Genomic DNA, 57,671 nt, shown 5'->3' on the forward strand with positions numbered 1-57,671 from the left:
ATGGCTACTTCAGACGATGGTCTTTATGACATCTATCGTTTTTTTAATACTCAAACCGGCGCGCACTTCTTTACGTCAAGTGAGTCTGAAAGGGACACCGTCCAGAACACGCTTCCTCAGTTTTCTTATGAGGGCAACGTTTTCGACAGCAATGCGGTCGAGGGCGCTACCGGATCCGTACCCGTGTACCGGTTCTACAACACCAATACCGGCGTGCATTTTTATACCGCCAGTGAAGATGAAAAGACCCAAGTAGAAAGTCTTCCAGGCTTCAACTTTGAGGGCACGTCCTACGTTGCTTATGAGTCGAGCACGAGCGCCACAGAAACCATGCCGCTCTACCGGTTCTACAACACGCAAACCGGCACACATTTCTACACCGTCGACGAGGCAGAAAAAGACAGCATCGTCGCCAACCTCCCGCAATATAATTTTGAAGGTGTTGCCTACTACGTCGGCGGCCCTGTGGAAGTGCAGCTTGACCTAACCACGACAAGTGGCGATGCGCAGACGCTCGTAGCGAATACAGCGACCTCGAGTTCGTTTAAGATCGGCGGCGGAACTGGAACACCAATAACGACTAGTGGCACCGACGCCTCTACCTATTGGACAGTCACAGGCGTTGAAGCTTCCGATAGATTCGAACTCACAACTACAACCGGGCCATCCGGTGGACCTGGGACGAACAATCAAGGCGACGGCGGTAATGGGGGTGTGACGTTTGATTTCGCACCGCTCACTAACTCCTCATCTAACACGCTGTCACTCACCTTGGCTGGTGGTGTAAATGTCAAAGGGGGCGATGGAGGTATCGGGGGTGACAATAGCTTCAGCTCCAGCCGGAGCGGTGATGGTGCAACTGCAATCAACGCTTCAAATTTCGAAACACTGAACATCACGTCCACCGGGAGTTCTGCGAACTCTATTCTCGGTGGTTCGGCTGGTTCGAGCCCTGACAACCAGCCCGGAACTGATGGAAAATCAATTGTTCTTGCTACCGGTGCAACAATATCAGTTTCAGGAACTCAGGCGCTTGACCTTGGGACCTTGGGTGGAAATGGGACAACCATCAATGCAGGCTCATTCGAAGGAAATTTGAGCGTCATCGCCGATAGCGGCAACAACACAATGACCGGTGGGTCGGGCAATGACATGCTCGGCGGCGGAAATGGTCAGGATACGATCACGCTTGGGGGCGGCAGCAATTTTGTTGTGATCTCCGACGGCGTTGATGTTTTGCTGAGTAATCGTGCGACCACAACCGTGACTGATTTTGAAGCAGGCAGCGACAAGATCAAGGCGAATGCAAACAATGATGTTGTCGGCAATCAAAGTGGTGCCGGATCAGCAGTCACAACGACAAACGGCAAGATCACTGACTTCAGTAATGGAAACCAGGCAAACAGCACCTTGGCGGAAAAACTGGCTCTGATCGAAGATGACGAAGGAGCCGGAAAAATCGGCACCAACGAAGTAGCGTTCTTTGAGCATGGCGGAAACACGTATGTGTATTTCGAAAACTCAAGTGAGAATGTGGACAATAACACAAGCTCAGACAGTCATGTCGTTGTCCTTACTGGTGTCACTGGCCTCACCAGCTTGACTGAAACATCTGCAGGTGAGTTTACTTTGGCGTAGCTTTAATCACACGCTATCGCATTTAGAAACAGGCGCTTTTGAAGTGCCTGTTTTTGCATTCAGATTTTGCGCTTTTCATTATTGAATCGGACGTGATCCGAGCGAAATAGATAAATAATAAGGTCATCAGCCATCTGGCCCGTGGGCCAGAATGGCTAAGGAAATGGCCGTCTAATCAATTCTATCAGACGAAGTCGACGTAATAGGCAACGCCTTCATCGTTGAATTGCGGAAGATTGGTGTTGATACTCTCGCGTTCTTCCGGGTTTGCGGTATAGACGTGCCCGCCGGTTTCCGTGTTGAAGAACCGGAACAGCTCGGTGTTGGAGCCATTGTCTTCCGCATAAGCGTAGTAAGCAATGCCTTCATAATTGAGCGACGGGCTGTTTTCGATCAGGTTCAACCGCTCATCCGCACTCGCTGTGTAGAAATGCGTGCCTGAGTCTGTGTTGAAGAACCGGTAAACGGCGATGCCGGTGTCGGCATTTGCATTGGTGCTAAACACAGCGCCTTCAAAGCTCATAATCTCATTGTTGGCGATCACATAGTCCTTTTCCTCCGCACTTGCAGTGAAGAAATGCGTGCCGGTTTCGGTGTTGAAGAAGCGGAAGATTTCCGTGGGACCCGTGTCTGTGACCGGATCGCAGCTGTAGTCCGCAATTGCAAACAAGCCATCTTCGAACTTCACGAACTCAACATCCCGCAGGAGATCCCGGTCTCCGAAGTCGCCGACAGCAATGAGGTCGTTGCAATCATCGACAAAGACATCATTGACCGACCCCTGGGCATAGTAGATATCGTTGCCCGCGCCGCCGGCCACATAGGAGGCAAGGCCCGTATCATAGAGTTTGTCGTGGCCGTCTGTTCCAGCTTGCTGGTTCAAGATCCGCAGGCCGCCTTCATTCGGCAGAACGATTATGGTGCCGCCGGTAACGCCATCAAGACCAAGCTGCGTTTCGAACGTTCCGTCGTTGTCCAGGTCCATCTCAAGGGTCGACCCGGTGCCATTCGCAGTAAGCTTCACCTGGTTCGCGTTCGAGATGCCGCCAATATCGATTTTCTCGCCGTATTCATAGTCGGTGATCTTTTCACCAGCGGCGATATCGCCGTCCAAGAACACAAAAATGTCGTCGCCTTCACCGCCGGTCAGCGTGTCGGCATCGGCACCACCGCGCAGCGTATCGTTACCGGTTCCACCATTCAGCGTGTCGGACCCTTCTTCGCCGGCGAGATAATCATTGTCAGCGCCGCCATTCAGGGTGTCGTTGTCGAGACCGCCTCGAAGCTCGTCATCTCCGGCATCTCCATTGAGCGTGTCGTTGCCGCGGCCACCGCCGATCAGATCCGGCCCGTCGCCGCCATTCAACGTGTCGTCACCATCGCCACCGACGATCGTGTCGGCACCGGCTGCAGCAAATACAACATCATTGCCCGCAAGTGCAAAGATGATGTCAATCCCGTCGGATCCTTCATGAAAGCTGATATCTTCCAGGTCAACCATCGTCGCGCTGGATTGATCCGGGAAGACAGCTGTTGATTCAGATGTCGAACCCTTGAGGATCGATATTTGAGTTTCAGGGTTTTGGCAGCAATTTTTGTCTACCTGCAAACGCCCCAGATGTTTTCCGTCGAGCACGATTTTCCAAACAAAGCTGCCGTCTTTGTCCAGATCGAGTTTCACGTAGGTTTGGTCTTTTTCTTTGTCGTATTCAAGTTTGACGTGCTGGGTATCTAGACCGATGCCGTCAATATTCATTTTCTCGCCGAACTCGTAATCGGTAATACGATCACCATCATTCAGCGTATCGGTTGCTCTATCCCTACTAAATGAGGTTCTGAAAAAGAACTCATCCTTTCCTTTACCTCCCGAAAGAACATCTAACTTACTTGTAGCATCAATATAATCGTCTTTGTCTGTTGCATTTAACTGTATTGTCATTTTCTCCTCCGGTGTCTGGAATACATAAGGAGAATACACGAATACAAGAATTACTCTGTGTTCAGGATCACGCATTTACGTTACGGAATATTCGTGGTTCTCGCAGGAGCCATCGCAGTGAATGGACAGTTCTCGCCCTTTTCGCGCACAAGCCAACCCAGACGCAGCAACGCAGGGGGCCAAGTTCGGGATTTGGTGTGGCTCCGGTTGAGGGAAGGGCAAGCAATCGCCCGCAGATGTTAGTAGCGGTGAGCGTTAACGGCGGGGCGATAGGCTCCGACTGCGATGGCAAACAGATCGGGTCAGCTATTGAGTACGCCCAAACCATGAGATGCTTATGCTTCGGCCTGTTCCGACATGCTCAAAAGACCAAGCGCGGCGATTGTTGGAGCGTCCTTGATCTTGCCAGAGCGGATCATCTCCACAAGCTCTTGCCGGGTGAAAGCCGCCGTTGCCATATCCTGCTCGCTTTGCTCCCGATTGGCCTGTCCCGGCACCAGCCCTCCGGCGAGAAAAACATCAAATCCCTGATTGGAAAAGCCATAGGCTTCGAAGAGATGGCCAAGCTTCGTCAGGGATTTGGCTTTAAAGCCGGTTTCTTCCTCCAGCTCGCCAAGCGCCACCTGTTCAAGATCCGCGCTTTGTACGCTCTCCCAGGATCCTTGCGGAAACTCCCAATACCGGCCGCCAACCGGGTAGCGGTATTGCTCGACAAGCTGAAACCGGCCATCGTCATGCCGAGGGATGATCAGCGCGAAATCCGGCTTGTCGACAACGCCATAGTTGCCCTCCGATCCATCCGGAAACCGCACCGCGTCCTCGTGAACCTGCATCCACCGGTTCTTGTAGACGGTTTTGCGGGAAAGCTTGCGGATATGCTGATGGACCATGGCCATATCTTTCAGGTGGTCGGGTCACAAGGTTGAGCTTCGACAGGAGGTCGGATATTAGGCATTTTTAACTGTGGTTAAAAACCGTAAAGCCATTGAGATAAATCATATTCATTATTTCATGACTGTGAATATTATCCTCCAAAATGATGGAGGAGCCAATGGTTGAGATCTTCAAGAACGATACAGAAGCGACCGCGACAGACTTAGGCACACTGGCGTTTGCTAGCAATCTACCCACGGATGTCATCGCGAAAACCAATATCTGGACATTCGATCATGTTTTCAGCGTCATAGACCCGCCAATCAGCGGCGATATTTACGACTACTATAGTTTCGACCCCTATCAACTGGCTTCAGTCCGGGTCAACTTCACAGCAAACTCCACGGGCGATTATGCGAACCTCGTGACTGTGATACCTGTTCAAGGCGTGTCCAAGATTGAAGGCCGCCTCAGTGGCGTCTGGACCGGTGGTGAGCATGTTAACTCTCCGTACGAGATTGCCGGTGAGGCATTCATTGATAACAATCTCGACGTCTTCAAGGCGGCAAATCCTCAGATTGATACGACAGCGCTTTCCTGGGGCCGTGATGAGTTTCCAGATTCCGAAGCAATTTGGTACCTGACGGGAGAAACAGTCATCCTTGAGGTTACGGGCTTCGAATTCGACGGCACAACAGATCAAATTATTGCCAATGGAAACAATCCTGAGCAGGTAGATTATCGCTTGGCGATAAACCCCCATGTCGGTGACATCCCGGATGTCACACTACCGGTTGATACGCCAGACGCAGACAACAGCCCGTACGAAGTCTACCGCTTCTACAACACGCTAACGGGGTCCCACTTCTTCACGACAAGTCAGACTGAACGCGACTCAATCATCACAAATACACCAACGATGACTTACGAAGGGAATGTGTTCGACTCCAACGCCACTGCGGCAAATGGCGGATCGGCAGTCTATAGATTCTATAACACTGCCACCGGGACGCACTTCTATACCGCCAACGCAGAAGAAGCCGCCAACATTTCCGCGAACCTGCCGCATTTCAATGATGAAGGCATTGTCTACTACGCGCATTCATCAGGCGACAGTGGCGGAACGGCTCTGTACCGGTTTTACAACACGTCGAACGACAGCCACTTTTTCACGACGTCAGTGACTGAACGCGACAACATCATTGGTACCCTCGGTCACTACAACTACGAAGGCGTTGCCTATTACGTAGATTTGGCATGACCATCGCTGCCCTATAAGCGGCAAACTCTTGCAAACCGCTAGGCCAGCAAACTGATGGGCATTTAAACACCCAACAGTTTGCTGGTTGTCTGACGCATGAATCCAAACCTCAGCCTTCAAACGGCCTGATCGAGATGAAAGCTGCCTGCGGCAATTGTCAGCATATAAGTCCGACTAGTCGAACCCGCGTGTCGCCTTATGCCGTCAACAACCGTGCGACAGTGGCATCGAACTGATCCGGCGCGCAGTCTTCGGACAGTTTTTTGAGGCTGCCGGTGCGGATCTTGGTCCAGAGCTCTTCATCCTGATAAAGGCGCGCGATCTGGGCGGCGAATTCCATAGCATCCTTGCCAACGAGAATGGCCTCATCATGAGCCCAGCCCAGTTGGCGGGCAATCAGCTCGGTGGCGACACAAGGCAGGCCGTGTGCAGCGGCTTCATGAACCTTGTGCGGGATACCGGCCGCATAGCGCGTTGGGGCAATGAAGATCCGGCTCTGATCATAGATCTCATCCAGGTTCTCCACCCGTCCGAGCAAATGGATATGCTCGGAGGCGAGCGTCTGGACCGTCCCAGATTCCACCTTGCCGACCACCTGCAAGGTGAGCGGCTGCTCAAGGCTGAGATTGACCTTGGGTAGAACCTCATTGGCAAACCAGACGAGGCTGTCAACGTTCGGCGTGTCATCGGCAACAAGGGCACCGACGAACAAAAGATTGCGGCGTGCTGAGAACGGCACATCGCTCGGTTTTGCTTCCAGCTTGTGCCCGAGGATCTCGACCACAGCCTTACCGCCGCCCCGGAAACTCTTGGCTTCTTCGCCGGAGACCGTTGCGATGATGCTTGCCGGTTGAGCAAGCGAGATTTCTTCGCTGACTAGAGCGTTCGCCCGGTCCATGGACATTGGCTTGCCCAACATCTCGGCTTTGGAAATGTCGCGATTGGCGAAGACGGCCTCCGCGTCATAGACGATGCGGACCCCGTTGAACGCGTCCGGGTGCTTGTAGAAAATCTTCTTGAAAATCGCCATGTTGTGCGGCCGGCTGATGATCAAAGCATCATAACGCGCAGCGTTCTGGACCAGATACTCCTCAAACCCGGTGACGCCAAATCCGCGTGCGATTTCCACGTTGTCTGGAAGCGATGCGTAGATGCTATCCCAGGCATCGTATGGGAATTGGAGCGGGTAGTGGGTCAGATTGTGACCCATTGCAATAATCGCCTCCACTATATCCGCAGCCCGCGGATAACCGCTTCCCATATGCCGGTATGGAACGCGATCATCGACCATTAGGACGGAGAGCGCGTCTTTCCGGCTGCGGCTTCGCGCCTTGGCGATGTTGTCTTCCGACGGCGCATATTGCCCCGTTAGCAAATCTTTGTGCCGCTCTTTGAAGACTGCATGATTTTTTTGCTGCTGCGCGATCGCCCAGTCACTCTTGGCCGCACTGCCGAACTCGAAGTGATCGATGATGGCTTTAGGGTCATAAACAACCCGGTAGCCCTTCTCCCACAAGCGCATGCAATAATCGGTCTCTTCGTAATAGGCCGGCGCATAGATCGTGTCGAACCCGCCGAGCTCGTCCCAGACCTTTTTCGGTGTCAGCAGGAACGCGCCGGAACAGTAGTCGACGTCCCGGACAAACATGACGTGTGGCGCATCTTCTTCATCGCCGCGTGCATAGCCGAGGCAGGTACCGTCGTTCCAGACGATGCTTCCCGCCTCTTGCAGGCGGCCATCCAGCAGCATGATCCGGCCACCGACAGCGCCAATGCCCGGGTCCGAGTCCAGGCGTTTGATCGCCGCCTCAAGAGTTCCGGGCCGCATCGTGGCATCGTTGTTAAAGAGAAGAATGTGCTCACCGCGCGCCAACTCGGCGGCCTGGTTCACTGCAAGAAGGAACCCGACGTTGTCTTCATTCTTGACAATCGTTGCGCCCTTGACCTTGTCAAGCAGCTCCTGCGTGCGGTCCGAGGAGGCGTTGTCGATGATGATCACTTCAAGCGTGACGTCGCGCTCCGATTGGAGAGACTTCAGGCACGGCAGGGTGAGCTCGGCATTGTTGTAAAGGACCAGAATGATCGACACCTTCGGTGAAAAGGCATTCGGCAGTCTGACCAAATCGTCACTTTCAAGGAACTCGTTCAAACGATCTTTTTGGAAGCTTCGGAAAAGATCCTTAGTTCCATGACCGCTAAGAGCAGCGACTTCTGTTATGATTGGCGCAACATTCTGCGTCGTAGCTGGAGCTCCAGACAGTGCGCGTGTGACCAAGGGTGTCACCTCGGCAGGATCAATGTTCGTCAGATCTTGGCCAATGAAGTAACGCGGAATATGCTCGTCCTGGAATTTTTGGCGTTCCAGCTGTTCAAACTTTTCGATCCGCGATGCCGTGATCTTGTCGACCACTTTTTGACCACCAGGCACGAAGGGTAGAACCTTCCTTGCTACGCGCCAACCAAATTTCACGACCGGCTTTAGTCCTGTTTTGAGGACGCCTAGATTTCTGGTTTTTATGTAACGCAAGGGGCGAGTAACCCGCCAACTTGTTGAGTTTCTCAAGGCGACCATATCGGCCTTGGCCTGAGCCAAATCGGCTTCTGTCTGCTTGGCCCGGTCGAGCTCGACATAGATCTCGGCAGCTTTGGCTTCCAGAACCTTGTAATCACCAAACAGGCGGCGGTTTTCCTCCTGCAGGGCTTTGACTTGATCCATCCGGCTTTGAACGAGCGAGTTAAAAAACTCGTTTTCCCAGCGCATTTTAGTCTGCTGGTCGTTGACTGATGTTTCCATCACGGTCAGACGATCGCGGATGCGGCTTTCTTCCGTTTCCCAGATTAGCCGGTTGCCGATATTGGCGAAGAAGTCGTGCACTTCGCCGCGCAAGGGGTCTTTCAGGCCGCAGAGCCAGGCCAGAGCAGGGGGCGGGGTCTCACCCACACACAGAACACCGAGACCGTTGCTGTGGGTGAATTCAAAGTGCGGGTACTTCTTGGTTAGTTCTCCCCACAGTGCCCAGACGCCGAAGTCGCCGTGGCGCACCACCGTGTCGTGAAACAGGATCACGCCCGATTTGCTCATTTTCGGCAAATAGGCTTCAAAATCCGCTTTCACCGCATCGTAGGTGTGCAGGCCATCTATATGCAGAAGATCAATGGAGCCGTCGTCGAAATCCTGGGCAGCATCGGCAAACCACTTCTGCACCAGCGTGGAAAAAGAGCTGTAAAGCGGGTCGTGATAGGCAGACAGTGCCTTTAGAACCTGATCTCCATAAAATCCCGCCTGGTGATCCCCCTCCCAGGCATCAACGCCGTAGCATTTCGTGTTGGTCCCAAAGCGTTCCACGCTTTCGCAGAAGGTGCAGTAAGACGCCCCTTCATGAACACCCAGCTCAACAAGCACCTCCGGCTTGGCCGCGGCAACAATCCAGCGCGCAAACGGGAGGTGACCATGCCACGCCGTTGTTTGCGTCAGATGTTTCGGCTTTACAAAAAGCGGCGCCGTAATCTCAAAAGACAGGAACTGATCAGCGGACATTGGGAACTCGGTCTGGGGAGGGATTAAGAGAGTTGGGACGAGCGGACGGCGGTCTATAGCATGTCCGGAACCCGATCAACATGCCAATACGGGCGGTATCTCAGGTCTTCACGCGCCGTAAAACCAGGGGCGGCCATCGACAAACACGGATGGAACTGCGGGTCGCGGCGCAAGGAGTTGAACCAGCGTGTCTGCATTCTGGCAACTTCCGCCAGCGCCCGTTCCCGGTTTTCCGGGTTCAGGTCATCGGTCCGGGTGGCAGATTCATGGTGAATGAGGGTCGCCTTCGGCTCTATGAGAACCTTGCGGCCAAGCTCCCGCAAGCGCAGACAATAGTCGACGTCGTTGTAGGCAACCTGCAAGGCCGGATCAAACCCCTTCATGGAGAGGAACAGATCGCGCCGGGTGAGCATGCACGCCGCCGTCACGGCAGAGAGTTCCTGGGCTTCGGTGCCCATGCCGGATGCCTGCATCCACGCAGGCCGTTCTTTCAAACCAAGGTGGGTTGCAATCCCAGCTTCGGCGCCGATCACCGCACCGGCATGCTGGATCCGGCCATCCGGATAATAAAGCAGCGCCCCAACGGCCCCGGCATCTGTTGATTGCAACGCCGTTACCATATGCCCGAGCCATTCCGGATCGGTCATCTCAATGTCGTTGTTCAGGAACATCAACAGCTCACCGTTTGCAGCTTCAGCCGCCTGATTGTTCAGGCTTGAGAAGTTGAACGGCGCATCAATGCGCAAGATACGGACATGCGCCTGCTTTGCCTTTTCAGCGAAGAATTCAAGCGTTTCCGGCTTTTCGCTGCCATTGTCGATGACGATGATTTCCAAATTCGGATAGTTCGTTACCTGCTCCAGGCCTTCAAAGACCTTCTGCATAAGCGCCAAACCATCGCGCGTTGGAATGATGACGGAAACCATGGGATGGGCAGAGACAGCTGGCAGTGCTCCGCTCTCCTGGTTTACGGCCTCGCTGCCTTTCACCGCGACCAGCGGATAGGGCAGGTGGGTCACCTGAGGAGCGGGGATGACACGCGACAACTGGACCAGAAGATCGTGATACCAACGATCGCCCTGACGGCCGTCCGGCTGAACGCGTGCCAGAATGTCCCGGTCAACGACAACAATGCCTCCAGTGGCATCGCGCTGCTGCAACAGTGTTTGATCCCAAGGCTTGTTCAGGAGAAGCGCTTCGATGTTCAGCGCGTCGTCCACCTCCACGGCATCACAGTAGTAAAGCATCGATTTCCGGTAGTGCCGGTGCTCCTGAACGATGGCCTGCAGAAATCCCTTGGACGGATACACCGGTTTGCCGATCAAGACGCAGAAGTCAGCGTCACTGCCGTGGAACATTTCGGCCAGCGCGAGCGACCAAATGCCATGGTTTCCGAGATCAAGCGCTGTGATCCGGTCGTCCTGTACCTCATAGAAATCGGCAATTTCGGAGACTTTTTCACCGCATGCGTCTCCACGCAGAAGAACCATATTCCAGTCCTGAAACGGCTGACTGAGAAGGCGGTCAAACACCTCCACCAGCATTTCCGGCGCGCTCTGATACGCCTTCAGATCCAGAAAGATGTCGAAGGAGAGGCCCGCGTCAGCGTCTCTCGACACCAGGTGGTTGAGGGTTTCGCGATCAAGATCGAAATTTCCCTTGCCCCACTTGAGCGCTTCAGCGTCTTGGATTCTAGCCAACCTACACCTCTTAAAAGAACCTCGCAGACCCATCCTGTATTGAGATGGCCGAAGCTGGTCCCGCAGTTTTATGTTTTACCGGCTAGGCCGGTCAACGATTAGTCTCGACCTTGATGTCCAGCATCGGAACGCCCATCAGGCCATGCGAGAAGTGGCTGGTCGGTACGCTCAGGAACATTGCGTCATCAATCCAGTGGTGCTGGATGTGATCGGCTTCCGTGCCTTCCGCAATCGCAACCGTGACCGAGAAGTCACCTGCGTGCAGATATGGCAGCTGGAAGGTAAAATTCGCCACCATGTCCTTGCCCGGTTTGATCGTGGCATCCTGATCCTTCAGGGTCAGGAAGGTGTTATCGCCAAAAAGGTTCTGGCCCAACCGGTCCTTGATGTAGAAGCCGATGATCGGCATGCCGATCTCGTTGATCGCCTTGGCTGTCACGCGCAGCGTTACGACCTCTCCGCCATAGACGACGGTCTTGCGCGTGCCTTCCTGGTCAACGACACAGACATCGACAATTTCAGCGCCCTTGTGCCCGGACCATTCCGCGCCGGGATCAAAATCGAAGACCTTGATCTGGTTGGCATATTCAGAGTTGCGCAAGAGTTCGTCCCGAGGATCCACCACGACCTGCGGCTTGATCTCCTCCGGCTCTTCCTTTTCCGCTTCGCCGGACCGGCTACTGATCTGGAACGTGCCCTGCTCGTCGTTGGCGGAATTGATCCCCGCCATGTAATGGCGGCAGACATCCTTGGCCGGTCCGATCTCCTTGACACGTCCGCCCTCCAGCCACACTGCCCGGTCACAGAGCTTCGTGGCCGCGGCAATATCGTGCGTCACGAACAGGATCGTACCGTGTTCCTTGAAGCGGTTGATGAAGCGCATGCATTTTTGGGTAAAGGCCGCATCGCCGACGGACAGGATCTCGTCGATGATCAGAATGTCGGCATCCACGTGGGCAGCAACCGCGAACGCAAGGCGGGCATACATGCCGGAGGAGTAGAGCTTGACCGGCTGATCGATGAAATCGCCGATACCGGCGAAATTGATGATGTCCTCATACCGGTCTTTGATTTCTTCCTCGGTCAACCCAAGGATCGAGGCGGCAAGGTAGACGTTTTCACTGCCCGTGAACTCCGGATTGAACCCGGCGCCCAGCTCCAGCAGCGCTGCAATGCGGCCGTGGCGTTTCACGGTTCCGGCGCTCGCTTCCAGCGTGCCGGTCACAATTTGCAGAAGCGTGGACTTGCCCGCGCCATTGCGTCCGAGCAAGCCGAGCGTTTCGCCCTTGCTGACCTTGAACGAGACGTCACTCAGGGCCCAGAACTCGCGGAAGTACTTTTTCCGGCCGCGCCACAGCATCTGCTTCAATCGATCTTCCGGCCGTTCATAGATCGTGTAGAACTTGGCCAGGTTGGAGATTTCCAGCATCACCTCATCAGACGACATCTGCAAAGCCCTTCTTCACTTTGTTGAACCACCAGCCGCTGAACAGGAAGAACGCCAACATCAGGCCCGTGATCAGGGCAAGGCCCAGGATATTGGGAACATTTCCGAAGAGCGTGATGGCGCGCAGCTGTTCCATCATGAAGGCGAGGGGGTTGAGGTAGATGAAGATCCGGAAACCTTCCGGGATCGCCTGGATCGGGTAAAAGATCGGGCTCAAAAACATGAGCATCGTCACAACAACACCGACAAGCTGCTTCAGATCCCGGATGTACATTCCAACGGACGACAGCAGCCAGACCGAGCCAACCACAAAGAGCATGAGCGGAAGCAGCACCAGCGGCAGGAAGATCATCGTCCAGTGTAGCGTTCCAATCAGGACAAGCTGACCGATCAGCAGCAATACATAGCTGATCAGAAAGTTGACCAGCGCCCCGCCAACCGACACCCAGGCGAGTGTGTCGAGCGGGAAGACGACCTTCTTGATGTAGGCGACATTCTCCAAAAGCAGGGTTGGCGCGCGGTTCGCACAGTCGGCAAACATCTGATAGATGATCAGCCCGCAAAAGAGGATCAGGGCAAACTGGCCCTTTCCAGTGACTTCCACATTCCAGCGGCTTTGAAAGACCACACTGAAGACGAATGTGAACACGAGCAGCAAAAACAGCGGCGTCAATACGGTCCACGCCATGCCGAGCATGGAGCCCCGGTAGCGGGCCTGCAGATCCCGCTTGACCAGGCGCCATATCAGTTTCCGATTATCGATAAAGCTCGATAGGATGGAGTGCATATTCCATTTGCCTTAAATGTGCCGACGCCCGGCCTCAACTCGTTTGGTCAGCCTTGCACCTGCCGCACACAGTGACGGTGCAGCTGCTTTTGCCGTGAAAGCCGCGTCTTGTCCTTTGTGACGTTCCAAAACACTGTCCAGCCATAGCGTCCGGTGTTCCGGCCCCAGATAGCTAAAACGCCAAGGGTTTGTTTCGACGGCGATATAGCAGGGCTCGGATTGGGACTCAATGTTTGTGATCAGTGTGAGGCAAAAGAGGGCGGGCGCACCGCAATGTGCGCGGGCTTCGCTCAAGTCCAGTAGACGGGCGAGCAAAAATCTGGAAGGGTTGTTGGAACACCATCAAAGCATTTGAAACTTTCGCAAAGTCGCCCGCCGAGATGATTGCACTTTTAGATCATAAGTTCTCTGAGGCCTTCGATCCGCGAAGCAACAATTTTGATCTTATCCGTATTGTCGCTGCCTGCCTGGTGATTTTCAGCCACGCATTTCCATTGCTGGCTCTGACTTACGAGCCAATTGCCGAACTCACAAATCATTACGAGACCGGTGGCGGCTTTGCCGTAAACGCGTTCATTGTCATCAGCGGTTTTCTGATCTGCCGGTCTTTGGAGCGGGCAACCATCATATCTTATGCCTGGTCGCGGTTCTTGAGGATCCTGCCCGCCCTTGCCGCCGTGACCCTGGCTCAGATGTTTGTGCTCGGCCCGATCTTCACGACCGTTTCCCTCTCAGACTACTTTTCGAATGCGTCCACATGGTCACAGCTGAAGAACCTGACGGTCTTCAACATGCAGTTCCGTCTGGAAACGATTTTTATGGATGTGCCGTTTGCGCAGATCGTAAACAATCCGCTTTGGACGCTGCCAATCGAAAGCTTCTTTTATATCTGTTTGCCGATCGCGTTTTTTTTCGGCCTGAAGGGCAGGAAGTATTTCTGGCTTGTCCCAGTCAGCTGTCTCACCGGATTGTACGTCATGGGACTGTCAGGGTGCTCATTCGCCAACCAGTGCGGTGCGAGCCTATGGACCCTGCAACACTACACAACGCTGCGGTTGGCTTGCTTTTTCTCGCTCGGCGCATCCATCTGGATCTACAGGCACTCAATCCCGCACAGTGGCTGGATCGCAGCCGGTCTTGTTGTCGTCCTGGCGCTGCTGCCGACGACTTACCTTTTTGTGCGGGATGTGGTGTTCGCCGTCTTCTACAGCTATCTCGTCATGTATGTCGGCTGCCTGCCGAAACTGCACATCAAGACATATGAGAAGCTGGGAGACCTCTCTTACGGGACGTATATTGTCGGCTGGCCAGTGCAACAGTCGATCCTGACGATCTTCGGGACGGGCTTTAATCCCTATGTCTTCGGATTGTTCGCGATCCCACCCTCGCTGGTGCTGGCTTACTTTATGTGGAACTACGTCGAAAAACCGGCGCTTGCTCTTAAACATCACCCGGTTTTGACACAGAGGATGAAGCGCGAAGCATAGAGCGCCCAAAAGGCGCTCGTACTCCTGCTTACTTCACCAGACCAAGGCGTGTTCCGGAGTACACCTTGTTGCGGAGCGGGCCCCACCACCAGTTGTTTTCCAGATACCACTTGATGGTCTTCTCGATGCCGGTGTCGAAGTTTTCTTCCGCGCGCCAGCCGAGTTCGGTCTCCAGCTTGGTCGCATCGATCGCATAGCGCGCGTCGTGGCCCGGCCGGTCTTCCACATAGGTGATCAGACGGTCGTGCGGCGCGGTCTTCGGGCTGTGCTTGTCGAGGATCGCACAGATCGTCTTGACCACTTCGAGATTGGTGCGCTCGTTGCGCCCGCCGACATTGTATTTCTCGCCAAGACGGCCCTTTGAGACGATCGTGTACAGCGCCTTTGCGTGATCATCGACATAGAGCCAGTCGCGCACATTCATGCCCGTGCCGTAGATCGGCAGCGGCTGGCCGTCGAGCGCGTTCAGGATCATCAGCGGGATGAGCTTTTCCGGGAAGTGATACGGGCCGTAGTTGTTGGAGCAGTTGGACAGCACCACCGGCAGGCCATAGGTCCGGTGCCAGGCGATCGCCAGATGATCACTCGCAGCCTTGGATGCGGAGTAGGGCGAGGATGGATCGTAAGGCGTCGTTTCCTTGAAGAGGCCATCGTCGCCGAGCGATCCGTAGACTTCATCGGTGGAAACATGCAGGAAGCGGAAGGTGTCTTTCTTTTCGCCTTCCAGGCTGTTCCAGTAGGCGCGCGCGGCTTCCAACATCGCCATGGTGCCGACCACGTTGGTTTGAACGAACTCCGCCGCCCCGGTGATCGAGCGATCCACATGGCTTTCGGCCGCCAGATGCATGATGTAGTCCGGCTGGAATTCTGCCACCGCCTGGATCATCTCCGGCCCGGCGCAGATGTCTTCCTTCAGGAACTTGTGGTTCGGCGCATTGTCGACCTCACGCAGGGAATCCAGATTGCCGGCATAGGTCAGCTTGTCGATGGTCAGAACCTCGGCCCCGACATTGCGGACAAGATGGCGGACCACTGCAGATCCGATAAAGCCGGCACCGCCGGTGACAATTACACGCGTCATTGTTTTGAACCCAATACCTTAAACTTACGTCTTGCCCTCAGTGGGCGTGGTGTTCGTCGTCGGCGACCTTCTTCAGATACTTGCCGTAGGCGGTCTTTTTGAACATCTCAGCGAACTTCAGAAGATCATCCTTCGACATCCAGCCGTTGAGATAGGAGATCTCTTCGATACAGGCGACGTTCATGCCCTGACGGTGCTGGATGGTGCGCACGAACTCGCCCGCTTCCAGAAGGCTGTCATGGGTGCCGGTGTCGAGCCAGGCGTAGCCGCGGGACATGCGCTCCACGAAGAGGTTGCCCGCTTCCATGTAAATCCGGTTGAGATCTGTGATCTCATATTCACCGCGTGCCGACGGTTTGAGGTTCTTGGCGTAGTGCACGACCTTGTTGTCGTAGAAATAAAGACCCGTCACCGCGAGGCGCGACTTTGGTTTGGCCGGCTTTTCCTCCAGCGAGATCGCCCGGCCTTCTGAATCAAGTTCCGCCACACCGTAGCGCTCCGGATCGTCGACCTCATAGGCAAAGACTGTGGCACCTTCGGTGCGGCTGGTCGCGCGATCCAGCAAAGTGGTCAGGCCGGCGCCATAATAGATGTTATCGCCGAGGATCAGTGCCACATCATCATCGCCGATGAACTCTTCGCCAAGGGTGAAGGCCTGAGCGAGGCCATCCGGGCTCGGCTGGATCTTGTAAGAGATCTCGAGGCCCAACTGGCTGCCATCGCCGAAGAGCCGCTTGTAGCTGTCGATGAAGTCCGGGGAGGAGATGATCAGGATCTCGCGGATCTTGGCGAGCATCAGAACCGACAGCGGATAATAGATCATCGGCTTGTCGTAAATGGTCATCAGCTGCTTGTTGACGGCGAGCGTTGCCGGATGAAGCCGGGTGCCGGACCCGCCTGCGAGAATAATACCCTTCATCACGATAAACCTTTTTCCTTGTCGCCCATCAGTTCCTCAACGGTGCTGGCCAGGGCGGCGCGCCATTGACAGGGCTCAATACCAAAATCTTGGGTCAGCCTGTACGTATCCAGCGCGGAATTCGCCGGGCGTTTGGCTGGTGTCGGATAGTCCTTGGTCGGAATCGGAGCGACGGCCGGAACAGCCAGGCCACGCGCCTCTAGGAGACGGAAGATTTCCGAGGCAAAGCCGAACCAGGTCACAGCCTCATCGCCGCAGTAATGGTAGACTCCGCTTGGCGTGGTCTTGTCGCCAAGCTGGCGCAGGACAATGGCTTGCGCTGCGCGGGCAATGTCCGGTGCTGCAGTCGGGCAGCCGGTCTGATCGTCCACGACGGTCAGTTGCGGCCGGTCGGCCAGGCGGATCATCGTCTTGACGAAGTTGGCGCCGATTGCGGAAAACACCCAGGCGGTGCGCAGGATCACATGCCGGCAGCCCGAGGACTGGATCGCCAGTTCCCCGGCCGCTTTCGACGCGCCATAGACACCTTGCGGATCAATCGGATCTGTCTCGACGTAGCGGCCGGTCTTGCCACCATCAAAGACATAATCCGTGGAGATATGAACCAGCGGAATGTCGAGCTCTTTTGCAGCCTCTGCAAAGGCAGCCGGGGCCAGACCGTTCACCTTGAATGCTGTCAGGAGATCATCTTCGGCCTTGTCGACCGCGGTATAGGCGCCGGAGCTGATGATGGCATCGAACCCGCCGTCCCGGACGTAAGTGCTAATCTGGTCAGCGTTGCTGAGATCAAGCTCAGAGCGGGAGGGCAGCACAAGTTCCGTGCCTTCCGGCCAGTTGAGATTGCCAAGAGAACCGCCAACCTGGCCCGTTCCGCCCGTGATCAAAATCCTGGTCATGATCTTATGGCTCGATCTCGACAAGTGTCATCGGCGTGCCGTCATAGTCGAACGGGGAGTCGAAGTCGGCGAGCCCTGGGTGCTGCGTGTCCTTGCCGCTGAGGATCGGCTCGGCTCCGTCAGCGAGCGGCCAATCAATTCCAATATCGGCATCATTCCACATCAGCCCGGCATCGTTTTGCGGCGAATAATAGTTGGAGACCTTATAGGTCACCTCGGTGTTGTCTTCCAGCGTCACGAAGCCGTGGGCATATCCAGCCGGAACAAGCAATTGATCGCCGTTTTCCGCAGAAAGTTCCACGCCAACCCATTTTCCATAGGTCGGCGAGCCCTTGCGGATATCGACGGCCACATCAAAGATCTTGCCGCGGATGCAGCGGACCAGCTTGTCTTGCGCAAAGGGCGGTGTCTGGAAATGCAGCCCGCGCAGCGTACCGGTGGGCACGGAAAGCGAGTGATTGTCCTGAACGAAGTCACAGGTAATCCCGAGCGGCTCCAGCTTTTGCTTGTTGTAGCTCTCGGTAAACCAGCCACGGTCGTCGCCAAAACGGCGTGGATGAATGAGTGTGACGTTTCCGCTCATATCTAAAAGTCGCTCACCTGAATTGGGATATTTAAATTGTCTTGGGACAGGGAGGCTCAGGCGCGTCTCCAATGTGCGATATATGCACAAAACGGTTGCCCCAAGCTCCATACCGGCTCTTGGGGCCTTCGCATACGATGAACCTGGGGGGAGGTCAACGGATTTAGCGGGTCTCGTCAGGCAAGGGCAGAGCAAGCCACCTTTGTTTCATTGGCGGGCGATGGCCCAAAAGTGCCCGCTTACGCCAAGTCGACGTAGTAAGCGACACCTTCATAGGTGTAGTGGCCAAGCGTGGAGATGATACTGTCGCGCTCTTCTGCCGAGGTCGTATAGAAATGCGAGCCGCTTTGGGTGTTGAAGAACCTGTACAGAGCCGTCCCACCGGCATCCGCTGTCTCGCTGGCATAATAGGCGATGCCTTCATAACTGAATTGGGGCAAGCTGTTTTGAATGCTCTGCGCTTCTGCGGCGCTGGCGGTATAAAAGTGAAACCCGTTGTCAGAGTTGTAAAACCGGTGAACCGCAACACCTCCGCCCGCTTCTGTGGCGTTTGAGTCGAAGCTGTTGCCCTCATAGGTCATCGTCGGGATATTTGTAATGACCGAATTGCGCTCTTCAATGCTTGTGGTGAAGAAGTGTGAGCCCGTCAGCGTGTTGTAAAACCGGTAAATCTGGAAAGGACTACCGTCCGAATCGGCGGTATCGACAGGCAGCGTGACAAAGGTTTCCGAACCGGAATCTGAGACAGACGTGTCGATCGTCGGTGTTCCGCCCGGATCGGTTTCGTGACCGAACCAGACATGCGCGATGCCTTTGTGCATGCCGATACCGATCGCGAGCCAATCCTGCAGCCAAGGCGATTGATTGGTGATGACATCGTTGTGCCCAGGCGATGACTGCCAATTCGCCAACGCATTTGCCGCCGTCATGATCGTGTTGGTCACAAACGACCCGGAAAAACCGGTGCTGATTTCGTAGCCGTTGCCCGTATAGCTTGTTCCTATGCGGCTGGGTGCATCCCACATATTGGTGTAGGTGCTTGAAGCGGAGCTGCTATAGGGTGCGTCGCTCCACGAATGCCCCTCATAGGCGCCGGTGTTGTAAACGGTTCCAGCACGTGCCGGCCGGCGGTCGCCGTCAGCCCGGCTGAGAGGGGAATGGTGCTCAGCCCGAGCGTCCCCCGGTAGTCCATAATTAAATTGTAGAGCGTCAGCTCATCGCCATCGATGGTGTCTTCTGACGTATTCAAGTAATAATTTGTTGCCATGTTGAGACTCCATCACCCGGAAATTGACAACCCCGGCACAGTCACAGCCCAATAACGCGAGCATTACAAACCCAAGCGCATTCCATGTCAAAAGGACTGTCAGCAAACTGCAAAGAGATTGCAAGCGTGAAACACCTCAAGCTGTAGGGTTTCCGATTGCGCGCATTAACTATTCTGTTAACCCTTTTCACATACTGAGGAGAGGAGCAACATCCCGGTTTTTGGCGCTTTTCAAACAGTGCCAGGCCAGCTGGCGCGTTGATTGACCCGGCGACAGTCACTTTACAGTCACAACCAATACTAATTCTTGAGACCATACGAAACACGCCGGTGCTTTCATTGCATTGCCACATTTAATCTTATAAGAACGTCGGCAAATTGATTTCGGCAATTTGGCGCCGAATATGGTACGTTTCTTCAGCGAAGCAAAATTAGGAACCCAAATGGTATCGAAGACACCGCTCCAGGCCGCTTACGGCAAATTTCGAGCCATTATTTTCACGACTTTTCTGTTCAGCTTTTGCATCAACATGCTGTTGTTCGCTTCGCCGATCTACATGTTGCAAATCTATGACCGGGTCTTGGGGAGCCGCAACGAAACAACGCTTCTGATGATTTCGATCATCATCCTGTTTTTGTTGATCATTTACGGTGTTCTTGAATTACGGTGTTCTTGAATTCATTCGCTCGCGTATGCTGGTACGTGCCGGACAGCAGTTTGACAACGTTCTGTCAGAGTCGCTGTTCAGCCGTGCGGTCAAGCTGCGCCTCTCCAACCCGAAAGCTGGCGCCGAATTCATTCTAGCCGACGGCGACAAGATACGTGAGTTCTTAACCGGCACTGGCATTCTGGCTTTCTTCGATGCGCCGTGGACACCTGTTTTCATTGCAGTGTGTTTCATCTTCCACCCTTGGCTTGGCTTCGTCGCCCTAGGCGGTGCGCTGGTCATTTTTGCGCTTGCAATCATCAACGAGTTTGCAACCAAAAAGCCATTGAAGGAAGCGAACACCGCATCGCAAGGCGCTAACCAATTTGCAGGGGCTGTTCTGCAGAACGCTGAAGTTATCCGCTCCATGGGTATGGAGAAAGCGCTTGGTGACCGTTGGCGTGACCGTCACGGTTCTGTGCTTGGAGCTCAGGCAGATGCCAGCGACAGGGCAGGCGCAATCCTGACCTTCCAGAAATTCTTCCGGATGACAATCCAATCCGCCATCCTGGGCCTTGGCGGTTATCTCGCGATCAAACAAGAAATCTCCCCAGGTATCATGATTGCCGCATCGATCATGATGGGCCGTGCCCTCCAGCCGGTTGAGCAGGGTGTCCAACAATGGAAGACATTTGTTGCCGCCCGGCAGGCCCATGCACGGCTGAAAAACCTTTTTGACACTGTCCCTGGTGATGAGCAGCGCACCGAGTTGCCTGACCCGAAAGGCGTGATCACCGCTGAGAACCTATCCTCTGTTCTCCCGGGCACGCGGACCGCGTTTTTAAAGAATCTAAATTTCGAGATCAACTCTGGAGAAACTGTTGCTATTATTGGACCATCGGGTTCCGGTAAGTCCAGCCTGATCCGCCACCTCGTTGGAGTGTGGCCTGCAGCAGTCGGTACGGTTCGTATTGATGGCGCTGACATTGCCCATTGGAATGCTGACCAACTCGGCCAACATCTTGGCTACCTCCCGCAAGAGGTCCGGTTGTTTGCCGGAACGATAGCTGAAAACATCTCCCGCTTCACCGGTGGTGAATCCGAAGATGTCGTCAAGGCCGCTCAGCTAGCCGGTGTACACGACATGATTCTGCGCCTGCCGGACGGGTATGAAACTCAGGTCGGAGACAATGGTCAGCAGCTCTCCGGCGGTCAGCGCCAGCGCGTCGGTCTGGCCCGGGCGATGTTCGGGATGCCGCGCATCATGATCCTCGATGAGCCGAACTCAAACCTGGATAGCGATGGTGAAAACGCGCTTCTGGAAGCCATCAAGGCGATGAAAGAGCAGAAGATCACCGTTGTGCTCGTCACACATAAGACAAATCTCCTTGCCATATGTGACCGGGTTCTGGTGATGCGCGAAGGTCAGATGCAGGCCTTCACCACACCACAAGAACTGTTCAAACCGGCCACAGCTGCCAACGCACCAGCACCGCAACCAGCAGCGGTGCCGGCAACCGTCCCAGTTGGCCAGGTCAAGGTTCCGGCTCAAAAGCCGGCGTAAAGAGTGATGACTATGAAACAAAAACGGAAAGCCAGTGCCAATCCGCGGCCTTTCATCATTGCCGGCTACGCGACGATTCTTCTGACGTTCGGTGTCGTTGGCGCATGGGCCGCGATTGCCAAACTCGACAAGGCGGTGATCGCATCCGGCGAAGTTGAAGTCGAAGCGAACCGCCGCGAAGTTCAGCACTTGGAAGGCGGCATCGTCAAGAAAAAGGACGTCGCCGAAGGCCAGGTTGTCAAGGCGGGCGATGTCCTCATCGAACTGCGCGACGTCGAGGCACGCGCTGACCTTCAAGTGGTAACGATCCGCCTGCGGATTGGTGAAGCGGTGGAGGCCCGACTGAGGGCAGAGCGCAATTTGGAAGACCACATTGAGTTCAAGGAGTCCCTGCTCGCCGACAAAACACCGGAAGTCGTCGACGCGATCGCGGACCAGCAACGCATTTTTGACGACCGTACCTCCATCCTGAAATCCCAGCAGGATATCCTGACAAACCGCGTCGAACAGCTGAAACGCGAAAAACTTGGACTTGGCGAACAAAAAGAAGCATACGAGTCTCGTGCTAAAGTCCTCCTGGGCCGGCTTGACCGCCTGAGAGAAGGTCTGGAAAGTGGTTCGATCCAAAAGAACCTCTTTGCGACCTATGAGGACGAATACATCGAGGTGAAAGCCTTCGTTGCCAGCATGGACACCGAGATTGCCAAGGTCGAAAAATCGATCGGCGAAACCGAGTTCCAGATGCTGCAAACGCGTCAGGAATTCCGGGAGCGCGCCTCGACCGAATACAAGGAAATCTACGGCCAAATCCAGGAACTGCGTGAACAACGCAAGGTCGCTCAAGACGTTCTCGACCGGACGAAGATCCGCGCGCCGATCGACGGTGTGGCTCAGAACATCAAACTGAACGGGTTTGTTATCCAGCGCGGCCAAACGCTGCTTGAGATCGTTCCGGACACGGATGAGATGATCATCAACGCGCGCGTCCAGCCACTGGACATCGACAGTGTGTCCGAAGGCCTGACTGCTGAAGTAAAGTTTACCTCCTTCCCGTCGCGGCTGATGCCGATCATTGAAGGCGAAGTGCTGACCGTTTCCAGAGGCACCATCACCCCAGAAGACACTCGGCAGACCCCGTATTATCTCGCCCGGGTTCAGGTTAGCAAAGATGCGCTACCCGAGGATGTACGCGGCCGTCTCAGCGCCGGTATGCCCGCCGATGTGCTGATCACCTCCGGTGAGCGTACGGTGGTCGACTACATGATCTCTCCGATCACGGACGCGATTTGGAAGAGCCTGCGCGAAGAATAAACAGCGCGGATGGTTCACGACATTGAGAGCTCAAAACGGCGGCCCTTGGCCGCCGTTTTGATTATGGTCTGAGCCTTACTGCGTCAGGTGTTTCATCAGCGGGCTTGAGGTCACGGGCCAGATACCTCTTTGAGGGGCTTTGCCGCCGCCCAAAACCACATAACTTTGCCGCCCATAGTGCCGGAGAGACCCGCTCGCGGACCGCAAGGCTTCCGCATTGTTCGCTGCAATGAATAGAACCGGTAACTTCGCTGGCGACCGGGCCGCCCAAGCGGTCAATTCGCCTGCTGTTAAGTTGTCTGGAACCGGTGAGATTGCTTTGTCTTCGGCGAATTCCGCCAGCTCTGCAGACTCCCCCACAACGATCAACGGACGTGAACCCACCTGTGTGAGATCAGGTGCCTCCGCGACGATTTTCGCTGTTGATCCGCTGTCCATCAGGCTGTTTGCGAGACCCAACGCCTGATCCGTTAGCCCATCATCATCATACAGGCTGAGCATTGTGACGCTGGGAGCGAGCGTGATGTCACGCATAATCGGCATTGTCTCGCCGGGAAGCAATCGGCGGAACAGGTCAAAGTCCGGATCAACATGAACCCTTTTGACCGGTTCGCCGGTCCGAAATTCAAGAACGGCTTCTTGTCCATCAAGCCGCTTCAGTTCACGTATGGTTTCCGACGGCGTTTCCAGCTCCACCGGCAGTAAGAGCGAATAGGCCGGCGTGCTTTGCCGAATCGTCACCCTTGTCAGGTAGTCGTTGCCGGTTTGCTCCGTTTGAACATCGGCAAGTGTCAGCTCGGGCGCACCAACGCGATTCAGCAACTGATCGAAAAAGGCAGTCAGGTCCTTATCTGCGACCGTTTCAAAAACGCTCTTCATGTCTGACCAGCTGGCCATTTCATACCTGTAATCAGACCAGAACTGCTGCAGCCCTTTTTCAAAGCTCTCTTGGCCGATCTCCATTTCCAGCATGTGAAACAGAAAGGCGGCCTTATTATACCCAATGATTTGCGCGGCCTGATGCTCTTTCCCGATGAAATCCCGGACACGCTCATCCCGGGTTTCCGGCAAGGCCGCATAATCGCGGAGCCATTGCAGCCGCATGGTTTTGGCAGCCTCAGACCCTTGATCCTTTGCCAGCCCATAATCCGCCATGAAGGTGGTGAGGCCTTCCGACCAGTTGCCGCTCGGATAATCGACATAGACCCCGTTGCCCCACCAATTGTGCAGGACTTCGTGAGCCAGCGACCGGCCTTTCATGAAGGGCAGGGGCACGATCATCTCGCCGATATACGTCAGATTGACAAAGGCCAAACCGACGGGCAGTGGCGAGGAAATGATATGAAAGTCTTCATAGGGGTAAGGTCCGATTTCCGCGCTGAAGCGGGTGAGATAGCGCCCGGCAGCATCCAGATAGTCGTTGGAAAACCGGGCTATTTCCACCGGAAAGTAGGTCCGCACCCGAATGCCGCCGACGTCCCGCTCACCTATGTCATAGCGGCCTGCAAACAGAGACGGTGCCTCAAAGGCTTTTTCCGACGCAAAGACCGCTGTGTAGCTGTCCGCCGTTTCCGTTTCTTGCAATATCTTGCCGGGTGAGACGGCCTTGGTCCCCGCCGGTACCGAGACGCTGAGGCGGTAAGAGAACGGCGCAGACCCGTCCCAAGGAAACCAGTCGCTGGAGCCAGACAGGAATGCGCCGTCCGCACCTGAGACCGCCGATCCGGCTCCACTGCGCCGGCCACCGGAGGCCAGCGCCGGGATTGTGCCGCGTGCGCTGATGACCAATTCGTGTGGTCCAACATCGGAGAGCGGAACCATGATACCTCTTTGCTGCGGCGTGAAAGCGTGTGCACTCCCGCCAACGGTAACGTCTTCGATAGTCAGCCAGTCCGCCCTGCGGAGGGCAAGTGGCCCGCCGTCAACTCCGGTGATCGTAACCTCAACGCTCAACGCGCCGCTTTCTGGATCAAGCTTGGCGGTGATGTCGTAATGCGGCAGCTTCGCGCGGTCTTTGGCAACGACTGTGCCGGTCAGACACAAGAAAACAGCGAGCGCGATTTGAAGGGGGCGGATCACTGAACGCTGTCCCGAACAGAGGGAAACTTCGCAATCAGCGTCAGACGTTCTCCGTTCCGCTCCACATCAAGCGGCAACCACGTGCCCGGGGCCTGGCGCTGAATGATCTCCACCAGATCGGACGGGGTGTTCAGCTCTGCTCCGGCGGCGCTCAAGACGATGTCGCCTGCGCTCAATTCCGCGGCCTCCGCGATGCTTCCGGCGACCACTTCGCTCAGCAAAAGCCCGCCATTGGGCCCCTGTTGAATGGCCACGCCCAGGCGTGGGCGGTTTGGAACGGGCACGTTGTCCCCGCGGTCCTCAACAAGGAAAACCGCATCAGCCACGTCCGACTCCAACCCGGCACAGGCCCGGTCACGATCGACCGGCACAAGTGAAGTCACAGCTGAGACGCCCAGATTCGCCAGCTGATGCGGGATACCGAAGCCGCGCTCCACATGCCCGCGCCCGACAATCCCGACCACAACATCCTCTGGGTTCGCCTCGGCAGACTGCGCCAAAGCTTCCGCCATAGCGCGATCCCAGGTCAGTTGTGCATCGACAAAGTTCTGAAAGCCATCCGTTTCAAGGACATCCTCCACAGTCTGCGCGACTTCAGACGCATCCCGGCGATGGGCTGCCGCGGCGAGATAAATAGAGGCAAGGTTCCTGGCATAATCCGGCTGTGCTGCTGCCGGCGTGGTGATCCCGTCGCGCGCGTCTTCCGGCACCGCGTCCCAGCCGTTCCGGCCAACGCGGGAGATCAGGCTGCGGTCAACATTCAGCGCGATCATCGGAATGCGGTTCTGCCGGGCGAACTCAAACAGCGGCATATATAGGTCGGCATCATAGCCCCAGACCTCCGCCCAGTTCGTCTGGCGCAGAAAGTCGCCTTCAGACAGCTTCCCGGCCGACCAGTCATCGAGCACTGGTTGCACGCTGCGTGGAAAAGCTTCGAACCCAATCACCAGCTCCGGCACCAAGGCATAAAGCCCGGCCAGGGTCTGCAGCTGCCAGAGATGATCTTCTTTTGCGGTGTGCGTTTCTCCGAGCAGCACGACCCGCGATCCGGCTGCCTCCACGAGCACGTCCCGGTTCGTCAGTCGAGCATTTGAAGAGGGGGCTAGCCACTGACCCACATCCCGGCAGAGCGCTGGTTCAAGCGCTGTCCCGGTTGTCTGCGGCTCTGTATCAGCGCGCGCGCCCGGATCGGCGGTAAAGATCGTCAGTGCGAGCACCACAAGGGCAAAGGCCCCAATAGCAACCCGGATCGAGAGACTGGATAGTGTAATCAACGTAGTTATCACCTTATCTACGGGCCCCAAGATTGCTGACGAAAGAGATTGGCCTCAAGTGAGCCGTGCTACCGAAAACCACTTGTGCGCCAGTTATCGGGCAATGCCTGCGAGTTTTTGCAACCTTGAAAACCGAAAAATCTACGCGCCGCGGCCATCTTTGGATCTCATACCACCCTGCGCTCAATTGCAGCCTCCCCGCAGAGGGGCACCTCTGTCTCTTGGTAAACAATTGGTTTCTTTATTGTTTAGGGATTAGCAATATTGCCGATCGCGGTGTCCCCAACTTGCGGCGGCAACAGCCGAGCTTGTAGCTTCAAGGCAAACTGCGAGGCGGGCGATGGTTGTTCATTACATTCCAAAACACAACAGACAGAAACTCTGGAGCGTGACCGCCCTTGTGATTTCCGCCGGGTTGGTGCTGGTCATTGTGGCCATGGTGGGTCTTTATCAGGCCGTCACGGCCAACCAAAGGGAAGCCGAGCTTGATCGCAAGGCCTTTGAGGCTGGGGCTTCAACCTCACGTCTCACCGATCTTTACATCGCTGATGGCGACCGTCTTGAAAAATGGGTGCTTGATGCGGACACCGGACGGCGCAAGTTCGCCGGCCACAGGGATTGGAGCGCCTTCGCCGCTGATCAGCGGCGCCAGCCGCCCGGGGAGGAGCAGACTGATGAGTTCGAATGGATCGACAAGCTGACCGATCCCGAGTGAAGCATCGCCGCGTTATTGATAGTCCGCCAGGACCATATCAATTGCTCCGGTCTCGACAAGACTGCGCAAATGCGCGTCCAGACGGTCAAGTTCGTTGGCCAGATCTGATTTTCGGGAAACAGCAAAATAGGATGGTCGGCCGGCGACCCGGTAGGGAGACACGCTCAAGTCCGGATGCGCGCGCATCTTGTAGCGCGCTAGCCGCTCCGGCGCGATGGCGACACAAAACCGGTCGGCGGCGAGCATCTTGAACACCGTATCGTAGTCAGTGGCTGGAACCTTCGTAAGTGCATCATCGGCATCGAACTGGTCGAAATAAACGGAATTGTCGAGGACACCAATGGTCCGGCCTGACAGATCAGCATAGGTGCGCACGGTCTTGGCCGGGTCTGCCACCACGAAGATCTTAGGTTCTTCGTCAATCGGGGTGGGCAGATAGATCATATAGGTCTCCCGCTCCGGTGTTCGGTTGGGCCCCAGCATGATGTCGGCCGATCCGGCTTCCATCATGGCAAGCGCCCGCGAAAACGGCACCTCCACAAACTGCAGCTTCAGGCCGGCCCGCTCCGCCCAGGCGTTGGCAATATCGATGTAGATTCCCGAATAGGCCTGATCGCCATCTTCCGCCCGAATAATCCGGTACGGCGGGGCATGGTTGACCGCAACAACATACGCTTGGCCGCTGTCTTGGGCGTTTGCCACCGGAGCGGCGAGGGCGGCGCACACGCAGATCATCAGTTTGAAAGTCTGCATAAGCCTCATCCGCGTACTGTCCCTTCCGGTTAGACCGTTGGAATGATCCAAAATGTCCGAACCATAAAGAGTAGGCCGTTTGATATGCGGATCCAGTCTAGGGTGGTCCTATATCGCGTTAGATGGCCGTTCCTCGGCGCGGGCAGCGGGACAAGTCAGGGCGGCTTCTGTGCGCTTTCAAGGTGTTAAGGGCTGGCGGCGATTTGGTTGGGAAACCTGCTTTTTTGTGCGCTTGTTGTCCTGAGGCGCCGTATCACGGCTGCGCCTCGAGGATGGCAGCCTGGCGGCCTTCAGCGTCTTTCACGGAAACGCCAGAAACCAGTTTTAGGCCTGCGGCAAGGACAGACCGGGCGTTTGGGGTAAAAAAGAAAACCCCTCGCCGCTGCAAAGCGGGGAGGGGTTTTGTCTGGTAACCGCAGCGCTGTTTAATCGGCGCTTTTAGGTAAATCAGTCTTTCGGCAGGGCCGCGGCGAGGGCCTGGGCGTAGGCGTTGCGCGCGGTCTGGTAAATCGCGATCTGCTGCTGCAGCTCACCGATCTTCCGATCCACGACCGTCATCGACGACAGCTGGTTCAGCGCGTCCTGGGACAGGTCGGACACGGCATATTCCCGGCCGTCAATGGTGACTTTTCCGTTCGGTTGTTCGGTCATCTTGGATCCTTCAAACTGATTCACTTTTGCAATCCGGTCATGCCGGAAAACCCTGTGATTGTTCGCATTGCATATCGGGTTCAATGGGAAAGATCAATTTCAAAGACCTGTGCTCTTAAGAAGCGCGAATTTCGCCGGTGGACGCAGAGACTAAGCTTGCTTTGACCTTCGAAGATGGAACTGGGATTCACAACCCGGTTAACAGTTCCGGGATGACAGCTGTCACAGCATAAAAAAGAGGGGCCCGCATCGCGGGCCCCTCCCAATTTTTTGCGATTGCCCGATGGGCAATATCAAGCTTAGGCGATGATGTCGCCGAATACCGGAGTAGCACCAACCACACCGATGGAGTAGTCAGCAGTTCCATCAAGGTCTGCATCAACGAAGATGAAAGAACCAGCCTGAGCACCGGCAGTCTGGCCATCGACGTCAGCAACACCAGTTGCGATGAAGTACTGGACAGTACCATTGAATGCAGTGTTGGCGTTTGTCAGAGCGTCAACATAACCGGCGGAAGAACCATCGGAAATGGTGTTCGTTGCGGAACCAGCAGATACGTTGAAGTCCAGTGTATCGGTACCAGTGGTGAAGGTGTTGACAACGTCGGCGGTTGCGAAGACCAAGGTCGTGTCGCCTGAATTCCACACAAAGTTGTCAGTACCAGCGCCGCCGGTCATGTTGTCGGCACCTGTACCACCAGTGATCGTGCTGCCACCAGCACCAGCACCCAGAACGTCGTTGCCTGAACCACCGGTGATGGTGGTTGCGCCAGCGGCCGTTGCTGTGAAGGTATCGTTGCCTGTACCACCAGTGAACGTGGTTACAGATGTCGGAACGCCAGCAAAAGTCAGGTTACCGGTAGATGCAGATGCATCCAATGTGGTCATGACCGGACCAACCGCATCAACGAGCGTGATGGTGCCGTTCGTGGAGATGCCGACGTTCAGCGTAGCAAGTGCAGTGGTTGCAGTACCAGTACCAGTTGCTGTGTCGAGGTCGATGGTCAGACCACCAGCGCCTGCAACAGAACCGGCGACGGTTGCAGAAGTCACACCGCCAACTGTGGTTTCCATCAATTCGAGAGTGGAACCGTTTGCAACATTTGTCAGCGCAACGCTGATTGCGGAGTTGCCAGCTGCAGCAATAACACCACCAGCACCAGCTGCAAGTGTTGTTGCGTTGAAGCCAGCTGTTACGCCTGAACCAACAGTCGTATCAACGGCAGCCGCACCACCGATCTGCCACAGCTGGGTTACACCAGCGAAGTTCGCAGAGTTTGCAGTTGCAACGAGGAACCCGTCAGCAGCTGTGTCAGAGGTCAAGTTAACGATTTCGATGTTGGACAGAACGCCTGCAGCAACAGAAGCACCAGCAGAAGTCGCAACAATGTTGGCAGTGTCTGTGCCGCCAGCGCCATCAGCGGTGTCGCCAGTGTTGACGGTTGCCTGCGGTGTCGCACCAAGGCCAGCTGCGTCTGCAGTACCGGAGAAGGTGTCGTCGCCGTCAGTACCGGTCAGAGTTTCACCAACAGTTGTGGTGAAGTTCTGGGTGGTGCCAGTGCTTGAGTTCGGTGTGTTGACAGTCGGAGCGCCCGGGCGGCTTTCAAACTGACCGTAGATTACGAAGTGCTGGTACAGAGCTTCGTTGGACGTGATGCCAGCAGCAGCAAGATCCGGGTTTGCAGCAGCGTAAGTTGCCGGAACGAAGTTGCCGCTTGCGATGGTCGGGAAGTTCACAAACGGTGCACGATCTTCCAGAGAACCGAACTGCAGGAAGTGCGTGAACGGGTTGATGCCAGCAGCTGCAACATCCGGGTAGGTGTTGAGGTAGTAGCTGGTGTCGAAAGAAGCGGACGGATCGGAACCTTCAAAACGACCGAATGTGTCGTAATGCTGCTCAGCGAACTGTGCCCAGGTCAGGCCAGTGGAGCCAGCAGTCGCGATGAACGCGTTATACACGTCAGGGCGCGAATTCTGGTAGAATGTTGCGTCAAATGACAGAGACATAGTGTTCTCTCCTAAGATCTTAATACTTGTGACGTCACGTCTTGGTGCGCCGGGTGATCAACCCCGACCACCGCATCTCACTGCCCAGTCAAATCGGACTGTTCAGCGATTGCTGTACCGGATGTGTGACAAGCACTTTTTTTGGGAAAAGTCAATTTTTTTGGGAGAAATTCGGTAGCAATTCAAAGCACTTACCGATTTCAAAATGCCTGTTGCAGAATTACCGCAAAGGCATATAGGACCGGACCTGAGAGAGGTCCAATTCACACTCAAAGCGTGTTAGAATTTCCAGCCACGCTCAAGAAACCCTGATGTTCGGAAATCGTGAGCGGATTGCTTAAGAAATTAACATTTTTCTTTGTAAGGTGAAAGTTTTTTAATCATTCTGGTTGGCAGAGTGATGTCAGGTCCAAATTCCAGTCCTAGATTCGACGGTCAGCAGAAAAGCACCATCGTTATTTTTGCCATGTGTAGCTGCAGCGTTTTCGATTCGCAACCTGCCAAAGAAGATTTTTGATCCGAATCGCTTGCAGCCCTTAGATGGCAGACTTTTGGTTAAAAATGAGTTGATAGGTTGTCGGCTCGTAGAACTCGAGCATCTTGATCGCAAACTCGCGGCTATTTACACCAAGCGCTTCCGCGTAGACCGCATACCGGTCGGCTGGTAGACGACCCTTGCCACTTTCGATCTGCGATATGAAGGTATAGTAGAGCGCGCCCATCTTCGCAGCCAATTCGCGCTGGGAAAGGCCTGCTTCCTCTCGGGCGGCCTTGAGCCACGTACCGGCCTGCGATCGCAGTTCCTGACGTTTGTCGTCCGTTGTTTTTGCGCTGGATTGAAACTGCATGATTGACGGCCCTGCCCAAGGGGTTAGTACTCACTAGCATCACGTGTACAGGAAAAGGTGTACAAAATCCAGCGCAATTGTGATATTTATGCCGACATTGTTCGGTCACAGTCCCGTGAGACACGTTTTCCTCTGGACGAAAAAGGCCCTGAACCGGTAGGGTGCCGCCGAAATTAGGGATAGAGACAACCATATGGTCGAAATCATTGCCTTTCCGGGCAAAACCCAGTCAACAACCGTCGACACCTCCCGGCTGAATCTTGAAGGCCGCCTGAACCTCGAGGATAACCTCTCTCGTCATGCAGGCCAGGTGATGCCGGTGCCGCAAATCAGCAGCACGCTCGACGGGACGGTTGTGGTCACCCCTCCGGAAACGGCTGACAATTTCCCGCAAGGTGACTGGACGAACCAGGAACTGGCTGATCTTTACCGGGTCGAATCGCTGCTGGTACAGGCGGGCATCAAGATGTCGACCGGCCGGGGCGTGACCGACGAGAACGATCCCTGGTTCGTGTTCTGCCGGGAAGACGGCGATGTCTTTGTTCATCTGGCGCGCGCCGATGGCCGGTATCTTCTCGACAGCCCGGGCTTGTCTGGCCTTTTGGAAGGCCCGGATTTCGCGACTCTGATCGACACATTCGTCAAGCAGCTCGCAGCCTTACGCGCGAACGATGATGAGAGCAATGTAGTCAGCTTCCGGCCCAAAATGCTGCGCGACAAGAGCGTTCATCTGCATCCATCGATCCTGCTCGCAGCGCTGATCTGGACGCTGTACCTTGCCTCCGACGACATTGCCAGCGCGACAGAAGCCGCCAGCGATCTTGCCGAGGACATGATCCTGCCGGTCGACAAGCTTCTGGCAATGGGTGAGGGTGATACAGCTGGGGCAGATATCGAAACCACCGATATCGATGGTACCGCACCGGACCTTGCTCCGGCAAAGACCACGTTTGCCACTCAGACCACACAGTCAGGTGTCAGTTTTGTGGACACAGACCGGTCGGGGTCCGACCGTCTGGTCTCCAGCTTCAGTTCAATGATTGCCTCGGCCTCTCCAGCCGCACAAGCGGTTTCGGCAAGCCTTGCCATTATCGCATTCAGCTTCGGGTTTTACGGTCCTCAGGCCGGTAAGGATACCGATTCGGACACCAGCAATGGTTTCTCGATCGCCGGTTTGAACTCTGCTTTGCGCGAGCTCGCAGACAGTGTCGCAACGTCCGGCCGCGCGCATTTAGATCAGTTCGCCGCAAACATTGAAATAGATGGCGACACCGGTCCGGTGGTCCTTGAGAACCTTGAAGCGCCGGTAACGTCAATAGCCGGCGATGTCGTTGATTTTGAACTGCATCTCAAGGACCTTGCCGCCGAAGCAGCGGTGAACGCCTTACCAGACCTCGACGTTCCAGTTGAAGAGACAGCCGCACAGGCTACTATCTCCGACCACGCGTCGAAATCCGCGAGCTCAACCGCTCAGGATAGTGAGGAACCCGAGGCGGCATCTGGAAAACAGGCATCCACCAAACAAGACACCAAGGACACTCAGTCCAGCCAGGTTCAAACAAAGACGAACAGCGGTACGGATACTGATGGCGGCTCGGGTGATGCCCTTTACCTAGCAGCCGTTCAGCTGAACTCGGGCTCGACCTATTCGGTAGGCTCCACCACTGCTTTGACAACACTTGACGAAGAAGAATTCCAAGAATTCGCCGGGTTCTTGAAAGACTGGGGGTCAAAAGACAGTGGCGATGACATCGTTGCGTCTGTGCACCCTGGGCTAAACGACACTGTGATATCGGTGCCAGATCTAGAAATCTCAGGTTCAGGCATATCAACCGGAGCGAACACATCAGACATGGTCGCGAGGCCGCAAGTCTCTGCTGTTAATGCAGAGATTGGCGAAATGACTATGCTGGCCGACATTTTCGTCAACCACGTCATAAAGAAGATGGCCTCGGTCGAAGTCGTTTTCTTTAATACAGGTTCTTCCACGGAACTTGTGCTGTTCGACAAGACAGCTATTGATGACCATACTTCTGACAACGCGCACGCAAGAAGTTGGGTGAATGACGACGGGATGGTGATTTCGGTTGTCGGCCACTATCAAGACTTCGCAGACTACGGCTTGGCCTGATTTCATGACCGAGACGCCTCCTGTGCCCGGGGCCCTGTCCCGGGTCTGCGGTGTTGTTGTGACATACCAGCCGGATCTTGGCCCCCTCACAGCCATGCTGGAGCGGATTGCGCCACAAGTCGACGATCTGGTGATTGTCGACAACGGCTCGGACACAGACCTCACCGCACTGGCAACCAATTTCAACGCAACCCTCAAACTTCTCGGCGACAATTTCGGCATTGCCCATGCGCAAAATGTCGGGATCGCAATGGCCCGCGAACGCGATGCGGATTCGGTTCTGCTGCTCGATCAGGACAGCCTTCCGGCCCCGGACATGGTCGCCAAACTGATCGCGGCGGAATTGAAGCTGCGCACGGACGGCAAGACCGTTGCCGCGGTCGGAGCAAATTACATCGACCCGCGCAAAGGTGATACCGGCTGCTTTCCCTATCGCAAGGGGTTGCGGCTGAAACACCGCGTCAACACGGGCAAGGAAACGATTGTCGAGACGGACTACCTGATTGCGTCGGGCAGCCTGACGCCGATGACCGTGTTCGACCGAGTCGGCGATATGGTCGACGAGCTTTTCATCGACTATGTCGACATCGAGTGGGGTTTGCGGGCGCGCGAAATGGGCTACATCAGCTACGGCGTGTTCGACGCGCATATGGAACACGCGCTTGGCGACGATCACATCCAGTTCCTTTGGCGGCGTGTCCCGGTGCACAGCGCGGTCCGGCATTATTACCAGCAGCGCAATGCGGTCTGGCTGATCCGCCAATCCTGGCTGCCGCATATCTGGACGCCCATCCTCTTGTTCCGCATGGCCTACCGGCTCGTTTTCTTTACGCTTGCCGCGCCCAAACGCTGGACCCATTCGCGCATGATGCTGTCCGGCATTTGGGACGGTGTCCGCGGCCGGATGGGCCGGGTCTAGATGATAGAAGAGAGCGGAGCGCTGGATCCGGCGAGCGAAGACAACCCGCTGCTGACGGTGTCCCTGGTGATTTACCGGCCCGATCTGAAGGTTCTCGCAGCCACGCTTCAAAGCCTTTCCAAGGCGCTGAACCGATTGGATGCCTCCCGCTGCAAGATCTTCATCATCCAGAACTGTGACACGGACGGGATCGCGCCGTTGCTGGCCGCAAATCTCAACGAAGGACCGTTTGACCTGCGGCAGGGACACGGAAATGTTGGCTTCGGCCGCGCGCACAATCTGGTGCTCGAAGAGACCGGCACGTTTCATCTCGTGCTCAATCCGGACATCGAGATGGCCGAAGAGGCTTTGACGCACGGATTGAAATTCCTGGAGGAGCATACGGACTGCGGCCTGATCACACCACATGCCTGCTGGCCGGACGGCACGCGGCAATTCCTGTGCAAGCGGTACCCGGCGTTGTTCGATCTTCTCTTGCGCGGCTTTGCGCCTGTTTTCCTGAAAAATCTCTTCTCAGGCCGGCTTGCCCGCTATGAAATGAGCGAAGAAACAGGCGAAGACGTTGTCTGGGACCCGCCAATCGTCAGCGGATGTTTTATGCTGTTCCGGGGTGAGATTTACCGGCAGCTTGACGGGTTTGATCCGCGCTTCTTTCTCTATTTTGAAGATTTTGATCTTGCCCTGCGAACCGGAAAAATTACCCGGATCGCTTATGTGCCAGCAGTGCGGATCGTCCACGAAGGCGGCCACGCGGCGCGCAAGGGGCTGACGCACATTAAGCTCTTCGCCAAATCCGCTCTTCTTTTTTACAAGCTGCACGGTTTCAAGGTTTTCTGACGATCAGCGCGCCAACGCGCTTACGTCACAGCCCCTTCCGAGACCACGATCAGCGGTCTTGCGGAAACCGGCAGGGCCATTTGCCGAAGGGCTGCAAATCCCGCCGCGCCGGAGGGCGTAGTTTTCGGGACATCAAGCTTTGCAAGAACATCGGCAGCCGTTTGCGCTTCTTCATCAGAGATCTGGATATAAGTGTCGGCTGTCTCTTGAAGGATCTCAAACGCCAGCATCGACGCGGTCTTGCAGTCAAGACGGCCCATGTTTGACACTGGCCCGATCACGTCAACCACCCGCCCAGCCTTGACGGCTTCATCGAGGCACGGGGCGGCCTCCGGCTCGACGACAATGATCTCCGGCTGCACGGCCCAGTTTTTCCGGATCATCTGGGCAACGGCCGCAGCCATACCGCCAACCCCTGCCTGCAAAAAGACATGCGTCGGCCAGTCACCACTCACTTCAAAGACGGCCCGCATTTCTTCCGCAAGAACCGTATAGCCCTCCATCACCAGCCGCGGTGGTTCGGTGTATCCGGGCCAGGAGCCATCAGCGAGGTGAATAAATCCATGGGAATTCGCGTCTTCGATCGCGGCTTCAATGCTCTCCTCATAGGTCGCACCGGAGCGGATGACCGTCGCGCCTTCCGCTTCCAGCCGGGCCACGAAACTCTCAGGCACCGTGTCCGACAGGTGAATGCGCGCGGCCGCGCCAAATATCTTCGCACCTCTGGCAACAGCCATGCCGTGATTGCCGGCACTTGCACAAACAAACGTTTTTCCTGTTGCCGCGGCGCAGATCGTCTCGAGGGACACATCCCGTGGAGCATCAGTCCCGAGGCACAGGTTGGCAACAGCATAGATCCCGCCAAGCGCCTTGAACGCCCCGAGCCCCATGCGTGCGGTTTCGTCCTTGATAAGGACAGTACACGGGGCATAGGTCCGCTCCAGAAGCGGGGTCGGGGCCGGATCAGCCCAAACGGGCATCAGGCTGGCCGCGCGTTTATAGTCAAGTCGGGTCGATAAAGTCTGCATCCGTTAAAAATACCTGATCCGCTTGATAGAAACGCCTCACAAGATTAGCGTTTCATGAGAAATATTCCCGTATTCAGACCACAAGAGACGCCATGAAGCTCGACCAGGTGGACATTTCGATCCTGAACGCCTTGCAGGACAACGCCCGTACCGGCCTCGAACAGCTGGCGCACGTGAGCGGTGTTTCGATTGCCTCAGTGCAGCGGCGGTTAAAAGCGCTGAGGGAAGGGGGCTTCATCCTGCGCGAGGTGGCGCTTCTGGACGGGGCTAAACTCGGCCAAGCCATGACCTTCATCATCATGGTGGAGTTGGAGCGCGAGCGGCTCGACCAGATCGATGATTTCGTCAAGCGGGCGCGGCAGGAGCCGCAAGTCCAGCAATGTTATTACGTCACCGGCGAAGCCGATTTCTGCCTGATCTGCATTGCCAAGGACATGGCCGAATTCGAAGCGCTGACCCACCGGCTGTTCTTCCAAAATGCCAATGTCCGCCGCTTCCGCACCTCCGTCGTCATGGGCCGCAAAAAAATTGGCCTGAACGTGCCTTTGGATAGGGACCGTTCGGAGTAATTCGATCCAAACACTATCATCGCAAAAAACGCCGCTCGTTGAAGAGCGGCGCTTGTGAGAGACACGAGATCTAGTTCTGCGAGGCGGCACGTTCCATGGCGGTCGCCGTCAGGGCGCGGTCGCCGATTTCCTGGGTCATGTCGAATTCCATGCGGGTGACCAGCCAGCTGCCCTCGATCCGCTCCAGATCCCAGTAATAGTTGCCAACCGGGCGCCACAGCTCACCGTCGATCCAGTGCCGGCCATCGACAAAGGCTGTGGCCGTTGCCATATCGCCACTGACGGTCACGGAGACCGGCCCGAGTTCATGCCAGGTGACATCAAAACCTGGAACAATGCCGCGCCAGGCGTCCATCAGAGCGGACGGGGTCATGGTCGCCGGTTCGCCGCCCCAAAGCGAGGTGTAGTCGATGACGAACTCCGGCGCGAAGGCGGCTTCTGCGAGATCGTAGGCCGCCCGGTCAACCGCAAGCGGGATCGAGGACACAAGTGTGCGGATCGCAGCTTCCTGCGGTTCGCCTGCGGGAGGGAGTTTGTTGTCTGCCATCGCTGAAGTTGCAAGCGCGGAGAGAACGGCAACAGCTGGAAGTGTCGGTTTCATGATCTTTGTCCTTGAAAATGAGAAGTGTTTTTGGGCAGCCGCCCGGCCTCAGCCGCGAAAATGCTCTGCCGTCGCGTCAGCGGCGCGGGTCACAACTTCCGGATTGTCGTAGAAGTCGAACTGGGTGACATCTTCAAGCATCTGCAAGGTTGCCTCGCCTGCAAATCCGTTCAAAAACGCCTTCACGCCCTGAGGAATGGCCGCAGCTTCCGAATGCACAATTGCAAGAGGCTGTGTAAGGCGGTCTGCATGATCGGCAGGGTAGTATGTCAACCAGCCTTCCCAGCCTGCCTGGTTCCACTTGTTGTCATAGGCCGGAATCGCGCCGCGGTCCTGCTCATAATAATAACCGCCGATCGGCATCAGCACGCCTTCAGCGCCTTCCGGGCCTGCCGCCGGGATGATCTCCCCGCCATTGGCTTCTGCATTCCTTGAGACTTCGATCAGCGCGCCAACACCGTCTGCCCCGCCATAGACCGCCTCGACCAGGTCGGCATTTTGCAGCCACGGGGCAACAAGACCGATGGACTTGACTGTGCCGTTCCCCGAGACAGCGTCGACCATGTATCCGGCCGAGGCACAAATGCCGAGCCCGTGGATCTGGGTCGCATCGACCTCGGGCAGCGTGGCCACAACATCAAAGGCTGCACGAATGTCGGAGGTTTTTGCTGCCGGGCTTTCTACAAAGCGGGTGTTCTTCGGCAAATCACCGGATTTGCCCCAGCCGCGGAAGTCAAAGGTGAAGGCCGCGAACCCGCGGGCAACCATCTGATGGGCGTAAACGGATGGCATCTGTTCTTCAACCGATGTCCAGGCGCCGGTCACAACCACGGCCGGCAGGGCCGTGCCGTCATGTTCTTCCGGCAGGTACAAGGTGCCGGAAAGGATTGCACCTTCGTTTTCAAAGGTGATGGTGCGGGTTTCAACCTGCGCGATGGCGGACGTAGAGGCCATCAACAGGGCTGCGGTGGTCACAGAACGGATGCTCATATCGGTCTCTCCAAAATCTATGTTCTGGGCGCCTTCGCCCGATGACATTGGAGATACGCTTTACCCCGCCGGATTACTTGAACAGGCCTGCTTTGTTTTTGAAGGATCCGGCCAAACGCCAGGGCTAAGATTCTAGGCCGCGCGGTACTGGCGCGGTGTTTGACCGGTCACCTGTTTGAACGACCGGGAAAAATGCGCCTGATCGGCAAACCCGCAGGAAATTGCGATTTCACCAAGCGGCCGTTTCCGATCCCGCATCATCCCGATTGCCTGTTCGATCCGGTAGGCGAGGACATATTGCATCGGCGTTTCGCCAACCGTTTCCTTGAAAAGACGGGCAAAATGGGACGCGCTCATGCCGGCTACCTGTGCAAGTTCTTCAACGGAAATCGTTTGGTCCAGCCTGTCGCGGATGAAACTGAGAACCCGCTTGTAATGCTCGGAGGTAAACCGCGCCGACAGCGCCAGATCTTCGGCCTGTTGCTGGCCGTATTTTTGAAGCAGCTTGACCAGAAACACCCGGCTCATTGCTTCAAACATGACGCCCGACGAAAGATCATCGGTTTCCAGCGCATCCCGCAGCATGACACCTGCCGCGCACAGATCCGCATCCTGGAACTGCGGCAGATCGGCGAGCTGCTGATGGGTGAGGACGAGGCCCAGCTCATGCAGCGCGAACCGCTCGACCTTCTTCGGATCCAGGGTCACGACGATGACGTCCGAGGTGCCGAACCAGCGCCACCCGGACCGCAGACCTGCGGGCGTGACGACAATTTCGTCCTTTTCAAACGTGAAATCGCGTAATTCGCCGGCGCGCCAGTTCTGCACCCGGTGCGGTGTTTCGCAAAGGTTCAGGAGCACATGATGCTCTTCAAAGACTTCTTCCGGCATCGTATCCGGTTCGGCCCGGAAATAGCGCACCGACATCAGCGCGGCCGCCGAGACATGCGCCATGTCATCGCTGCTCAAAAGCGGCAAAGACGGATAGATTTCGGCATAACGTCGTGGCACCAGCACACCTCCTTCGGCAGGCAGTTTACGCTGTTCTGAAAAGGATGCCACGCGTCAGGAAGCGGAGAAAATATGTCCCAGCTCACCAGCAGTGCCGAATTTTCTCCCGGCTCATGAAAATGAACCAAGTTCCCCTATTTGCTACGAAAGTGCCTGAAACCGGTTTACGGCCAGGACCGGGCGCTCTGACTAGACAAGCGAGAAGTCTCCGAGCGAGCCGCTCTCGGTGAGTGTCGACAGCCCGGTTACACCGGTGAGCTTTATCAACTGCTCGTCGCCAGAACCGAAGGTGTTTTCGTAGAAAATGTAGGTGTCGGCACCATGTTCGAAAAACACCACTTCCTGGATACTGACATTGGTGTCGTCAGTGTCCAGCACCGCCAGTTTTTCAACGAGTGTATCGTCGGCTGCCGCGAAAGTTGCCTTGCCACCGCTGCTCACAGCCACAATAAGTCCAGCAAGTCCGGTTGTGTTTATCGATGCGCCGGCAACCTCATCGATGTTCGCTGAGCGTACGAAATCACTCGTGCCGCCCGCGTTCCAGTCTGTGATCGTGTCAAACGCCGATGTTGTGGTGTCTCCAAGAAAAATCTGGAAAATATCCGCTCCCCCGTTCCCGGTGAGCGTGTCGGCGGCACCCGCCCCTTCCAGCAAGTCGGCGCCCGCACCGCCAATCAATGTATCGGCAACCGGGGTATCTGGGTTGCCGGCCACTGTGAGTTTTCCGGTCAAGGCCGATCCATCAACCACCAATCCCCCTTGATGCGAGATATTGCCGAGGTTGATGTCTTGCGTACCGGTGATGACCAACCTGGCCGTTCCAGACGAGAACCCGAGTGCATAGCCGTTGGCGCCATCCGACCCGTTCGTGGAAATACCACCCACACCACCAGCGAAACTGTTGGTGGTTGTCCCATTCGACGCAATGTTTACGGTCTCGAACCCGGAGATAAAGGCTGCGAAAGATCCTGCACCACCAGTTCCGGAGGTTGCGCCCCCACCGGAGCCGCCGGTGATCGTGACGCCGCCTTTCAAACTGAGGTTCAGGACATCAGCAGATGTATCGGTTCCAACTTCAAACCGGAACGCGGCATTGGCATTCCCACCATTGCCACTACCGGCGCTGCCGGCAACGCCGCCATTTGTCGTGATCAACTCGAAGTAATCAGAACTGTCGATCCCGGTAACGCTGTAGAACGGGTTGGACTGCGAAAACCCATCGATCTGCCCCGGCGCGGCAGGGGCCTGGGGTGCAGCAGTGCCGCCCCCTATTTTAAACGAGCTGGTCGTTTGCGTGTTCGCCGTCAGAGTGTTGCCGCTGAAGGTCGCGTTGACATTGGAAAGATCGAGCTGAACGCCCGCATTGATACCGCCAACATAGTAGGCGATCCCTTCAAAGTTAAACTGAGGCAAGTTTGCGATCACGTTGGCGCGTTCGGTCTCACTTGCTGTGTAAAAATGCGTTCCCGTTTGGGTGTTAAAGAAACGGTAGAGCGGTGCGCGCTCAATATCTGCGTCTGAATAGGCCTGATATGCTGTTCCTTCGAAATTAAACTGAGGCAGGTTGGCTATTATGCTGTCACGCTCTGTGGTGCTGGCCGTATAAAAGTGAGTGCCCGTTTGGGTATTGAAGAACCGGAAAACAGGTATTTCTCCGGTCGTGTTTGCCTCCAATGCATTAGAATCAAACAAATTACCTTCAAAATTGAATTGGGGCAGGGTGGTCTGAACCGTATTCCGTTCTGTTTCGCTGGCGGTGTAGAAATGCGTGCCGGTCTGAGTATTAAAAAAACGAAAAATATCAAAAACACCATCAACCGCTGCAGACATAGACTTCCCCTTTTATACCTCTGTCCCGGCCTCAGTGAGACACATATTCCGCAGCGGAACAATCTGTTTGTTTGCAGACCGCAAGATAAGGTTGGTCAACATTTTGTTGGACATGGATTTTGCTTCTATGACGCGCCAATAAACACCCGAAGCAGACGACTCCGACCAAACCGGGTTTGCAGCGTCTCTCAGATTTTCTCCCGCCGACACGTCCATCCGGAGCGGACAGGTCAGGTTACCCTCTTTGAGTATTTCAGCCCGGTTGCTGAGCAGCGCCTCAGTTCGGATTCAGCGCATTCTCAATGATCGGATTCATGAGGTCTGGGTGAGTCAGGGCTGCCATATGACCGCCGTGATCTGTCTGTTCAAAAGTCCAGTCCGGGATGTGCTTCCGCATCAGCGAAACAATCTCATCTATGCTCCGAACTGTATCGGCAGCTGATATGACCGTTGTCTCCTTCGGCAAGTCGCGGGCCCACTCGGACAGGGGGACCTGCTCATTCATGACGCTGTCCCATTCATGAAAATTTGGTCTGAGTGCCTGGATAAACTTTGCTCTTCGATCCTCAGGCATCACCTCCCAGCTGCCGGCACCAGTCCAATAATTTACAAAATATTCGGCGGCCCGCGACCAGGTTGTGGCGTCCGCGCCAGCCTTGATCAGATCGCGCAAAGTCACCGCTTCTTGATACGCTTCTTCGCGGCCGTGCAGGTGAAGCAAATAAAACGGATTTGGTTCGATCAAGACGAGCCGATGCATTCGGCCCTTCAAAAGCGCCGCCGCCTTCATGGCAACACTCCCACCGAATGAATGTCCAACGATGGACACCCGGCTACCGTCGGCGGGGACGAGGGCTTCAACAAGCCGTGCCTGATCTTCAAGGGATTGGGTTGCGCCTTCCGGCCAAGGTTTCGTCTTTCCATAACCGAACAGATTTATGGCGACCAGATGGAACCTGTCGGACAGATTATCCATCAGGGCGCGCCATTGCCGCGCACCTGCGACGCTTGAATGAACAAGTATGACACAGTGTCCAGAACCCGCTTCCAGGAAATCTGGTTCGTAGGAACACTCCATGGCAAAGCCTCCGCGAGTTCGACAACAAGCCAAATATACCAGATCAACACATGGGCGTCAGAGACAATGGTGCCAAACAATCCAGACGCTATTCTTACGACTTCCTTCAGCCTATCGCCTGATTTCGCGTCGCAATCTCACAAGTGAAAATATTCGTCTGCCATAGGCGTGAATTTCCTGCCTTTAGCTTCTGGAAAAGCGATAAGCTTCCGCGACGAAAGCCCAACACTGCAGGATGTCATGCAGGCTCAGTAAGGACGGGGGAGGGCGGATGATGAACACGGACGCATTCGAACGCATGGAGCGGGACGGCTGGCAGGATCCGGGCATCGCGCAAGGCTACGCCGAAGGGTTTGATCTTGCGACCCGGCAGGCAGCTGACGTGCTCGCGGAAACGGTCGCCCCAAACCGCGGCTTGACGGCCCTGGATCTGTGCACGGGACATGGGGTTGTTGCGGCTGAGCTCGTGAAACGCGGGGCCGTGGTGACAGCGCTTGATTTCTCGCCGGCCATGCTTGACCTCGCCCGAAGAACGGCACCAGGCGCCACTTTCGTGGAAGGCGATGTGATGGCCATGACCTTCCCGGACCAGAGTTTCGATGCCGTGTCGATCGGCTTTGGCGTGCCGCATTTTCCCGATCCGGAAAAAGGGTTGCGGGAAGTTGCCAGGGTTTTGAAACCCGGCGGACGGCTTGCCTTTTCGATTTGGCGCGGAAAGGGCTCGAACGGAGCCTTTGGCTGGCTTTTTGAGTCCGTCGGGCGTCTCGGCGATCCGGCAGTCACCCTGCCGGACGGGCCGGACGCGCATATGTTCGCCGACAAGGAGATCGCAGAGCCCCTTTTGACGGCCTGTGGCTTTACCGGCATCACGATGCTTGAGCTTCAAAGCCGGGTGTTTGTCTCCTCTCCCGAGAAACTCTTCGATGCCTTCGACAAGGGGGCCGTCCGCGCCGCGTCCCTCTTGGGCGGGCAACCGGAAGACCGGCGTGCCGCCATAAGAGCGGAACTGTCGCGGCGGGTGCAAGACGAAGGCACACCGGAAAACGGCGGGCACCTGGTGCCCACACCTTCAGTCATTGTCTCGGCTAAACGCGCTTAGTATTCTGGTCCGCCAGCCGCGTTATTAACCGCTCAAGACACCTTGCCGGTAATCTCCGGCTCTGGCGACCAGAACTGACCTTTGGTTTCAATCAGCAGATCCTGAAACTCGGTTGCGGGCATGGGCCGGCCGAAATGGTAGCCTTGCAGGAGATCGCAGCCCATGTCGCGCGCAAGGCGCGCATGCGCTTCCGTTTCAACGCCCTCTGCCACAATGCTCATGCCAAGGCTCTTGCCGATGCCGATGATGGAGGCCATCAACTCGCGGGCAGTCTGGTCTTCCACGATCGGCAATATGAACTGCCGGTCGATTTTGAGGACCGCCGGATTGATTTTCAAAAGTCCCTGCACGGAGGCATGACCGGTGCCAAAGTCATCGAGCGCGATGGTCACCCCCAGCTCTTTCAGCTCGCTGAGCGTCCAGTTCACAACATCGCCAAGCCGGTCGAGATAAACCGATTCCAGGATTTCGATCGTGAGCCGTTTGGGGGGAATGCCGACGCGTTTGATGTCATGAATAAGGTTCGGGTCCGCCAAACGTCCGGCAGAAACATTGATCGAGACCCTGGGAAGATCGACCCCGGCACCATCGATCAGCGCCAGTTTTTTCGGAAGCGTCGCAAAGACGATTTCGTCAATCCGCTTCAAGATGCCCATCTTGTCTGCCGTTTCCAAAAACGCAGCGGGCGGTAAGAGGCCCATTCTCGGATGCGCCCACCTGACAAGCACTTCGGCCGAGGCGATAGTGCCGGTCGCAGCGTCGATGAGCGGCTGGAAGAATGGAACGAATTCCCGGTTTTCGCAGGCAATCAAGAGATCGGACACAAGGCGCTTGGCGGCAATCGCCTCAGCATGCATCTCCTTTGTGAAGAAAGACCAGCGGCCCTTGCCGTTGGTTTTGGCGTGGTAAAGGGCCGTGTCCGCATCGTTCACCACCCGCTCGGGCGCATCCATTGTGGCGTTTGCGATCGCAACGCCGACACTGGCGCTGCAGAAGGTGGATTTGCCTTCAAACACGAACGGTGCATGCATTTCTTGAACAATGGCATCCGCCAGGCTGCTGATGTCCAGAGCGCTTTGCCCAAGCGGACGCAAGACCACGAACTCATCCCCGCCGATGCGGGCGACAAGGTCCGTCTCGTTGGTGAGCCTACGAAGCATCTCGGCGACGGAAATCAGAAGGCGGTCGCCGGCATCATGCCCAAACGTGTCGTTGACGGATTTGAAACGGTCCAGATCGATGTAAAACACCGCAAAGTCCGATCCGCCGCCTTTCAGGTTGGACACCCAGGACTTGAACTCGACCTCGAAATGCCGCCGGTTGGAAAGACCCGTCAGCGCATCTTCCTTCGCCTCTTTGGCAACCTTTTTGGCCAGCTGGAACAGCCGATTGTTTTCTCGCTCCAGATGCCCGATTTTTTCGACATAGCTTGTCAGCGCTTCGCGTCCGGAGACCGGCCGCTCCAGATGCCGGACGGTGTCTTCCTGGCCGGCCTGATCCTCCAGCTCAATCAGCGAACACAGCCACCACCGGTCGCCGGTGGACGTATCGGAAAGGGGCGTCCAGCTCATCCGCTGCCAGTATTGCTCGCCGTTTTTCCGGTTGTTGAGCGCCTTGACCGAAAAATGCTCCCAATTCATCAGCTTTTCGATAATGATCAGGTGATTGCCCTGATCCATACTGGACCCGATCAGGATCGTGCCGCGCTGACCAATGACCTCGGCCGCGTCATATCCGGTAATCTTGCAGAACGCGCTGTTGCACCATTGGAAATGCATGACCGCGCCGTCGGCATCGGACGCAAGCGCGAGCGCAAGTCCTTCGACTGACTTGTCATTGATCTGGGCAAGTATTTGAGGCGGTACCGGGGATGAGCCTATCATCTTCAGGCTATTAGAAGACTGCCGGTTAAATAGGCAATTGTCATTTCCTACAGGTCACCCAAAAGAAATGACCCAACTTCAACTTGCAGAATATGCCGAATTCGCCAGATCAGACAAAAGTTGTATTTTCATGGTTACGGGCGGGTGAATTTCCAATGCGAGTCAGGCTGATAGGGGATGAGGGTGCGGAGGACCAGCCTCACCCAACCCATGCCTGTACTCCAAGCATCCCCAGAAACACGGTGAGTTAGAATTATTGGTCAGGCCTGGAGTTTCAAGTCTAAATGCAACACCGCCCGGATGTGTTCGGAGCAGGGAGGTTAGACCCCACTCAGGTGTGCTGGTCAGGGTTGCTAAGGCTGAGTGGGGTCGGATGGTTTGCGAGATGATGGAACCTACTGAGCCGCATGAATGCTCATTAGTAGCTCGGCATTAATGCAGCGGACCGTTGAATATCTCCTCACGAAATACTTCTCGGGGCGTTCGGTAACCCAGGCACTTTCGTGGCGTGTCGTTAAGGCAGTCTATGAGAAGGCGGATCGCGGGTTCAGAAACACTCAAAACGGTTGTGTCCCTTGGTAGGTAACGTCGAACGCGTTTGTTCATGTTCTCAACACTACCCTTTTGATAAGGTGCGGAGGGGTCGCAAAACCAGGCATCTATTCCCAGTCCTAGTTTCAACTGCCGCTAAGAGACAAACTCAAATCCACGATCAAACGTCAGGCTTCGCCGCGCATAGTAGGGCAACGGGCTCATTTCCTTGATAAGCCGATCCATAATTGGTTTGGACTGACGGTCGTTGTTTTTGAACAAAACGACAAATCGGCTCTTCCGTTCAATCAACGTGGCCACATTGGCTTGGCCCTGCGCGCGCTCAAAGATCATCAAGTCGCACTCCCAATGACCGAACTCCGTGCGTTCTTGAACTTTTTTGGGCCTGTGTCTGATCCGTCGTTCTTCTGGAAATATCGGATTTTGCGGTTTCCGAGCATAACGGGGGCGGCGCTTCTTACGGCGCTCCGGCAGAAAACGAGCAAGTTGTTCTTCGCGGCCTTCAGGGGAGTAAACATATTTGTAGATGGTCTCGTGACAGACCGTCGCTTTCATGTGTGGCTCTATCTTCAGGCGACCCGCAATCTGTTCAGGTGTCCATCCATTCTTAAGTCGTTGAATGACATCGCGTCGCAACGCTTCAAATTGCAGGCCCATGTCTCTTTCTCCCAAAAACACGCATCATACTGATTTTGTTGCATTTCAGGATAGAATGTGCCCCCGCTAAAAGCCCTACACCGATAATCTATCTTATGGAACTTTTTTCAATATCAAAAACCTTGAAAGAGCATATCCAGGGCTCTTGTGATTTCAGATTGCTGTACGTCCAGGCTTCCGATGGGTTCGCGCAACTGTTGTTCCGACACTGCAGATAAAAACTGCGTCACCATCACATGAACCGCGCCATTGATCATGAAAACCGGGTTTAGAAAGCGCGCTGGAGTTGGCGCTTCAGATTCCGGCATAAGTGGTACAACAACGCGTGTGTTCAGGTCGTCAAGCAGGTCCGCCTGGACGTCCAGAACCAGGCCATCGCCGGATTTATGCCTGTAGATTTTATTGCGCGCCATTAAAACAGCCGGGACTTGGCCAGCGGCAAGCCATGTTCCTCGACGAATTCATTGGAGCTTTTGAGAGCAGACTGGTTTTCCTGCCGCCACTGACCCGCCATCGATCTGGAAACGGCCGACCGGATGCCTTCTTCGGCCGCCTTAGAGATGTTAATTCCAAGCTATTTAGCAGACTGCACCAACACAGGGTTGAGCTACCTCCCGAAATTAGGACACTGACGTAAGCTACGATTTGTTGTCTGCTGGTCTTCGAGAACAAGGAGATCAGAGATGTCGAAACGCAAGCAGCACTCGCCGGAGTTCAAGGCGAAAGTCGCCCTGGCAGCGTTGAAGGGCGAAGAGACGGTATCGGAACTGGCGAGCCGCTTCGGGGTTCATCCGACCATGATCCATCAATGGAAGCGTGCCCTGCTGGAAGGCGCCTCGGACGTGTTTGAACGTGGCGGCAAACGAAAGCCGGAGATTGACGAGGACCAGGTGAAGGAGCTGCACGCCAAGATCGGGGAGCTGGCCGTCGCCAACGATTTTTTGTCCAGAAAGCTCAAGCCTTGGGGCGTGAAGTGAGGCGCGGCATGATCGAGCTGGGACATCCCGAACTGTCGGTCGGCAAGCAGTGTTCTCTGCTGTCGATCTCGCGCTCGTCTTTCTATTACACGCCGAAGGGCGAGAGCGAGATGAACCTCGCGCTGATGCGCGAGATCGACGAGCAGTTCCTTGAGACGCCGTTTTTCGGCGTCCGTCAGATGACCTGGCACTTGAAGAACGAAGGCCATCCGGTGAACGAAAAGCGGATCCGGCGGCTGATGCGGCTTATGGGTCTGATGCCGATCTACCAGAAGCCCAATACAAGCAGGCCGGCCAAGGGACACAAGATCTGGCCATATCTGTTGAAGGGATTGCGGGTGGAGCGGCCGAACCAGGTTTGGGCGTCTGACATCACGTATTTGCCGATGCGCCGTGGGTTCTTGTATCTCGTGGCAATCATGGACTGGTTCACCCGCAAGGTGCTGGCCTGGCGGATCTCCAATACGCTGGAGGCCGATTTCTGCGTCGAGGCGTTGAACGAGGCGGTCCACAAATTCGGTGCACCGGAAATCATGAATACGGACCAGGGATCGCAGTTCACCTCGTTTGCATGGACAGACCGGCTGCGGAGGATCGGCGTGCGCATCTCGATGGACGGCAAAGGACGGTTCCTCGACAATATCTTCGTCGAGCGGCTGTGGCGCACGCTCAAATACGAGTGTGTTTATCTGCACGCTTGGGAAACCGGCTCACAGGCCCGGGACAGTGTCCGAAAATGGATGAATTTTTACAACCAGAAGCGTCCGCACACCGCCCTTGGCGGCAAACCGCCTGCCGTGATCTACTGGCAGCGCATTGAACAAAACCAACTCCCTCTCGGTGATGTGAACATCACCTGTCGGGCAATGGATCAGCAGGTGCAGAGAGTAGCTTAATTACGCCAGATCCTGTCCAACGGATGGGGAGTAGCTCAGGTCGATCGTAAGATTTGTCGGCTTGCGCGCAGGATGCGAGGCCATTCAGCGAACTCCATGATTGCGGATCAGCAAAACAATAGGCATGTAAATGCGCCTAACCAATGCGCACTGTAATACGCATGATCATTTAGCGCATCAAAATTTGAGCGGGCTCGAAAGATGACAAACTCGGGCTATCCAGTCAAAACAACGTGCGGCAGTTCCCCAACTTTACCGCAATGGGGAAATTTCGAACCGGAAACCTTGTGCCAGCACGCTGTTATGGTGTTTAGAAGACGCAGCAACGCTCAAGAGCCGGACCTTGATGCCGCAAAGGCATAGCTCCCGGCCCGACAGACAACAATAACGACCTCACGGAGGCGCTTCAGTGACCCAGACCGAGCTGACAATTCGCCAACCTGACGACTGGCATCTTCACTTGCGCGATGGCGCTATGCTGCAAGCGGTATTGCCGCACACAAGCGCCAATTTTGCGCGTGCCATCATCATGCCGAACCTTGTCCCACCGGTCGTGCGCACAGAGCATGCGCAAGCTTACCGGGAGCGTATCCTGAACGTGCTCCCAGCCGGTCACAGCTTCGAGCCGCTGATGACACTCTACCTCACCGAGGCGACCGATCCGGCTGATGTGCGCAAAGGCGCAGAAAACGGGTTGATTACCGCGCTGAAACTTTATCCGTCCGGCGCGACAACGAACTCTGAAAACGGTGTCCGTGATTTTGAGAAGATCTATCCGGTTCTGGAAACCATGAGCGAGGTGGATGTCCCCCTGCTGGTTCACGGCGAGGTCACAGACGCCGACATCGACATCTTCGACCGGGAAGCCGTTTTCCTGGAACGCGTGCTGTCGCCGATCCGGGAGAAGTTTCCCGAGCTCCGCATCGTTTTGGAACACGCCACCACGTCCCATGCGATTGACTTCGTGAAGGCCTCAAAGGCGCGCACCGCGGCGACCATCACCACCCACCACCTGATCATCAACCGCAACGCCATTCTGGCCGGCGGGATCAAGCCGCATTATTACTGCCTGCCCGTGGCAAAGCGCGAAAAACACCGTCTTGCCCTGCGCGAAGCGGCAACGTCCGGCGATCCGCGGTTCTTCCTTGGCACCGACTCTGCCCCGCACACCGACACGGCAAAAGAAAGCGCCTGTGGCTGCGCTGGCATTTTCTCGTCAATCAACACGATCAACTGCCTGGCGCATGTGTTTGAAGAAGACGGCGCGCTGGACAAGCTGGAGGGGTTTGCCTCACTGAACGGCCCGGCGTTTTACAAGCTGCCGCCGAACGAGCGCCGCATCCGCCTTTTCAAAAGCGCAGATCCGGTCAGCTTCCCGGACAAGATCCAGTTTCCGGAAGGCACAGTCACCGTCTTTGATCCCGGCTACCCGCTTCACTGGCAACATGAACCGGTCGCCGCAGCGGCTGCCGCCTAAAGCCAGACGGCCAAAGCAATCAGTGGGCTTCTGCTCACCGAAAAGGAAGGATCCGGACAGACACTCCGGGTCCTTTTTTGGTGTATTGGCGCCCATCCCTTGACGGCCTATGGGGCCGCGGGAGAATTTCCACCGCCAGAACCAAGGAATGATCTGGACAGCGCTGCATCCGGTGAATACCTAAGGCGGGCACCCTTCTTTCCGCCCCCGGCCCTGCCCGCCGGACCCAGACCTTTAAAGAGACAGCATGCTTCAAAAGAAACGCGCCTTTATCACTGGGTCTGCCGGCTTTATCGGCTTTCATCTGGCCGAGCTGTTGTTGCAGGAAGGCTGGGAAGTTGCCGGCTTTGACGGCCTGACGGACTACTACGATGTCCGGCTGAAGGAACGCCGCCACGAGATCCTGCATCAGCACGGCACGTTTTCCTCCACCATTGCGCAGCTGGAAGACACAACGTCTGTTTCTAAGAGCATTGCGGATTTCAAACCGGATGTGATCGTTCACCTCGCGGCCCAGGCCGGGGTGCGCTACAGCCTGGAAAACCCGCGCGCTTATGTTGATGCCAATGTGGTCGGTACACTCAACGTCATGGAGGCTGCGCGCGCTGCCAATGTTCAGCATCTGCTGATGGCCTCGACCAGCTCGGTTTATGGCGCGAACACTGAAATGCCGTTCGATGAGAACCAGAAGACCGATACGCCGCTGACCATTTACGCAGCGACCAAAAAGGCAAACGAGGCGATGGGACATGCCTGGGCGCATATCCATCAAATCCCGATCACCATGTTCCGGTTCTTCACGGTTTATGGCCCCTGGGGGCGCCCGGATATGGCGCTGTTTAAATTCACCAAGGGGATCCTGGAAGGCACACCGATCGACATCTACAATCACGGCGAGATGTACCGCGACTTCACTTATGTGGCCGACCTGGTGCGCGGCATTCGCGGCCTGATGGATGCAGTCCCGGGAAGCGGGGGTGCCGCCTCGGATACAGACAATTTGAGCCCGGTTGCGCCCTTCCGGGTGGTGAACATCGGCAACTCGGACAAGGTCCGCTTGCTCGATTTCATTGAGGCGATCGAAGATGAACTCGGCACGAAGGCCACCCGCAACTTGATGCCGATGCAGACAGGCGACGTGCCGGCGACCTGGGCCGATGCCACGCTGCTGCAAGACCTGACCGGCTACAAGCCCGAGACACCATTCCGCGAAGGCGTTGCCAAGTTCGTGCAGTGGTACCGCGACTATTACGAGGTCTAAAGGTGAGATGAGGAACCGAACCCCGGCACAGGCAAAAATTGCTGTCATCGGCCTTGGTTATGTCGGCCTGCCGCTGGCTGCCGAATTCGGTAAGACCCACGCGGTCATGGGGTTTGATATCAATCCGGAGCGCATTGCCCAGCTGAGCGCGGGCACCGACACGACGCTCGAAGTCTCAAAGGACGACCTCACCGCTGCGACACACCTGCGCTTTACCTCCGATCCTCAGGAACTGGCAGAGTGTGACACCTACATCGTCACGGTGCCGACGCCAATTGATGCTTATAAGCAACCTGATCTCGGCCCCCTCCTCCGCGCCAGCGAGACCATCGGCAAGGTTCTAAAGCCCGGCGATCTGGTGATCTACGAAAGCACGGTCTATCCCGGCGCCACGGAAGAAGACTGTGTGCCAATGCTGGAGCGGGTGTCCGGTCTCACATTCAACGAAGATTTCTTTGCAGGTTACAGCCCGGAGCGGATCAATCCGGGCGACAAGTCCCACCGGCTGCCGCAGATCTGCAAAGTCACGTCCGGCTCGACACCGGAAACCGCCGACTTCGTCGATCAGCTTTATGCCGGGATTGTCACGGCAGGAACCCACAAGGCCCCCTCGATCCGGGTGGCGGAAGCGGCCAAAGTCATCGAGAACACGCAGCGCGATCTCAACATCGCCTTGATCAACGAGCTGGCCATCATCTTCAACCGGCTGGATATTGACACTGAGGCCGTGCTGAAAGCGGCCGGAACGAAGTGGAATTTCCTGCCCTTCCGGCCCGGCCTCGTTGGTGGGCACTGCATTGGCGTTGACCCCTATTACCTGACCCACAAAGCCCAGGCGACCGGCTATCACCCGGAGATCATTCTGGCCGGGCGGCGGCTGAATGATGGCATGGGCGCCTATGTGGTCTCCGAGATGGTCAAGGCCATGACCCGCAAGGCCTTGCCCGTCACCGGTTCCAGAATTCTTGTCATGGGTCTTGCGTTCAAGGAAAACTGCCCGGATCTTCGCAACACCGGCGTTGCCGGTATTCTTGAAGAGTTGAAAGACTACAACGTTTCGGTCGATGTCCATGACCCTTGTGTCGATGGGAATGCCGCACATGAGGAATATGGTATCTGGCCCGTGGAACAGCCGGCGGAAGGCGCTTACGACGCCATCATCGTTGCCGTCGCCCACCAGGCCTTCAAGGACATCGGCATCGACAAGATCCGCGCCTTAGGTAAACCCGGTGCGCTGGTCTACGACCTGAAATGCATGTTCCCAGCCGAAGAAACCGACCTGCGGCTTTGAATTACGAAGCACTGCCGAGGCACAGCAGATGGGGTCGGTACAGATACGCGCTCCTTTGCGACGGTCGCGGTATCAATCGGTGACACCAGTTTTTCCGACCAGAACCCCACCTCTACAAAAGCTAGCAGACAGCCGAGCGAATGGTTGAAACGATAGCCGTGAATCTAAGCAGTCCTTTCAGTACTGCCTCGCGGGATCACATCAAAACCTAGATCGATGGTTTTTTGCTGCGGCTCTGCTCCCTGCAAGGCTTCGACGAGGTTCTCAAATGCGATCCGTCCCATGTCCAACCGGAAGGTTCTCACACTGGTAATGGACGGATTGGCGGCGGCAACCATCTCCAAATCATTGAACCCACAGATCCCGAATTCCTCAGGAATGCGCACACCCCTTCTCTGGCATTCAAAGAGAGCTCCAAGCGCCAAGTCGTCATTATTGCACAACACAGCATTTGTATCTGGCGCCTTGGAGAGCAAATCCGCGACGAGCTCGCATCCAAGGGTCACCGTTGAGGGTCGCGGGGTCGTTACCACCCGGTTTGCCGAGTAAACCCCGGCCAATTCCGCTTCGGTCTTGAAGCCCTTCAGCCGGCGCTGACTTCGTGGATCGAGGCGCGCGGCGATGTACCCGGGACGGTCATATCCTTGTTCCAAAAGGTGCCGGGTGGCTGCTCTCGACGCATCCACATGGGAAAACCCGACCATCATGTCATAAGGATCTGGGCCACATTCCATGATTTGGACGATACGGCAGTCAGCTCCCATCAAGAGCTTCGACGTTTCGGAAGACTGATCGAGACCGGACAAGATGAGTCCGGCAGGTCTCTGGCTCAAGAACGTCCGGACAAGTGTTTCCTCTTCCAAAGGGGAGTAGCGGGAATTCCCGAGCTGGATCTGCCACTTGGACCCTTCTGCCGCCTCATAAATCCCCCGCATCACATCTGAAAAGACGTTGTTGGTCACGGACGGAACGATGACGCCGATGACGTTTGTTTTGCCGGCAGCAAGAGCACTTGCGGCGGGGTCAGGCACATATCCCAAGCGGTCGACAACCGCTTTTATCCTCAAAAGCGTTTTCTCCGACACCTTGTCGGGATTCCGCAAAGCCCGCGAAACTGTCATAGCGCTAACGCCCGCTTCACGCGCAACATCTGAAATATTTGATTTGTTTTTCTTCAAATATTACAACCTTTTAAGATCATCAATATGCTTCATGACAAGATTAACTTACAAAACGCCTGTTGACAAATGTTAGCGCTATCAATTGAATGAACTCAGAAAATAAGCGGTATGACAAAGATGCAGAGCGCGTCGCCAAAGGGCGGAAAAGAAAGTGTGATTGTCGTGATGGGTGTGTGCGGAGCGGGCAAAAGCCGCTTGGCGCTAAACCTGTCAGATCGCCTGGGCGTTGGAATGGTCGAAGCCGATGACTTTCACACTCTGGAGAACAAGCAAAAAATGGCAAATGGCGAAGCGCTCACGGACGCCGACCGAATGCCTTGGCTGGATGCAGTAGCGATGGCGGCCCTGCTCCAACTCTATTGCACCGGCGGTGCGGTGGTTGCCTGCTCCAGCCTGAAACGCGCCTACCGTGACCGCCTTCGAAACTCGTTGCCAGGGTGCAGGTTCGTTCATCTGGACGGATCCAGAGCCCTCATCGCGGACCGTCTCATCAATCGCCAGGGCCATTTTGCCGGCGAAACGCTCCTCGATAGCCAGCTGGCCATTCTGGAGCCGCTTGATGACGACGAAACCGGCTTCACTCTTCAGATTTCACGGCCCGTCGATCAGCTTGTTGATGGCGCCTTGGAAGGACTGCGGCGTATAGCGCCGCCTCAAACCACTGTCGCCAATTGACCGAGGCGATAGAGACCAATGGGAGGAATCATGTTAAAGAATCTCACAAAGTCCGCACTGACTGCAGTGGCTATCAGCGCACTGACTTCTGCCGCGTTTGCGGCCGATTTCTCGTTCCGGTTCCAATCTTCAGATCCGGCGGGCAACCCGAACTTCGAACTTCAGCAAGGCTGGACGGAAACCGTCAAGGAACTCACCGGCGGGCGGGTCGAAATTGAACTTCTGCCGGTCGAATCCATCGTTTCACATAGCGAAACACAAGACGCGATCGCAGCCGGCATTCTGGATGGCCATATCACTGACACGTCCTACTTCGCTGGCAAAGACCCCGCCTTCGGTTTGATTGCAAACCCGGTCGGCGCCTGGTCGTCTCCAGATGAGATGTTCACCTTCATGGCACAAGGCGGCGGAAACGAGCTGATGAATGAACTGGTGGGTCCTTATGGCCTGCATTTCATCGGTGCGACCACACCGGGACTGGAGGCATTTGTTTCCAAAGTGCCACTGAATGGCGTCGATGATCTCAAAGGCATCAAGATGCGGGCGCCGGAAGGGCTCGTGCAACAGGTGTTTGCAGCCGCAGGCGCTGCTCCGGTGAACCTTCCAGGTTCCGAGGTCTTCACAGCCCTCGACAAAGGCGTGATCGACGCTGCCGATTACACCGTGTTTTCGACCAACCATGCCCAGGGCATGCACAAGGTCGCCCCATACCCGGTCTACCCGGGCTTCCATTCCATGCCACTGGTCGAAATCTCCATGAACAAGGCCAAATGGGATGCACTTCCGGAAGATCTGAAAACTGTTCTTGAAGAAAGCGTTGCCGACTTTGCGACGGCTCAGGTGGCAGCACTTGCGGAACGGGATTTGGAAGCTGTCGAGGAAGCGAAAGCTGGCGGCGAAATCACCGTAACCGACTGGTCTGCGGAAGAGCGCGCAAAGTTCCGGACCATCGCAACCGGCGAGTGGGCAAAAGTCGCCGCACGCTCTGACAATGCCCAGAAGGTCTACGACGTTTTGACCGGGTATCTGAAAGAAAACGGCTTGATGCAATAAGCTCCAACCCAATCAAAACAAGCGGCCGCCTCCGGGCGGCTGCTCAAGACGATAGCGTGTCGCGTTCCATTCAATTCAAGCTACTTCAGGTTTGGCTTACGAGGCAAAGCCGAGTGGCAGCGAAACCTGAATCTTTTTAACGCGATTTGCTCAAAAAAGCTGGGAGGCAAGCTTGGCAGACACAGAGGAAAGATCGCACGAAAAACCGGACCCCGGAGCCATACCTGAAGCAGGTATCTTGGGCCGGTGGATCGACAAGACCGGGCTTGTCTTTGCCCTTGGCATCGTACTGTCCATGCTTATCCTGCTGAATGAAGTGGTGCTCCGTTACGTCTTCAATGCCCCGACCATTTGGGCGCATGAGACCACCATCTTTCTGTGCGGCGCAGCGTTTCTCTATGGCGGTCTTTATTGCAGCGCGCGCGACCGGCACATCCGTGTTGTGCTGATTTACGATGCCCTGCCGGATCGGGCCCGCCGGATACTCGACATCGTCATCTCAGTTATCTGCATGCTCTCCAGCGGTGTTTTCGCCTGGGCGGCATGGCTGATGGTCCAAAGGGCCGCGTTCCGGCCCGACGGTAGTTTCCGGCTAGAGCGGTCGGGAAGTGCATGGGACCCCGTCTATCCCGGCCTGATCAAGGTGTTCCTGCTCATCGTGCTTGCCGTGATGGCCGTACAATTTCTCATTCTTGCCGTGAATTACGCCAGGGGGCGCAAGTGATCGATTTTTTTGGCTCCCTGCAAGGTCTTGGAATTGAGACCGGCACGCTGCTTATGTTCGCCATGTTGCTGGTGCTTCTTGTCTCCGGCATCCCGCTTGCCTTTGTGACACTTCTGGTCGCCCTGATATTCGCCCTCGGCTGGTTCGGCCCGATGGTCGTGCCGTTGATCACAAGCCGTGTCTTCTCCTTCGTTTCGTCTTTCGTTTTTGTTTCCGTTCCCATGTTCGTGCTGATGGCCGCGATCCTCGACCGGTCCGGCATCGCGCGGGATTTGTTCGACGCAATGAAGCTGGTTGGAGGCCGCCTGCGTGGCGGGGTCGCGATCCAGACCATCATCGTCGCAGTGATCCTCGCGGCCATGAGCGGCATCATCGGCGGCGAAGTGGTATTGCTTGGTCTTGTCGCCCTGCCCCAAATGCTCCGGCTTGGTTATGACAAGCATCTGGCTATCGGGGTTGTCTGTGCTGGCGGCGCTCTTGGAACCATGGTTCCGCCGTCCATTGTTCTGATCATCTACGGTCTGACTGCCAATGTGTCCGTCGGTGACCTGTTCACCGCTTCCTTTGTGCCAGGTCTCATGCTGGCCGGGTTTTATGTCACCTACGTTTTGATCCGCGCCTATCTCAATCCGGCTCTTGCGCCGATACCCCAGGGTGATCCGGTCTCGAAAGCTGAAAAAATACGCCTGTTAAAGGGACTGTTCTTGCCCCTTCTCGTCGTCGCTGGTGTTCTCGGCTCGATCTATGGGGGCATTGCCAGCGTGACGGAAGCGTCGGCCGTTGGAGTGGCCGGTGTGCTTCTCTCGACAGTTATCCGCGGTGAATTCACGCTTCAGCTTCTGAAAGGTGCGGCCTTACAAACCCTTCAAACCGTTGGGATGATTGTATGGATTGGCATTGGAGCGAGCGCGCTGGTCGGTGTGTTCAACCTCATGGGCGGCATCAAATTCGTTTCCGCACTGATCTCAGGCATTTCAGACAATCCGACCCTGATCCTGCTCTTCATGATGCTGATCCTGTTTGTCCTTGGCATGTTCCTCGACTGGGTCGGAATTGCGCTTTTAACGATGCCGATCTTCGTGCCGATCATTACCGAGCTCGGTTATGACCCGGTCTGGTTTGGTGTGCTGTTTTGCATGAACATGCAGGTGTCCTTCTTGTCGCCGCCGTTCGGACCAGCTGCTTTCTATCTGAAAAGCGTGGCCCCTCCGGATATCTCGCTGGCAACGATTTTCAGATCACTCCTGCCGTTTATCGCCATGCAAGTGCTGGCCGTTGGGCTTCTGCTCTTCTTTCCGGGCATCACCGGACGATGAGGCGCGGGCTGGGATCGGCCATATTCGGACCCCAGCCTTTGACCCGGCGCCCTGATCCGAGCTGGTAAACGCTGATCTTGAAGACAATTGCAGCACCGCAGGTCCAAGAGCGGCGATCAAAATGATGAAGAGCGCGGCGATGAACCGCGCTCTCCGGGGGCGTCTGCAGGTGAGGATATCAGACGCCGAGTTGCTGTGTTTCTTCGGTCCCTGCCCCGGTCGCCTTTCCGCGCAAGCCTGCGATCCGGTCTTCCACGCCTCGCACCACGACGTAAAAGACGGGCGTAAACAAGAGACCGAACAAGGTGACGCCGAGCATTCCGGAGAACACCGAGGTTCCCAATGACTGGCGCATCTCAGCACCGGCACCT

Annotated in this window: 47 protein-coding genes and 2 pseudogenes (1 of these 49 running past the window's edge); 20 read left to right on the forward strand and 29 right to left on the reverse strand. The window is 56.0% G+C overall.

Going from position 1 to position 57,671, the window contains the following annotated elements; translation table 11 throughout:
* A pseudogene (locus AC0J4F_RS24485) lies at nt 1-1,638 on the forward strand (hypothetical protein); the annotation flags it as partial.
* Between the two features lie 184 nt (nt 1,639-1,822).
* On the opposite strand, the gene AC0J4F_RS24490 reads toward AC0J4F_RS24485, so the two are convergent.
* Both AC0J4F_RS24490 and AC0J4F_RS24495 read right to left on the reverse strand, forming a co-directional pair.
* The gene (locus tag AC0J4F_RS24490) at nt 1,823-3,394 is read right to left on the reverse strand and encodes a hypothetical protein (protein ID WP_473026473.1); all 1,572 of its coding nucleotides are present in this window, start codon (nt 3,392-3,394) and stop codon (nt 1,823-1,825) included.
* 518 nt (nt 3,395-3,912) lie between these two features.
* Nucleotides 3,913-4,467 carry an NUDIX domain-containing protein gene (locus AC0J4F_RS24495; RefSeq protein ID WP_473026474.1) on the reverse strand — a complete coding sequence of 185 codons (555 nt, stop codon included), beginning with the start codon at nt 4,465-4,467 and terminating at the stop codon, nt 3,913-3,915.
* Nucleotides 4,468-4,628: 161 nt separating this feature from the next.
* Here AC0J4F_RS24495 and AC0J4F_RS24500 point away from each other — a divergent pair, with 161 nt between their 5' ends.
* Entirely contained in the window at nt 4,629-5,711 is a 1,083-nt protein-coding gene (locus AC0J4F_RS24500) for a hypothetical protein (RefSeq protein ID WP_473026475.1), read from the forward strand.
* 196 nt (nt 5,712-5,907) lie between these two features.
* Here AC0J4F_RS24500 and AC0J4F_RS24505 read toward each other — a convergent pair whose 3' ends face one another.
* From AC0J4F_RS24505 to AC0J4F_RS24520, 4 genes are all read right to left on the reverse strand, one after another.
* The gene (locus AC0J4F_RS24505) at nt 5,908-9,249 is read right to left on the reverse strand and encodes a class I SAM-dependent methyltransferase (RefSeq protein WP_473026476.1); all 3,342 of its coding nucleotides are present in this window, start codon (nt 9,247-9,249) and stop codon (nt 5,908-5,910) included.
* A 53-nt stretch (nt 9,250-9,302) separates the two neighbouring features.
* Nucleotides 9,303-10,949, reverse strand: a complete 1,647-nt coding sequence (locus AC0J4F_RS24510; RefSeq protein ID WP_473026477.1) for a glycosyltransferase family 2 protein — start codon at nt 10,947-10,949, stop codon at nt 9,303-9,305.
* 91 nt (nt 10,950-11,040) lie between these two features.
* Entirely contained in the window at nt 11,041-12,396 is a 1,356-nt protein-coding gene (locus tag AC0J4F_RS24515) for an ABC transporter ATP-binding protein (RefSeq protein WP_286183899.1), read from the reverse strand.
* On the reverse strand, nt 12,386-13,183 hold the full coding sequence (locus AC0J4F_RS24520) for an ABC transporter permease (RefSeq protein WP_133953406.1): 798 nt from the start codon (nt 13,181-13,183) through the stop codon (nt 12,386-12,388). Before AC0J4F_RS24520 ends, AC0J4F_RS24515 begins: the two co-directional genes overlap by 11 nt.
* Nucleotides 13,184-13,563: 380 nt before the next feature.
* On the opposite strand from AC0J4F_RS24520, the gene AC0J4F_RS24525 reads away from it, so the two are divergent.
* Nucleotides 13,564-14,670, forward strand: a complete 1,107-nt coding sequence (locus AC0J4F_RS24525) for an acyltransferase family protein (RefSeq protein WP_133953408.1) — start codon at nt 13,564-13,566, stop codon at nt 14,668-14,670.
* Between the two features lie 28 nt (nt 14,671-14,698).
* Here the strand turns inward: AC0J4F_RS24525 and rfbB are convergent, their stop codons facing one another.
* The 5 genes from rfbB to AC0J4F_RS24550 all read right to left on the reverse strand — a co-directional run bounded on the left by rfbB (nt 14,699) and on the right by AC0J4F_RS24550 (nt 19,174).
* Complete coding sequence (gene rfbB, locus AC0J4F_RS24530; protein ID WP_473026478.1) at nt 14,699-15,751, reverse strand: dTDP-glucose 4,6-dehydratase; 1,053 nt, start codon at nt 15,749-15,751, stop codon at nt 14,699-14,701.
* A gap of 37 nt (nt 15,752-15,788) precedes the next feature.
* Nucleotides 15,789-16,670, reverse strand: coding sequence for a glucose-1-phosphate thymidylyltransferase RfbA (rfbA, locus tag AC0J4F_RS24535; protein WP_473026520.1), 882 nt, complete (start codon nt 16,668-16,670; stop codon nt 15,789-15,791).
* Nucleotides 16,670-17,566 (reverse strand): dTDP-4-dehydrorhamnose reductase, encoded by an 897-nt coding sequence (gene rfbD / locus AC0J4F_RS24540; RefSeq protein ID WP_473026479.1) that lies wholly within the window; start codon nt 17,564-17,566, stop codon nt 16,670-16,672. Before rfbD ends, rfbA begins: the two co-directional genes overlap by 1 nt.
* A 4-nt stretch (nt 17,567-17,570) precedes the next feature.
* Nucleotides 17,571-18,149, reverse strand: coding sequence for a dTDP-4-dehydrorhamnose 3,5-epimerase (gene rfbC / locus AC0J4F_RS24545; RefSeq protein WP_133953414.1), 579 nt, complete (start codon nt 18,147-18,149; stop codon nt 17,571-17,573).
* 239 nt (nt 18,150-18,388) lie between these two features.
* Nucleotides 18,389-19,174, reverse strand: coding sequence for a hypothetical protein (locus AC0J4F_RS24550; RefSeq protein WP_473026480.1), 786 nt, complete (start codon nt 19,172-19,174; stop codon nt 18,389-18,391).
* A 685-nt stretch (nt 19,175-19,859) separates the two neighbouring features.
* Here AC0J4F_RS24550 and AC0J4F_RS24555 point away from each other — a divergent pair.
* Genes AC0J4F_RS24555 through AC0J4F_RS24565 form a run of 3 tightly spaced genes read left to right on the forward strand, consistent with a single transcriptional unit; the run spans nt 19,860 to nt 22,938 of the window.
* On the forward strand, nt 19,860-20,093 hold the full coding sequence (locus AC0J4F_RS24555) for a hypothetical protein (RefSeq protein ID WP_473026481.1): 234 nt from the start codon (nt 19,860-19,862) through the stop codon (nt 20,091-20,093).
* Between the two features lie 16 nt (nt 20,094-20,109).
* The gene (locus AC0J4F_RS24560) at nt 20,110-21,627 is read left to right on the forward strand and encodes a type I secretion system permease/ATPase (protein ID WP_473026521.1); all 1,518 of its coding nucleotides are present in this window, start codon (nt 20,110-20,112) and stop codon (nt 21,625-21,627) included.
* 12 nt (nt 21,628-21,639) lie between these two features.
* Nucleotides 21,640-22,938 (forward strand): HlyD family type I secretion periplasmic adaptor subunit, encoded by a 1,299-nt coding sequence (locus AC0J4F_RS24565; RefSeq protein ID WP_473026482.1) that lies wholly within the window; start codon nt 21,640-21,642, stop codon nt 22,936-22,938.
* 75 nt (nt 22,939-23,013) lie between these two features.
* Here the strand turns inward: AC0J4F_RS24565 and AC0J4F_RS24570 are convergent, their stop codons facing one another.
* Both AC0J4F_RS24570 and AC0J4F_RS24575 read right to left on the reverse strand, forming a co-directional pair.
* Complete coding sequence (locus tag AC0J4F_RS24570; protein WP_473026483.1) at nt 23,014-25,017, reverse strand: M1 family metallopeptidase; 2,004 nt, start codon at nt 25,015-25,017, stop codon at nt 23,014-23,016.
* Nucleotides 25,014-26,291 (reverse strand): ChaN family lipoprotein, encoded by a 1,278-nt coding sequence (locus tag AC0J4F_RS24575; RefSeq protein WP_473026484.1) that lies wholly within the window; start codon nt 26,289-26,291, stop codon nt 25,014-25,016. Before AC0J4F_RS24575 ends, AC0J4F_RS24570 begins: the two co-directional genes overlap by 4 nt.
* 388 nt (nt 26,292-26,679) lie before the next feature.
* Between AC0J4F_RS24575 and AC0J4F_RS24580 the strand changes: the two genes are divergently transcribed.
* Nucleotides 26,680-27,006, forward strand: a complete 327-nt coding sequence (locus tag AC0J4F_RS24580; RefSeq protein WP_473026485.1) for a hypothetical protein — start codon at nt 26,680-26,682, stop codon at nt 27,004-27,006.
* Between the two features lie 12 nt (nt 27,007-27,018).
* On the opposite strand, the gene AC0J4F_RS24585 is transcribed toward AC0J4F_RS24580, so the two are convergent.
* From AC0J4F_RS24585 to AC0J4F_RS24600, 4 genes are all read right to left on the reverse strand, one after another.
* Nucleotides 27,019-27,759, reverse strand: coding sequence for a substrate-binding periplasmic protein (locus tag AC0J4F_RS24585; protein ID WP_473026486.1), 741 nt, complete (start codon nt 27,757-27,759; stop codon nt 27,019-27,021).
* 447 nt (nt 27,760-28,206) lie between these two features.
* Complete coding sequence (locus tag AC0J4F_RS24590; RefSeq protein WP_040450378.1) at nt 28,207-28,410, reverse strand: DUF6447 family protein; 204 nt, start codon at nt 28,408-28,410, stop codon at nt 28,207-28,209.
* 299 nt (nt 28,411-28,709) lie between these two features.
* Entirely contained in the window at nt 28,710-30,416 is a 1,707-nt protein-coding gene (locus tag AC0J4F_RS24595) for a beta strand repeat-containing protein (RefSeq protein ID WP_473026487.1), read from the reverse strand.
* 536 nt (nt 30,417-30,952) lie between these two features.
* The gene (locus AC0J4F_RS24600) at nt 30,953-31,264 is read right to left on the reverse strand and encodes a helix-turn-helix domain-containing protein (RefSeq protein WP_473026488.1); all 312 of its coding nucleotides are present in this window, start codon (nt 31,262-31,264) and stop codon (nt 30,953-30,955) included.
* Between the two features lie 193 nt (nt 31,265-31,457).
* Here AC0J4F_RS24600 and AC0J4F_RS24605 point away from each other — a divergent pair, with 193 nt between their 5' ends.
* Genes AC0J4F_RS24605 through AC0J4F_RS24615 form a run of 3 tightly spaced genes read left to right on the forward strand, consistent with a single transcriptional unit; the run spans nt 31,458 to nt 35,151 of the window.
* The gene (locus AC0J4F_RS24605; RefSeq protein ID WP_473026489.1) at nt 31,458-33,395 is read left to right on the forward strand and encodes a hypothetical protein; all 1,938 of its coding nucleotides are present in this window, start codon (nt 31,458-31,460) and stop codon (nt 33,393-33,395) included.
* Between the two features lie 4 nt (nt 33,396-33,399).
* Nucleotides 33,400-34,314 carry a glycosyltransferase family 2 protein gene (locus AC0J4F_RS24610; RefSeq protein ID WP_133953436.1) on the forward strand — a complete coding sequence of 305 codons (915 nt, stop codon included), beginning with the start codon at nt 33,400-33,402 and terminating at the stop codon, nt 34,312-34,314.
* Entirely contained in the window at nt 34,315-35,151 is an 837-nt protein-coding gene (locus tag AC0J4F_RS24615) for a glycosyltransferase family protein (protein ID WP_473026490.1), read from the forward strand.
* Between the two features lie 20 nt (nt 35,152-35,171).
* Here AC0J4F_RS24615 and AC0J4F_RS24620 read toward each other — a convergent pair whose 3' ends face one another.
* Nucleotides 35,172-36,131: a pyridoxal-phosphate dependent enzyme gene (locus tag AC0J4F_RS24620; RefSeq protein WP_473026491.1), complete on the reverse strand. Its 960-nt coding sequence runs from the start codon at nt 36,129-36,131 to the stop codon at nt 35,172-35,174.
* A 140-nt stretch (nt 36,132-36,271) separates the two neighbouring features.
* Here AC0J4F_RS24620 and AC0J4F_RS24625 point away from each other — a divergent pair, with 140 nt between their 5' ends.
* Nucleotides 36,272-36,748 (forward strand): Lrp/AsnC family transcriptional regulator, encoded by a 477-nt coding sequence (locus AC0J4F_RS24625; protein WP_133953442.1) that lies wholly within the window; start codon nt 36,272-36,274, stop codon nt 36,746-36,748.
* 70 nt (nt 36,749-36,818) lie between these two features.
* Here AC0J4F_RS24625 and AC0J4F_RS24630 read toward each other — a convergent pair whose 3' ends face one another.
* The 5 genes from AC0J4F_RS24630 to AC0J4F_RS24650 form a co-directional block, all read right to left on the reverse strand.
* The gene (locus AC0J4F_RS24630) at nt 36,819-37,349 is read right to left on the reverse strand and encodes a nuclear transport factor 2 family protein (RefSeq protein WP_473026492.1); all 531 of its coding nucleotides are present in this window, start codon (nt 37,347-37,349) and stop codon (nt 36,819-36,821) included.
* Nucleotides 37,350-37,397: 48 nt separating this feature from the next.
* Complete coding sequence (locus tag AC0J4F_RS24635) at nt 37,398-38,339, reverse strand: alpha/beta hydrolase (RefSeq protein WP_473026493.1); 942 nt, start codon at nt 38,337-38,339, stop codon at nt 37,398-37,400.
* 132 nt (nt 38,340-38,471) lie between these two features.
* Nucleotides 38,472-39,350, reverse strand: coding sequence for an AraC family transcriptional regulator (locus AC0J4F_RS24640; protein WP_473026494.1), 879 nt, complete (start codon nt 39,348-39,350; stop codon nt 38,472-38,474).
* A gap of 189 nt (nt 39,351-39,539) precedes the next feature.
* The gene (locus AC0J4F_RS24645) at nt 39,540-41,180 is read right to left on the reverse strand and encodes a hypothetical protein (protein ID WP_473026495.1); all 1,641 of its coding nucleotides are present in this window, start codon (nt 41,178-41,180) and stop codon (nt 39,540-39,542) included.
* Between the two features lie 277 nt (nt 41,181-41,457).
* Nucleotides 41,458-42,258 carry an alpha/beta fold hydrolase gene (locus AC0J4F_RS24650; protein ID WP_473026496.1) on the reverse strand — a complete coding sequence of 267 codons (801 nt, stop codon included), beginning with the start codon at nt 42,256-42,258 and terminating at the stop codon, nt 41,458-41,460.
* 271 nt (nt 42,259-42,529) lie between these two features.
* Between AC0J4F_RS24650 and AC0J4F_RS24655 the strand changes: the two genes are divergently transcribed.
* Nucleotides 42,530-43,357, forward strand: coding sequence for a methyltransferase domain-containing protein (locus tag AC0J4F_RS24655; protein WP_473026497.1), 828 nt, complete (start codon nt 42,530-42,532; stop codon nt 43,355-43,357).
* A 32-nt stretch (nt 43,358-43,389) separates the two neighbouring features.
* On the opposite strand, the gene AC0J4F_RS24660 is transcribed toward AC0J4F_RS24655, so the two are convergent.
* The 4 genes and pseudogenes from AC0J4F_RS24660 to AC0J4F_RS24675 all read right to left on the reverse strand — a co-directional run bounded on the left by AC0J4F_RS24660 (nt 43,390) and on the right by AC0J4F_RS24675 (nt 46,963).
* Nucleotides 43,390-45,240 (reverse strand): putative bifunctional diguanylate cyclase/phosphodiesterase, encoded by a 1,851-nt coding sequence (locus AC0J4F_RS24660; RefSeq protein WP_473026498.1) that lies wholly within the window; start codon nt 45,238-45,240, stop codon nt 43,390-43,392.
* A gap of 432 nt (nt 45,241-45,672) precedes the next feature.
* Nucleotides 45,673-46,434, reverse strand: a pseudogene (locus AC0J4F_RS24665) (IS30 family transposase); the annotation flags it as partial.
* A gap of 128 nt (nt 46,435-46,562) precedes the next feature.
* Nucleotides 46,563-46,862 (reverse strand): CcdB family protein, encoded by a 300-nt coding sequence (locus tag AC0J4F_RS24670; RefSeq protein ID WP_473026499.1) that lies wholly within the window; start codon nt 46,860-46,862, stop codon nt 46,563-46,565.
* The gene (locus AC0J4F_RS24675) at nt 46,862-46,963 is read right to left on the reverse strand and encodes a type II toxin-antitoxin system CcdA family antitoxin (RefSeq protein WP_473026500.1); all 102 of its coding nucleotides are present in this window, start codon (nt 46,961-46,963) and stop codon (nt 46,862-46,864) included. The genes AC0J4F_RS24670 and AC0J4F_RS24675 overlap by 1 nt, the downstream gene beginning before the upstream one ends.
* A gap of 169 nt (nt 46,964-47,132) precedes the next feature.
* On the opposite strand from AC0J4F_RS24675, the gene AC0J4F_RS24680 reads away from it, so the two are divergent.
* The 4 genes from AC0J4F_RS24680 (at nt 47,133) to tviB (ending at nt 52,351) form a co-directional block, all read left to right on the forward strand.
* A protein-coding gene (locus AC0J4F_RS24680) for an IS3 family transposase (protein WP_473026501.1) occupies nt 47,133-48,322 on the forward strand; the annotation gives its coding sequence in 2 pieces (ribosomal slippage) (nt 47,133-47,394 and nt 47,394-48,322; 1,191 coding nt in all).
* 409 nt (nt 48,323-48,731) lie between these two features.
* A complete protein-coding gene (pyrC, locus tag AC0J4F_RS24685) occupies nt 48,732-49,799 on the forward strand; it encodes a dihydroorotase (protein ID WP_473026502.1) in 1,068 nt (355 codons plus the stop codon).
* A 247-nt stretch (nt 49,800-50,046) separates the two neighbouring features.
* Nucleotides 50,047-51,060: a GDP-mannose 4,6-dehydratase gene (locus AC0J4F_RS24690; protein WP_133953462.1), complete on the forward strand. Its 1,014-nt coding sequence runs from the start codon at nt 50,047-50,049 to the stop codon at nt 51,058-51,060.
* Between the two features lie 7 nt (nt 51,061-51,067).
* Entirely contained in the window at nt 51,068-52,351 is a 1,284-nt protein-coding gene (gene tviB, locus AC0J4F_RS24695; protein ID WP_133953464.1) for a Vi polysaccharide biosynthesis UDP-N-acetylglucosamine C-6 dehydrogenase TviB, read from the forward strand.
* A gap of 164 nt (nt 52,352-52,515) precedes the next feature.
* Here the strand turns inward: tviB and AC0J4F_RS24700 are convergent, their stop codons facing one another.
* Complete coding sequence (locus tag AC0J4F_RS24700) at nt 52,516-53,529, reverse strand: LacI family DNA-binding transcriptional regulator (protein ID WP_208326812.1); 1,014 nt, start codon at nt 53,527-53,529, stop codon at nt 52,516-52,518.
* A 111-nt stretch (nt 53,530-53,640) separates the two neighbouring features.
* Here AC0J4F_RS24700 and AC0J4F_RS24705 point away from each other — a divergent pair, with 111 nt between their 5' ends.
* From AC0J4F_RS24705 to AC0J4F_RS24720, 4 genes are all read left to right on the forward strand, one after another.
* Complete coding sequence (locus AC0J4F_RS24705) at nt 53,641-54,207, forward strand: gluconokinase (protein ID WP_209002834.1); 567 nt, start codon at nt 53,641-53,643, stop codon at nt 54,205-54,207.
* Between the two features lie 30 nt (nt 54,208-54,237).
* Nucleotides 54,238-55,260, forward strand: a complete 1,023-nt coding sequence (locus tag AC0J4F_RS24710) for a TRAP transporter substrate-binding protein (protein ID WP_133953468.1) — start codon at nt 54,238-54,240, stop codon at nt 55,258-55,260.
* 172 nt (nt 55,261-55,432) lie between these two features.
* Nucleotides 55,433-55,984, forward strand: coding sequence for a TRAP transporter small permease (locus tag AC0J4F_RS24715; protein WP_133953470.1), 552 nt, complete (start codon nt 55,433-55,435; stop codon nt 55,982-55,984).
* A gap of 53 nt (nt 55,985-56,037) precedes the next feature.
* Complete coding sequence (locus tag AC0J4F_RS24720; protein ID WP_133953519.1) at nt 56,038-57,300, forward strand: TRAP transporter large permease subunit; 1,263 nt, start codon at nt 56,038-56,040, stop codon at nt 57,298-57,300.
* A gap of 178 nt (nt 57,301-57,478) precedes the next feature.
* On the opposite strand, the gene AC0J4F_RS24725 is transcribed toward AC0J4F_RS24720, so the two are convergent.
* Nucleotides 57,479-57,671 carry the final stretch of an efflux RND transporter permease subunit gene (locus AC0J4F_RS24725; protein WP_473026503.1) on the reverse strand. It continues 2,987 nt past the right edge of the window, so the window shows 193 of its 3,180 coding nt (coding positions 2,988-3,180); the start codon falls outside the window, past its right edge; its stop codon occupies nt 57,479-57,481.

Source organism: Roseibium sp. R5 (assembly GCF_055755305.1).

Coding starts and splice junctions, on each gene's coding strand:
- AC0J4F_RS24660 (WP_473026498.1), bottom strand. CDS start 45,240: ATGATAGGCTCATCCCCGGTACCGCCTCAAATACTTGCCCAGATCAAT.
- AC0J4F_RS24590 (WP_040450378.1), bottom strand. CDS start 28,410: ATGACCGAACAACCGAACGGAAAAGTCACCATTGACGGCCGGGAATAT.
- AC0J4F_RS24675 (WP_473026500.1), bottom strand. CDS start 46,963: ATGGCGGGTCAGTGGCGGCAGGAAAACCAGTCTGCTCTCAAAAGCTCC.
- AC0J4F_RS24520 (WP_133953406.1), bottom strand. CDS start 13,183: ATGCACTCCATCCTATCGAGCTTTATCGATAATCGGAAACTGATATGG.
- AC0J4F_RS24690 (WP_133953462.1), top strand. CDS start 50,047: ATGCTTCAAAAGAAACGCGCCTTTATCACTGGGTCTGCCGGCTTTATC.
- AC0J4F_RS24505 (WP_473026476.1), bottom strand. CDS start 9,249: ATGTCCGCTGATCAGTTCCTGTCTTTTGAGATTACGGCGCCGCTTTTT.
- AC0J4F_RS24630 (WP_473026492.1), bottom strand. CDS start 37,349: ATGAAACCGACACTTCCAGCTGTTGCCGTTCTCTCCGCGCTTGCAACT.
- AC0J4F_RS24550 (WP_473026480.1), bottom strand. CDS start 19,174: ATGTGGGATGCACCCAGCCGCATAGGAACAAGCTATACGGGCAACGGC.
- AC0J4F_RS24615 (WP_473026490.1), top strand. CDS start 34,315: ATGATAGAAGAGAGCGGAGCGCTGGATCCGGCGAGCGAAGACAACCCG.
- AC0J4F_RS24515 (WP_286183899.1), bottom strand. CDS start 12,396: ATGTCGTCTGATGAGGTGATGCTGGAAATCTCCAACCTGGCCAAGTTC.
- AC0J4F_RS24645 (WP_473026495.1), bottom strand. CDS start 41,180: ATGTCTGCAGCGGTTGATGGTGTTTTTGATATTTTTCGTTTTTTTAAT.
- AC0J4F_RS24705 (WP_209002834.1), top strand. CDS start 53,641: ATGACAAAGATGCAGAGCGCGTCGCCAAAGGGCGGAAAAGAAAGTGTG.
- AC0J4F_RS24585 (WP_473026486.1), bottom strand. CDS start 27,759: ATGCAGACTTTCAAACTGATGATCTGCGTGTGCGCCGCCCTCGCCGCT.
- tviB (WP_133953464.1), top strand. CDS start 51,068: ATGAGGAACCGAACCCCGGCACAGGCAAAAATTGCTGTCATCGGCCTT.
- rfbC (WP_133953414.1), bottom strand. CDS start 18,149: ATGAGCGGAAACGTCACACTCATTCATCCACGCCGTTTTGGCGACGAC.
- rfbB (WP_473026478.1), bottom strand. CDS start 15,751: ATGACGCGTGTAATTGTCACCGGCGGTGCCGGCTTTATCGGATCTGCA.
- AC0J4F_RS24500 (WP_473026475.1), top strand. CDS start 4,629: ATGGTTGAGATCTTCAAGAACGATACAGAAGCGACCGCGACAGACTTA.
- AC0J4F_RS24565 (WP_473026482.1), top strand. CDS start 21,640: ATGAAACAAAAACGGAAAGCCAGTGCCAATCCGCGGCCTTTCATCATT.
- AC0J4F_RS24610 (WP_133953436.1), top strand. CDS start 33,400: ATGACCGAGACGCCTCCTGTGCCCGGGGCCCTGTCCCGGGTCTGCGGT.
- AC0J4F_RS24720 (WP_133953519.1), top strand. CDS start 56,038: ATGTTCGCCATGTTGCTGGTGCTTCTTGTCTCCGGCATCCCGCTTGCC.
- AC0J4F_RS24635 (WP_473026493.1), bottom strand. CDS start 38,339: ATGAGCATCCGTTCTGTGACCACCGCAGCCCTGTTGATGGCCTCTACG.
- AC0J4F_RS24625 (WP_133953442.1), top strand. CDS start 36,272: ATGAAGCTCGACCAGGTGGACATTTCGATCCTGAACGCCTTGCAGGAC.
- AC0J4F_RS24600 (WP_473026488.1), bottom strand. CDS start 31,264: ATGCAGTTTCAATCCAGCGCAAAAACAACGGACGACAAACGTCAGGAA.
- AC0J4F_RS24560 (WP_473026521.1), top strand. CDS start 20,110: ATGCTGGTACGTGCCGGACAGCAGTTTGACAACGTTCTGTCAGAGTCG.
- AC0J4F_RS24525 (WP_133953408.1), top strand. CDS start 13,564: ATGATTGCACTTTTAGATCATAAGTTCTCTGAGGCCTTCGATCCGCGA.
- AC0J4F_RS24495 (WP_473026474.1), bottom strand. CDS start 4,467: ATGGTCCATCAGCATATCCGCAAGCTTTCCCGCAAAACCGTCTACAAG.
- AC0J4F_RS24490 (WP_473026473.1), bottom strand. CDS start 3,394: ATGAATATTGACGGCATCGGTCTAGATACCCAGCACGTCAAACTTGAA.
- AC0J4F_RS24595 (WP_473026487.1), bottom strand. CDS start 30,416: ATGTCTCTGTCATTTGACGCAACATTCTACCAGAATTCGCGCCCTGAC.
- AC0J4F_RS24655 (WP_473026497.1), top strand. CDS start 42,530: ATGATGAACACGGACGCATTCGAACGCATGGAGCGGGACGGCTGGCAG.
- rfbD (WP_473026479.1), bottom strand. CDS start 17,566: ATGACCAGGATTTTGATCACGGGCGGAACGGGCCAGGTTGGCGGTTCT.
- AC0J4F_RS24710 (WP_133953468.1), top strand. CDS start 54,238: ATGTTAAAGAATCTCACAAAGTCCGCACTGACTGCAGTGGCTATCAGC.
- rfbA (WP_473026520.1), bottom strand. CDS start 16,670: ATGAAGGGTATTATTCTCGCAGGCGGGTCCGGCACCCGGCTTCATCCG.
- AC0J4F_RS24555 (WP_473026481.1), top strand. CDS start 19,860: ATGGTATCGAAGACACCGCTCCAGGCCGCTTACGGCAAATTTCGAGCC.
- AC0J4F_RS24605 (WP_473026489.1), top strand. CDS start 31,458: ATGGTCGAAATCATTGCCTTTCCGGGCAAAACCCAGTCAACAACCGTC.
- AC0J4F_RS24650 (WP_473026496.1), bottom strand. CDS start 42,258: ATGGAGTGTTCCTACGAACCAGATTTCCTGGAAGCGGGTTCTGGACAC.
- AC0J4F_RS24670 (WP_473026499.1), bottom strand. CDS start 46,862: ATGGCGCGCAATAAAATCTACAGGCATAAATCCGGCGATGGCCTGGTT.
- AC0J4F_RS24620 (WP_473026491.1), bottom strand. CDS start 36,131: ATGCCCGTTTGGGCTGATCCGGCCCCGACCCCGCTTCTGGAGCGGACC.